This is a genomic window from Sphingomonas sp. PP-CE-3A-406 (genome assembly GCF_003688625.1).
In the GTDB taxonomy this organism is placed as follows: Bacteria; Pseudomonadota; Alphaproteobacteria; order Sphingomonadales; family Sphingomonadaceae; genus Sphingomonas.
On record NZ_RCWY01000001.1, the window covers coordinates 1 to 57671 of the forward strand.

Annotated in this window: 48 protein-coding genes, 1 tRNA gene and 1 pseudogene (1 of these 50 running past the window's edge); 20 read left to right on the forward strand and 30 right to left on the reverse strand. The window is 63.1% G+C overall.

Annotated features, from left to right (window positions below; genetic code table 11):
* Nucleotides 1-159 precede the first annotated feature (159 nt).
* A tRNA-Met gene (locus tag C8J44_RS00005) sits at nt 160-236 on the forward strand.
* On the opposite strand, the gene C8J44_RS18890 is transcribed toward C8J44_RS00005, so the two are convergent.
* From C8J44_RS18890 to C8J44_RS00040, 6 genes are all read right to left on the reverse strand, one after another.
* The gene (locus C8J44_RS18890) at nt 193-1821 is read right to left on the reverse strand and encodes a recombinase family protein (RefSeq protein WP_404969180.1); all 1629 of its coding nucleotides are present in this window, start codon (nt 1819-1821) and stop codon (nt 193-195) included. The two genes, C8J44_RS00005 and C8J44_RS18890, sit on opposite strands and share 44 nt — an antisense overlap.
* An 848-nt stretch (nt 1822-2669) precedes the next feature.
* Nucleotides 2670-2984: a Crp/Fnr family transcriptional regulator gene (locus tag C8J44_RS18895; protein ID WP_404969166.1), complete on the reverse strand. Its 315-nt coding sequence runs from the start codon at nt 2982-2984 to the stop codon at nt 2670-2672.
* 20 nt (nt 2985-3004) lie between these two features.
* Nucleotides 3005-3205 (reverse strand): hypothetical protein, encoded by a 201-nt coding sequence (locus tag C8J44_RS00025; RefSeq protein WP_121902877.1) that lies wholly within the window; start codon nt 3203-3205, stop codon nt 3005-3007.
* Complete coding sequence (locus tag C8J44_RS00030) at nt 3202-5217, reverse strand: tetratricopeptide repeat protein (protein WP_147453093.1); 2016 nt, start codon at nt 5215-5217, stop codon at nt 3202-3204. Before C8J44_RS00030 ends, C8J44_RS00025 begins: the two co-directional genes overlap by 4 nt.
* A gap of 468 nt (nt 5218-5685) precedes the next feature.
* Complete coding sequence (locus tag C8J44_RS00035; RefSeq protein ID WP_121902879.1) at nt 5686-5871, reverse strand: hypothetical protein; 186 nt, start codon at nt 5869-5871, stop codon at nt 5686-5688.
* A gap of 753 nt (nt 5872-6624) precedes the next feature.
* Nucleotides 6625-7335, reverse strand: a complete 711-nt coding sequence (locus C8J44_RS00040; protein WP_121902880.1) for a Crp/Fnr family transcriptional regulator — start codon at nt 7333-7335, stop codon at nt 6625-6627.
* 294 nt (nt 7336-7629) lie between these two features.
* Between C8J44_RS00040 and C8J44_RS00045 the strand changes: the two genes are divergently transcribed.
* Entirely contained in the window at nt 7630-8688 is a 1059-nt protein-coding gene (locus C8J44_RS00045) for a nitronate monooxygenase family protein (RefSeq protein ID WP_121884026.1), read from the forward strand.
* Between the two features lie 157 nt (nt 8689-8845).
* Nucleotides 8846-9088, forward strand: a complete 243-nt coding sequence (locus C8J44_RS00050) for a transposase (protein ID WP_404969167.1) — start codon at nt 8846-8848, stop codon at nt 9086-9088.
* A gap of 1 nt (nt 9089) precedes the next feature.
* Here the strand turns inward: C8J44_RS00050 and C8J44_RS18575 are convergent, their stop codons facing one another.
* The 8 genes from C8J44_RS18575 to C8J44_RS00085 form a co-directional block, all read right to left on the reverse strand.
* Complete coding sequence (locus tag C8J44_RS18575; RefSeq protein WP_200912522.1) at nt 9090-9227, reverse strand: hypothetical protein; 138 nt, start codon at nt 9225-9227, stop codon at nt 9090-9092.
* A gap of 111 nt (nt 9228-9338) precedes the next feature.
* A complete protein-coding gene (locus tag C8J44_RS00060) occupies nt 9339-10037 on the reverse strand; it encodes an OmpA family protein (RefSeq protein WP_220683062.1) in 699 nt (232 codons plus the stop codon).
* 23 nt (nt 10038-10060) lie between these two features.
* Nucleotides 10061-10615 (reverse strand): hypothetical protein, encoded by a 555-nt coding sequence (locus C8J44_RS00065; RefSeq protein ID WP_060525215.1) that lies wholly within the window; start codon nt 10613-10615, stop codon nt 10061-10063.
* 420 nt (nt 10616-11035) lie between these two features.
* On the reverse strand, nt 11036-11548 hold the full coding sequence (locus C8J44_RS18080; protein WP_147453094.1) for a hypothetical protein: 513 nt from the start codon (nt 11546-11548) through the stop codon (nt 11036-11038).
* Between the two features lie 583 nt (nt 11549-12131).
* Nucleotides 12132-12470, reverse strand: coding sequence for an SGNH/GDSL hydrolase family protein (locus tag C8J44_RS00070; RefSeq protein ID WP_121884019.1), 339 nt, complete (start codon nt 12468-12470; stop codon nt 12132-12134).
* Nucleotides 12471-12706: 236 nt separating this feature from the next.
* Nucleotides 12707-14116: a sensor domain-containing diguanylate cyclase gene (locus C8J44_RS00075; protein ID WP_183128647.1), complete on the reverse strand. Its 1410-nt coding sequence runs from the start codon at nt 14114-14116 to the stop codon at nt 12707-12709.
* A 487-nt stretch (nt 14117-14603) separates the two neighbouring features.
* Nucleotides 14604-14831 (reverse strand): hypothetical protein, encoded by a 228-nt coding sequence (locus C8J44_RS00080; protein WP_121902883.1) that lies wholly within the window; start codon nt 14829-14831, stop codon nt 14604-14606.
* 76 nt (nt 14832-14907) lie between these two features.
* The gene (locus C8J44_RS00085; protein ID WP_121884016.1) at nt 14908-15096 is read right to left on the reverse strand and encodes a hypothetical protein; all 189 of its coding nucleotides are present in this window, start codon (nt 15094-15096) and stop codon (nt 14908-14910) included.
* Nucleotides 15097-15641: 545 nt separating this feature from the next.
* On the opposite strand from C8J44_RS00085, the gene C8J44_RS18580 reads away from it, so the two are divergent.
* Nucleotides 15642-15803: a hypothetical protein gene (locus C8J44_RS18580; protein ID WP_220683063.1), complete on the forward strand. Its 162-nt coding sequence runs from the start codon at nt 15642-15644 to the stop codon at nt 15801-15803.
* Here C8J44_RS18580 and C8J44_RS00090 read toward each other — a convergent pair.
* The 3 genes from C8J44_RS00090 to C8J44_RS00100 form a co-directional block, all read right to left on the reverse strand.
* A complete protein-coding gene (locus C8J44_RS00090; protein ID WP_121884015.1) occupies nt 15770-16435 on the reverse strand; it encodes a PAS domain-containing protein in 666 nt (221 codons plus the stop codon). The two genes, C8J44_RS18580 and C8J44_RS00090, sit on opposite strands and share 34 nt — an antisense overlap.
* A 331-nt stretch (nt 16436-16766) precedes the next feature.
* Complete coding sequence (locus tag C8J44_RS00095; RefSeq protein ID WP_121884014.1) at nt 16767-17753, reverse strand: sensor domain-containing diguanylate cyclase; 987 nt, start codon at nt 17751-17753, stop codon at nt 16767-16769.
* Nucleotides 17746-17985 (reverse strand): hypothetical protein, encoded by a 240-nt coding sequence (locus C8J44_RS00100; RefSeq protein ID WP_121884013.1) that lies wholly within the window; start codon nt 17983-17985, stop codon nt 17746-17748. Before C8J44_RS00100 ends, C8J44_RS00095 begins: the two co-directional genes overlap by 8 nt.
* Nucleotides 17986-18318: 333 nt before the next feature.
* Between C8J44_RS00100 and C8J44_RS00105 the strand changes: the two genes are divergently transcribed.
* Nucleotides 18319-19578: a methyl-accepting chemotaxis protein gene (locus C8J44_RS00105; RefSeq protein WP_162237221.1), complete on the forward strand. Its 1260-nt coding sequence runs from the start codon at nt 18319-18321 to the stop codon at nt 19576-19578.
* 343 nt (nt 19579-19921) lie between these two features.
* Here C8J44_RS00105 and C8J44_RS00110 read toward each other — a convergent pair whose 3' ends face one another.
* The 7 genes and pseudogenes from C8J44_RS00110 to C8J44_RS00145 all read right to left on the reverse strand — a co-directional run bounded on the left by C8J44_RS00110 (nt 19922) and on the right by C8J44_RS00145 (nt 27649).
* On the reverse strand, nt 19922-20167 hold the full coding sequence (locus C8J44_RS00110; RefSeq protein ID WP_060525050.1) for a DUF7014 domain-containing protein: 246 nt from the start codon (nt 20165-20167) through the stop codon (nt 19922-19924).
* Nucleotides 20168-20173: 6 nt separating this feature from the next.
* Complete coding sequence (locus C8J44_RS00115; RefSeq protein ID WP_147453095.1) at nt 20174-20506, reverse strand: hypothetical protein; 333 nt, start codon at nt 20504-20506, stop codon at nt 20174-20176.
* A 380-nt stretch (nt 20507-20886) separates the two neighbouring features.
* Nucleotides 20887-21689 (reverse strand): annotated as a pseudogene (locus tag C8J44_RS18650) (IS3 family transposase); the annotation flags it as partial.
* Nucleotides 21690-21995: 306 nt separating this feature from the next.
* Nucleotides 21996-22364: a hypothetical protein gene (locus tag C8J44_RS00130; protein ID WP_121902886.1), complete on the reverse strand. Its 369-nt coding sequence runs from the start codon at nt 22362-22364 to the stop codon at nt 21996-21998.
* A gap of 1177 nt (nt 22365-23541) precedes the next feature.
* Nucleotides 23542-25152: a type VI secretion system-associated FHA domain protein TagH gene (gene tagH / locus C8J44_RS00135; protein ID WP_121902887.1), complete on the reverse strand. Its 1611-nt coding sequence runs from the start codon at nt 25150-25152 to the stop codon at nt 23542-23544.
* Nucleotides 25149-25721, reverse strand: a complete 573-nt coding sequence (locus C8J44_RS00140) for a DUF6931 family protein (protein WP_121902888.1) — start codon at nt 25719-25721, stop codon at nt 25149-25151. Before C8J44_RS00140 ends, tagH begins: the two co-directional genes overlap by 4 nt.
* On the reverse strand, nt 25718-27649 hold the full coding sequence (locus C8J44_RS00145) for a type VI secretion system Vgr family protein (protein WP_183128648.1): 1932 nt from the start codon (nt 27647-27649) through the stop codon (nt 25718-25720). The genes C8J44_RS00140 and C8J44_RS00145 overlap by 4 nt, the downstream gene beginning before the upstream one ends.
* A gap of 287 nt (nt 27650-27936) precedes the next feature.
* Here C8J44_RS00145 and C8J44_RS18655 point away from each other — a divergent pair, with 287 nt between their 5' ends.
* From C8J44_RS18655 to C8J44_RS00205, 12 genes are all read left to right on the forward strand, one after another.
* The gene (locus C8J44_RS18655; protein WP_121902890.1) at nt 27937-28674 is read left to right on the forward strand and encodes an OmpA family protein; all 738 of its coding nucleotides are present in this window, start codon (nt 27937-27939) and stop codon (nt 28672-28674) included.
* Between the two features lie 76 nt (nt 28675-28750).
* Complete coding sequence (tssA, locus tag C8J44_RS00155) at nt 28751-29755, forward strand: type VI secretion system protein TssA (protein WP_121902891.1); 1005 nt, start codon at nt 28751-28753, stop codon at nt 29753-29755.
* 103 nt (nt 29756-29858) lie between these two features.
* On the forward strand, nt 29859-30404 hold the full coding sequence (tssB, locus tag C8J44_RS00160) for a type VI secretion system contractile sheath small subunit (protein WP_060525596.1): 546 nt from the start codon (nt 29859-29861) through the stop codon (nt 30402-30404).
* Nucleotides 30405-30435: 31 nt separating this feature from the next.
* Nucleotides 30436-31929 (forward strand): type VI secretion system contractile sheath large subunit, encoded by a 1494-nt coding sequence (gene tssC / locus C8J44_RS00165; protein WP_121902892.1) that lies wholly within the window; start codon nt 30436-30438, stop codon nt 31927-31929.
* A 63-nt stretch (nt 31930-31992) separates the two neighbouring features.
* Complete coding sequence (locus C8J44_RS00170; protein WP_060525594.1) at nt 31993-32487, forward strand: type VI secretion system tube protein Hcp; 495 nt, start codon at nt 31993-31995, stop codon at nt 32485-32487.
* 35 nt (nt 32488-32522) lie between these two features.
* Entirely contained in the window at nt 32523-33308 is a 786-nt protein-coding gene (locus tag C8J44_RS00175) for a type VI secretion system accessory protein TagJ (protein ID WP_121903726.1), read from the forward strand.
* Nucleotides 33309-33314: 6 nt separating this feature from the next.
* On the forward strand, nt 33315-33848 hold the full coding sequence (gene tssE, locus C8J44_RS00180) for a type VI secretion system baseplate subunit TssE (RefSeq protein WP_121902893.1): 534 nt from the start codon (nt 33315-33317) through the stop codon (nt 33846-33848).
* Between the two features lie 18 nt (nt 33849-33866).
* Nucleotides 33867-35744 (forward strand): type VI secretion system baseplate subunit TssF, encoded by a 1878-nt coding sequence (gene tssF / locus C8J44_RS00185; RefSeq protein WP_121902894.1) that lies wholly within the window; start codon nt 33867-33869, stop codon nt 35742-35744.
* Between the two features lie 20 nt (nt 35745-35764).
* Nucleotides 35765-36754, forward strand: a complete 990-nt coding sequence (gene tssG / locus C8J44_RS00190) for a type VI secretion system baseplate subunit TssG (RefSeq protein WP_259466620.1) — start codon at nt 35765-35767, stop codon at nt 36752-36754.
* A complete protein-coding gene (gene tssH / locus C8J44_RS00195) occupies nt 36754-39414 on the forward strand; it encodes a type VI secretion system ATPase TssH (protein ID WP_121902895.1) in 2661 nt (886 codons plus the stop codon). The genes tssG and tssH overlap by 1 nt, the downstream gene beginning before the upstream one ends.
* The gene (locus C8J44_RS00200; protein ID WP_060525591.1) at nt 39411-39719 is read left to right on the forward strand and encodes a hypothetical protein; all 309 of its coding nucleotides are present in this window, start codon (nt 39411-39413) and stop codon (nt 39717-39719) included. The genes tssH and C8J44_RS00200 overlap by 4 nt, the downstream gene beginning before the upstream one ends.
* Nucleotides 39720-39722: 3 nt before the next feature.
* Complete coding sequence (locus tag C8J44_RS00205) at nt 39723-40529, forward strand: hypothetical protein (RefSeq protein ID WP_060525590.1); 807 nt, start codon at nt 39723-39725, stop codon at nt 40527-40529.
* Between the two features lie 71 nt (nt 40530-40600).
* On the opposite strand, the gene C8J44_RS00210 is transcribed toward C8J44_RS00205, so the two are convergent.
* The 6 genes from C8J44_RS00210 to C8J44_RS00230 all read right to left on the reverse strand — a co-directional run bounded on the left by C8J44_RS00210 (nt 40601) and on the right by C8J44_RS00230 (nt 45157).
* Nucleotides 40601-41038 (reverse strand): DcrB-related protein, encoded by a 438-nt coding sequence (locus C8J44_RS00210; protein WP_183128649.1) that lies wholly within the window; start codon nt 41036-41038, stop codon nt 40601-40603.
* Entirely contained in the window at nt 41035-41508 is a 474-nt protein-coding gene (locus C8J44_RS18085; RefSeq protein ID WP_147453097.1) for an ankyrin repeat domain-containing protein, read from the reverse strand. The genes C8J44_RS00210 and C8J44_RS18085 overlap by 4 nt, the downstream gene beginning before the upstream one ends.
* Nucleotides 41505-42764: a PAAR domain-containing protein gene (locus C8J44_RS00220; RefSeq protein WP_183128650.1), complete on the reverse strand. Its 1260-nt coding sequence runs from the start codon at nt 42762-42764 to the stop codon at nt 41505-41507. Before C8J44_RS00220 ends, C8J44_RS18085 begins: the two co-directional genes overlap by 4 nt.
* A 94-nt stretch (nt 42765-42858) precedes the next feature.
* Nucleotides 42859-43230 carry a hypothetical protein gene (locus tag C8J44_RS18355; protein ID WP_183128651.1) on the reverse strand — a complete coding sequence of 124 codons (372 nt, stop codon included), beginning with the start codon at nt 43228-43230 and terminating at the stop codon, nt 42859-42861.
* A gap of 374 nt (nt 43231-43604) precedes the next feature.
* Nucleotides 43605-44168 carry a hypothetical protein gene (locus C8J44_RS00225; protein ID WP_147453098.1) on the reverse strand — a complete coding sequence of 188 codons (564 nt, stop codon included), beginning with the start codon at nt 44166-44168 and terminating at the stop codon, nt 43605-43607.
* A complete protein-coding gene (locus C8J44_RS00230; RefSeq protein ID WP_183128652.1) occupies nt 44168-45157 on the reverse strand; it encodes a glycoside hydrolase family protein in 990 nt (329 codons plus the stop codon). The genes C8J44_RS00225 and C8J44_RS00230 overlap by 1 nt, the downstream gene beginning before the upstream one ends.
* A gap of 361 nt (nt 45158-45518) precedes the next feature.
* Between C8J44_RS00230 and C8J44_RS00235 the strand changes: the two genes are divergently transcribed.
* The 3 genes in view from C8J44_RS00235 to C8J44_RS00245 are tightly spaced (at most 34 nt apart) and all read left to right on the forward strand, a layout consistent with a single transcriptional unit that may run on beyond the window.
* Entirely contained in the window at nt 45519-47216 is a 1698-nt protein-coding gene (locus C8J44_RS00235; protein ID WP_147453099.1) for a ShlB/FhaC/HecB family hemolysin secretion/activation protein, read from the forward strand.
* A gap of 34 nt (nt 47217-47250) precedes the next feature.
* Nucleotides 47251-54825: a filamentous hemagglutinin N-terminal domain-containing protein gene (locus C8J44_RS00240; RefSeq protein ID WP_121902902.1), complete on the forward strand. Its 7575-nt coding sequence runs from the start codon at nt 47251-47253 to the stop codon at nt 54823-54825.
* A protein-coding gene (locus tag C8J44_RS00245; RefSeq protein WP_121902903.1) for a CHAT domain-containing protein crosses the window boundary here: on the forward strand, nt 54822-57671 show its 5' portion. Its footprint extends 342 nt past the window's final position; 2850 of the gene's 3192 nt are visible here — the first part of the coding sequence; its start codon is at nt 54822-54824; its stop codon lies beyond the right edge, outside the window. The genes C8J44_RS00240 and C8J44_RS00245 overlap by 4 nt, the downstream gene beginning before the upstream one ends.

The following is a 57671-nucleotide window of genomic DNA, read 5'->3' on the forward strand; positions in this document are numbered from 1 at the left end:
CGAACTCGGCCGTGAAACCCGACTGCGCCAATGGTACTATCGCTCAAGCGATGGAAGAGTAGGTCGTCGCCAGGCATTGAAGCCCGTGCAACATGCAAACGCACACATATCAAAACCCATTCACAATTTCTTCTACCCAACGCACGCTGGCCGTGCCGTCGCGGGGTGGAGCAGCCCGGTAGCTCGTCAGGCTCATAACCTGAAGGTCACAGGTTCAAATCCTGTCCCCGCAACCATCTTTGACATACAATCAGGCGTCCCTCGCGGGGCGCTTTTTTCGTTTGCGAGATCAATCATCTGCGCAAACCGGCCACGGATCTCCAGCGCGACGCCGCGTTTGTCCGGCGCAGGGGATGCAACGATCTGGTCGATCAGCGCCCGCAGAGCCTGACGTGCCTGCTCCTGCTCGATCGCATCGCCGCGTAACGCCGCGCCAAGCTGGACGACGCTGCGCCGATAGCTCTCCGCCAGATTGGGCATCAGCGCCAGCACCGGCTCGGCGTCGAGGTCGGCCAAATCGCGCCGGCAGCGTTCGCGGGTGGCGATCTGCTCTTCGAGCACGCTGCGGATTTCTGCAAAGGCGTTGGCGCCGTCGGCAATTGCCAGCGTCAGACGGGTGATCCGGCGTGTGGCCTCGGCTTCACGTTTCTCCAGCCCGCGATGAGCTTTGTGCCGGTCCTTCTGCTGGGCAGTGAAGGCCTGGCGATATTCCTCGATATAGGCAGCGACCGCATCTGGCTCGAACATGCGCTCGCGCAGTGCGCCGAGGATACGTGTCTCCAACTGGGTGTCGACGATGCTTCTGCCGTTGTTGCAGGTGCCCGTTTCACGGGCGGTGCTGCACCCCCAGCGGTCGCGGCCGATGATGGTGAACGTACCGCCGCAGGTGCCGCATGTGACCAGCCCGCTCAGCAGCCGCTTTGGCCGTCGTTGACGCGCAGGCGACAGCGCCTGGCCGTGCTCGAGCCGCCGCTGTGCCGCGGCCCAGCTTTGCTCGTCGATGATCCGCAGGGCCGGCACTTCGTGGGTGACCCACTGGTCGCGCGGATTGGGCCGGGCGACCCGCTTGCGGCTGACGGGATCGCGCACGAAGCTTTGCCGGTTGTAGCTGATGATGCCGGCATATAGCTCGTTGTGGAGAATGCCGTTGCCGCGCTCGCGGTTGCCGTTGATGGTGTTGGCGCGCCACATTTTACCCGAAGGCGAGGGGACACCTTCACCGTTCAGCGTCTCGGCGATAGCGCGCGGACTGCGGCCGGCCGTATATTCTTCGAAGATGCGGCGGACGACGCCAGCCTGTGCCTCATCGATGTCGCGCAAGCCCCGCTCGGGTTCGCCGTCGGTGCCAAGCGCCACCATACGCCTGTAGCCGTAGCTCAGCCCGCCAGGAATACGGCCTTGCGCGACCCGGCCGATCTGACCACGCCTGGTTTTCTCACCCAGATCCTTCAGGAACAATGCTCCCATCGTGCCTTTGAGACCGATGTGAAGTTCCGAGATTTCGCCTTCCGACAGCGTGACTATGCGGATGCCCGCAAAGCGCAGCCGCTTGTAGAGGCCGGCAATATCTTCCTGGTCACGGCTCAACCGGTCAAGCGATTCTGCCACAAGGATGTCGAACGCGTTGGTGCGGCTCATCAGGGCGTCGAGCCCTGGCCGATTGCGCGTAGCGCCCGAGATGGCAAGGTCGGCAAAGACCTCGACCAGATCCCAGCCTTCCTTGTCGATCCGGGTGCGACATAGCCGAGCCTGGTCCTCCGCCGACGTCGTCGACTGCCGGTCGCTGCTATAGCGGGCGTATATTACGGCTCGTGTTGTCATTGGCGGCACTGTGCTCCCGAAGATCCCTGACGGCGTTTGCGCGTGCAAATGCCCTCACAAATACCATAAAGTCGAGATAAGTATCATTGGCGGCGTGCTGGTCCAGCGGTCCTGAGCGCAGGTTTGATGGAACATCGCTGCGCGGCATCGTGCGCACGTGAGCGGGCGGAGCGTCTGAGCCGTCATCATTGTCGGGGGTGTTCATCTCTATCTCTTCGGCTTTTGGCGCCGTCCGGCGCCGGCTGAACCATCGTGCCTCTGCCCCGAACCCGAGCTTCCAAGAGCACGACCGATGGCGGAGGACGTGGCGAAATTTGCGTCACCAGCCACCCGCACGTCCACATGCTGATCTTGTAGAAAGGCTTTCTACAAGATTACGCCATCCCGAAGCTGCCGGATTGCGGTTGCATGACAGGCTAACGTCGCGTGGTCCGTGCGACTCGGCGTTTTGTTGAAGCCACCCCAGTCGGCGCTCGGCCAGCTGCGTCAATCTGCATGCGGCAGGACGCCTCATCCTCGGCGGCAAAGCCCAGCTTTACCGCGGGGTGCATCAGATCTCCCGCATGCATCAAAAGCCGCCTGAAAAGCCCGCGGGCGAGGCGGGGGTTCTTGCGCCGTATCTGGGGACGCAAATTGGAAATGACGAAAATTGGTGGAGAGCGGCCTGACCGCTTTCGGGCTTGCAGATGGCGTAAGCGGCCATTGGTTCATCTCGAACATAACAGCAGCTACGCGCCCTAATTGCAGCCGTTAGATCGAATTCGCGAACATCCCGAAAGCCGCCATTCGTTTGACCGTCGCGCGACGTCCGGTGATAGATGGTAGGCGGCCAGGCCGATATTAGGCGGCTATGCGGCTAGCGAGGCCTGGCGCTCGATTCGCAGATAGTCAGGGTTAAAATCCGCCACTTTGGCGAACCGATCCCAATTCAACACGGTTAGCATGCCGGCACTCAAAGTTATTAGCCCATCCTGCCTTAACGACTGGAGGGTACGATTGACGTGAACGGCGGTCAGCCCCGTCATATCGGCGAGCTGCGCTTGCGTGGCAGGCATCGTAATCGGCAAACCCGTCTCGCCGTCCCGACCCTCCACCCGGCAGGTGAACTCACACAGCGAATGGGCCACGCGCGACTTGGCACTTCGGCGGCCAACATTCACCACCCATTCTGCGAGCCCCCGGGCTACAGAATCTGGCGGCGATGCCAGACCGGTTTTGGATTCGAGGCATAGAAGTCCTGGACCGCACTCCAGGCCTCATCGGCGTCCCGGACTAAGTGGACGAGGCCAAGGTCGCGTTTGGCGACCAGGCCACGTCGGACGAGGGCACCGAGATCGAGCACCTCGCGCCAGAAGGGTTCATCGAACAGCAGAACGGGAATCACAACATCTTGCCGGTTTGCATGAGCGTCAAAGGTCGAGGAGTTTGTCGAGCATACAGTGCCTCGATAATCCATCGCAGCGGCGTGCTGTCTTCGCTGCGGCTGGTTCTCGCATCGAGCAGCGACAATACGTGTGCTGGCAGGTTGGCGCCGCGCATCCATAACGCCGCGGACAGGATATCGGTGAACGATGTCTCGGCAACACTTGCCGCGAGCATCCGATCGGCGATCGCTTGCCGCTCTTCATGCGTCTGCGCGCGTTTCGCGAGCGCCGTTAGCGGCACCAGGCTTGCGGAAAACGCGCTAGCGGCGCTTTCCAGCTCGTCCGATATGTCAATCGACGGATCGAGCGCGGCGCGCGCTTCGGCATCGAGGACCCGTTGCCACATTTCCTGGCGCGATCCGACTGGCATCGCAACGCCCGACAGCAGCGAATGGACGTCGGCGGGCGATGCCTCCAGCATGTGGCACAAGAGAAGAAGTGATTCCGGATTGCCCGTATGCTGGCGAAGCAGGGCAATAGCTGCATCGGTCTGGTCCAGCGTTGCCAGAAGGATCGCATGAAGGTGCGCGATCTGGCCTTTCTCGGGCGAATAGTGCTCGGCCTGTTCCAAGACGGTCAGTGCCTCGCGATTGCGGCCGAGGCCACGCAGCGCATTGGCGAGATTGTAGGGTATAGAAAGATCAGGATGGCTGGGATCGACTGCTCGGACCCGCGCCCACACCTTCTCCAGCGTCTCGACCGCCGCCTCGATCTCGTCATGCGTCGGCACGGCTTCGCCTTTGGCGCCGACATGGGACCCGTCGACTGCTGCCATCCGAGCCAGGGTGGCGTCGGCATGCAATCGCGCCAGGAGTTCGCTGTCGGGATGAAGATCCACGCCACGCTGAGAGAGCGTGATCCAGTTGTCGTCATTGCGGTTGCGCAGAACCTGTGCCGTCCCAACGATCGCCTCTTCGCTATCGCGCAGGTGCGCCGGCACGGATTGCATCGGGTCGGCGATCGGCGCGACCTTTTCCTGGGCCTGGATCAAGGGCAGTAAGGCCGTCGGCGAGTCCGGCTCAAGTTCGAGGAGGCGCCTTGCCGCGCGGAGTCCCACTGCCGGGTCGCCTGCACAGGTCGCAGCAGAGGCGAGATTGGCGAGCCCGCTCGGATCGTCTGGCTGGATCTCGGAGGCCTGACGGAACAATTTTTCGGCCTCCTCGAAATTGCCCAGCCGCCAATAGGCCGATCCTAGGTTCCCGAGGATACGGAAGCGTTGGTTGGGACCCGCTTCTTCCCATTCGTCGTCGCGAAGCGTCTCAAGGTCGGCCAGCGCGCCCCGCACGTCCTCGCGCTCGAGCTTTGCCTTGATCCGATCGATAGCGCGCGACAGCCGCGGATCATCGCTCTCGATCAGGGGCACGACGATCGGCGCGGCAAGCGACTGGCTCGCGAGCAACGCGCTCACCATGTCCTTGAGCTCTTCGTGCTGCGCGGTCGACGTCGCTATCGCCTCGGCGTGTTGGTCGGCACTCTGCTGCGCGAGATCAGCAACACCCTCGATCCCCAGATAGCTGTCGAGGATGTCGCGATGCTCGCCGATCATGGCGCGCAGCTGTGTCCAGCCGATGACTTGGATATCGAGCGGATGATCGCTCGCCTCGCGTGCAGCGGTCAGCGCCCGCGCGTGGTTCTGCAGATCGATGTCGTTCGCGGCTGTCGTCGCGAGCACGAATTCGGAAAGCCGCGGCTCGATCTTGTCGGCCTCGGCGACCTCGGCCTCGAGCGTCTTGCGGCGAACATTTCGATTGTTGCCGAGTTCCTCCTTCAGCTTGCACTGGATCCCGAAATAGCCGCGCGTGCCGGTCGGCCGACGTCCGATGATGTCGAGGCCTTCCTGGTCCTGTCCGGACCTGCCCACCATTTCGCCGAGCGGGCAGTCGAAGACGCGAGAGAAGAGCCGGCGCATCACCCGTTCGAACGCTGGCCAATCGCTTGGCGGCGGCAGTTGAAAACCGGATGCGTCAACCACGGAGAATAATCGTTCCAAACTAGGGGGTCGATGACGCCCCTAGATGGCACTTTCGGGCGATCGTTGCCACGGAGTTCCTACCACCCGAGCGCGTTCCCGAGTTCAGCAGGTCCATTGAAGGCGCCCGCCAAAACCCAATGCTCCCGTGCGGTTCCGCGTGACAATGTCGGCCTTTGCCAAGCACCGATCTGAAAGCTGACGGGCTGCTTGCGGCCCAGGTCCGGTCGCCAGCAAGGGAGTGAATGAACGACCGGTTTTGGGAGGCGCTCAATGTGCCGCGGACGGCCGGGAATGGGTCGTGGCTGAAGAAGAGCAGGAAGGCAGTTTAGCCCATAATTGACCCGTGTCCCACGAGCGCTGCGCCGTACAAGGACGCGTAAAGCAAGCTCGCGAAATGCGAAGCGCCCGGCGCGAAGCCGGCCTGAGGCATCTTGATCGCTGCAGGGGATAGCCCGCGTCGCCAATCCGTTAAAAGCGGCGCTGCATCTGATCCGGAATGATGATCAGTGAGACACCCAACACCGCCCCCAGCGCCAACAGCAGATAGCTGATCTCGGGGGTCTCGACCCAATACGCGCCTGCCGGGCCGGCCAGGGCAGCCATCCCGAGTTCCGCGAAGAAGAATGCCAGACCGGCAACGACCCAATTCCGCATGATAAATACCTCCGACCGGAATTATCTCATGATCTCAAAGGCCAATCCATAGGAATTTGACGGCGGCAATCCGCCCAATCTCGCCGTTTGCACCCTTGCGATGAGGCTACAGTGGGTGCTTCACCTTGCTGAACAAATGTCCGAAGTCGGGAAGTGGAAGGGGCGCGCTAAATGACCGCTTGTGGGTCTAACCCGCCTTTATCGCGCCGCTGCGCGATAAAAGCGTCGCCCCCTGTGTCATCCCCATGGCAGCACCAAGGGTATCACCGGTGCTGCTAACCATCGTCCCCGGCGGGTAGCGCTTTTAGTCCGGCAGCAATCGGGGCGGCGGGCATCGCGCCGGGCGGGGTCGGGGAGGGCCCAATTTCGCGACCCCATCTAACACGCTATTACCCCCGCCTCGCCCGCGGTCTTTTCGTGGCGCAAAAGGTGCACCTCCCCATTGGCAGAAACCGGCCTAGATCCTAGCCCGACGCGCACCGATCGAGCAAATAGCGACGGTGCAGTTTGGTGCAACAATCGCTGGCGTTGCGCGACTTAGGGCTGGCGACTGCTAACACCCAAATACGGACGTTCCGGGTGGCGCCGCGCTTGCCCGACAGCGGTCATTCGTGCAGCTGTTCTCGTATTCTGCCCGCTCGTCCGACCAGCAGTCAGCGGTGCCCAGGTTCGCCCTTATGCGCGCATCAAACTCGCCAGAGGCGACTTCATGGGGATGAAGTGGCAGCATGTGACTCGTTGAAGTCAAGATTTTCAATACAGGTCCTGTGGATAGTAATCACCGGCGGCCATGAATTTTTCCCTGTTCGCTATATAGATAGAGCTTCCATTATGAGATATAAGTCCGTCGTCTACTAACGACTTAAGCATACGATTTACGTGTACTGCAGTCAGGCCGGTCGCGTTGCCAATTTGTGCTTGTGTGAGCGGCATATCAAACGAGTCGCTGTTCATTAGCCCGCGGGCACCCATGCGTTCCGCGTGATGGCATAAAAAGTGCGCTATTCTGGTTCGTGCATCCCTGCGAGCCAGATTGAGAAGCTGCCCTCGAACGAGGCACGCATCCACTAGCGTCATTCGAAATAATGCGTATGCAATCGCTGGCCGTTTTCTGAATAACGTTAAAAATTCTAATTTTGGGATAAATGTTATTTCAGAGTTCTTTAAGGCCACCACATCTGAGTCAAATTTTGCCAAAAACAGCGAAGGAAGGTTTAGTAAGTCGCCTCGCACATTCAGCGCAGAAATCTGTCGGTTGCCATTGCCCGCATTTTTTTGCTGCAGGGCATATCCGCTCGTTAGCAGCAGCAGAGAGTCTCCCACGTCACCCTGTTGGGCTAGGTGAACAACCTTTTTTACTCGATGCACCATTGTCGGAAGCATAAGGATCGATTCACGGTCCTCGCTGTTCAGCGCACCGTAAAGCGATAGCTCATCAATAAATATTTCGAGATTATGTGACACAACGCGTCCTTAACGAAGCTATGCCACAGATAGGGCGATGCCGCTTTGCGTATATGACATCTTTGACCTTATCAAGAAAACTAATCTATGTTGGCTTAGGAAAGGGAGCCTCTATTATGCTCCATGCTGTAAATCATAGCCCAGGAAGGCAGCTTTCTGAGAATTCGTCCCAAAAGCCGCCTGTCCGCTTTCCTCCCCATTCCGGCCGTTCCGCTTTCGCCCCTTTACTGCCGTTCACAGGAGTTCCAGCAAAGGCCATAAGCGGTCATTGGTTCATGTAAGGATGCTGCGTTGATGTCGTTCGTTGATCGCTTCGATCTTACACTGCCGTTGATCCAAGCGCCTATGGCAGGCGTTTCCACGCCTCTACTGGCGGCGTCCGTTTCAGAAGCCGGTGCGCTCGGCTCGATAGGAGTAGGCGCAACCGATGCAGTCGGCGCGCGTGCAATGATCGAGGAAGTGCGGGGCCGCACGGACCGGCCTTTCAATGTAAATCTCTTTGTTCATGCTCGTCCGAAGGTAGATTCCGTCCGTGAGACTGCGTGGCTTCAATTGCTCGCGCCATTTTTTATCGAGTTCGAAGCGACTCCCCCGCCAACGCTCCGGACCATATACAAGAGCTTCGCCGACGATCCCGAAATGGTGGCCACGCTGATTGACTTGGCGCCACCGGTCGTCAGTTTTCACTTCGGCTTACCATCCCCCGAGGTTCTCTCGGTGCTACGCTCATGTGGCATTTACATGTTGGCAAGCGCTACGAACCTTGAAGAAGGTCGCTCGATCAAAGCGGCCGGCGTCGATGCGATCGTTGCTCAGGGTATAGAGGCGGGCGGGCACCGCGGCATCTTCGATCCGAACGCGCCCGATGACGAGTTGAGCATGGCAGTGCTCACCCGGTTGCTGGTTAGAGACGTAGGCATTCCGATCGTTGCAGCCGGCGGGATCATGGATGGTGCCGGCATTGCGGCAGCGCTCGATCTCGGCGCGGTCGCGGCACAGCTTGGCACTGCGTTTGTGGCTTGCCCTGAGTCCGCTGCCGACGCTGCATATCGCGCAGCCTTAACGGGGCCGGGCGCGTATCACACGACGCTGACTCCGCTTATTTCCGGCCGGCCTGCGCGCGCGCTAGCCAACCGATTTACAGCGCTCGCTGGGCTACTCGTTGGCCAGGCCCGGCCAGACTATCCTATCGCTTACGATGCTGGAAAAGCTCTGCATGCGGCAGCAAAAACGAAGGGCGAGCATGGTTTCGGCGCGCAGTGGGCTGGACAAGGCGCGCCTCTGAGCCGAGCCATGCCGGCGGCTCAACTCATTCAGGCCCTTCGAGACGAACTGGACGGCTGCAAAGCGTAAACGTTTCCGCCTTAGAAGGTTCGTAAGCGCGGTCTGAGGGCCGCCTTGTAGGCGGAGCGTTCAACGGGTTGATGGCAGCTCTTTGAACGGGGCCGTGATGTCGGACGAGACTATCGAACCAGCTGCAGATGTAGCGAGTAGTCATACGACCGGTCGTATGAGTGGTCGTATCGAGATTGTCGGGCGGGTGTCGGGCCGGCGCCGCTGGACGGTCGAGGAGAAGCTGGCGATCCTGCGCGATGCGTTTGGGCCGGATGGGTCGGTCCGGGCGGCGGTCGAGCGTCACGAGGTCGGCAGCGGCGCGATCTACACCTGGCGGCGCCAGGCGATGTCGGGTGCACTGAGCGGAGTGCCGGCCCGGCCTCAGACCGCATTTGCCGCCTTCGCAGATAGCGCGTGATTCACCCGCGTCCCTTAATGAACATCACGATCAGAACGAGACAGAACATCGCCATCGCGACCAAGCGAGCGATCCACGGAACGATCAACCAACCACCGATCGCGCCGACTGCCTTACCAGCGACGCCGCTGTCGATCATGCGACGTGATCGTGGCGAACCGGCTACCGGATAGCCGCATCGAGGACAGGCGGGTGCGATATCCGATACGCTTTGCCGGCATTCTGGGCATGGTATCAGCGCCATGTCGATCTACTCCTGCGTCGCGGCCTTTGGGGCGGCAGGCTGGATGACGATTTCCACACGGCGGTTACGCTGACGGCCGTCCGGATTGTCACTGCCGTCGGCATTTGCATTGTCCGCCACAGGTCGTCGCTTGCCCAGCCCAGCCACAGTCGAACCTCGACCGCTATTTTTTTTGAGCCATGTCGCCACCGCCTGCGCCCGGCGCAACGAGAGTGGGTCATTATACGCATCACTGCCCTTGCCATCGGTATGCCCGTTCACTTTCACAGGCGCGGTCGGATAGCTGCCCAGCAGCTCGGCCGCTTTGCGCAACGACTGTTCGGCATCAGCGCGCAGGATGGCCTTGTCGAAATCGAAGAGGATATCGGCCGGTAGGTCGATCACGATCGACTGATCAGCGGCTTGGCGCGCATTCAGTTCGGAAAGCAGATTTTCCGTAAGAGCAATGCGATCAGGTGCAACTTCAGTGGTTCGAAACACGGAGGAACGCTCATTCGCCGCCGCAAAGCTGCTTTCCGGCCCTGCGGTGCCGCCAGCGCTATCTGTGCCAGCGAGCGTCATGTGGCTTTCAGGTGCGTCCACGACAACACGAAAGCTGCTCGCCTCATCCTTCAGGCTGCGCGGTGCCGGCCGGGTATTGCACCCGGCCAGCGTCAGGCCGAAGCACGCGACGGATAAGGAGACCGCTATCCACCTGGTGGTCACGTGCTTTCCTATGCCGGATCGCGTCACCGCGGCGTACCATCCAGCGGAATAGTCATCGTCAAGCCCGGCGAGATGATGCTGTTGCCATCGTTATTGTCGTTCACCACCAGCTTGATCGACTTCGTGTCGGGCGCCACAGCGCCCAGGAACACGAGCTTACCGTCCATCGTCTGGCCGCGCGTGATACGTAGCGACTGGTTGTCTTGTGGAGGCTTCAGCATCAGGCGATCGCCATTGGCAGCTAGCAAATAGGTGCCATTTCCGGCCAATTCGAGACTGTTTGTGATCGTACCGCCATAGGATGCGCTGACATCGAGGGTCGTGGCATCGGTACCGAGTTCTACACTTTTCACCCTAAGCGTGACACCGACCGGGGCGACGCCCTGCACGTTGACGGCGATTGTCCGCGGGTCGGCAGGGATACTGGAGACCGGCAGGGCTGCGGCGGTGGCATTTGTGCTGGCAGGTTGCGGGGCGGCAGTCTCGCTGGTGTGCGGTTGCGACGGCGAAGAGGGAGAACATGCGCCAGCCAGCACTGTCAGCGACGCGACCCAGAACGTCATACCGATCTTGTGCATGCATCCAACTCCTTGTTGATTTCCGACAACCCGAGAAAACCGTTTTGGTTCCGTAACGACTTCGCGAATTGGGGGCTGGACGGTGGTATAAGGTCTGCCGTTCGATGCCCGAGTCCGGTAGACCATATGCGCTCATCCGACGCCAAAACCCGATTGGTCGATAAGAAGATAGCCGCTTAAGCCGATCAACTGAAATCGAACCGTCCAGCATGACCATTTTCACGAGAACGCAGCAACGCCGCGCAATGTCGGCAAGCGCATCAGCCGTCCCCAAAGCGGTCCGTCCGCTTACCTTTCCATTCCGGCCGTTCCGCTTTCGCCCACATCCGGACGTTCCGATTGGCAGCTCGCACTCTCGACAGCGGACATCCGTTCATCTCCACTATCGCTGATGTAAAAATCAAAAGTTTTGCATCAGTGTTAGTACCCTACTTCCAGCGTCACGACCGTCAGCCGACCTTTGATTTTGCCGACCAACGTTACATTGCCGCCGGGGGCGTCAGGGCTGTTCATCGCCATGATGGTGCTGGACGTCATTTGGGCCGTGAAAAGAGGTTTGAAGGTTGTCGCTCCCGGCGCGGTAACGATGGTGACCTTTGCCCGATCATCGACCCAAGCGCCGTAGCCCCATGCTGCCCCTATGAACCGTAGTGAGCGGCCGGGAGGTGGCGGAGGAACGGCCGGCTCATAAAACTTTCGCGGCCCCTCACATCCTGTTTTGCTCAACCGGCCGTTAGAGAGTGTGCCTCCCTCATAATCGGCTTGGAGCACGTAGCAGCGACCATCACTCAATGAAAAAGTGACAGGTAAAAAACCTGGCGACCATGCCGCTACGACATGCGCTTTGCTCGTTTCCGCTATCGCAAATGCGCCAACAACCTCGACCTGGCCTACAGCCAAGCCGCGCTTGTAGGCCGGATCGACGCGGAACACGTTTGATACCGCCGTATCAGGGATGCGAGCTAGGGCCGGTGCGCTGGGATCTGATGGCACTGCGACACCTGGTCGCGATCCTTTACCGCTGTATCCAGCGGACGGGACAAACTGCGCATGAGCGCTTATCGCTGCGACGGCTATGGTAATCCCCGCGCTTGCGCGGACCCATCCAAATGCCCTGTTATTCATCTGCTACTCCCTAATCCTAGCAACTTACGACCGTGGCGAAAAAGAGCCAGCCGACATGTCGGCAGTCGGCCTGATGCAGAACTCACGAGTTTCGAATCAGCGCAAAAAACAGCAGAAAACCGAGGGCTCCAGCGATGCAAAAGAATGATGCGTCTGGGATACCCGTTCAGTGGTCGGTTTCCTGGGCTGTGGCCTCCAAAGCAGACAGTCCGCTTTCCTTCCCATTCCGGACATTGGCGGACGGCGGATATCCCCTCCGCCGCAGTGACGCTTTTCTGCGGTTTTTTACCGCCTAGTACCCCGGTTCGGGGCAGGTGATACCCCGCCTCGAACGGCAAGATAGCTACTTGAAAGCACGAAGTTTCAGGCGCTTGCGCGGCGAACCGAACAGTTATTGCACGGTGTACCGCTGGAGCGCCTGCGCCTCGATGTCGTAGCCCGGCCCGGTTTCGTGGACGCCGTCGGCCGTCAGTCCATTGCTGACCGCGCCGGCGCGACCGCCAAGCAACGCTTCGTCATCCTGGAACGCGCAGCCGTTCGACGACGCTAGCGTCACCAGCGCCGACTTCCACTGCGCGCGCGTCGCGTCGGCACCATAGGACGGTGACGGCCCCTCGATCGACGGCCATTCGAGGATGCAGTCGCCGGTCACCTTCGCCCTGGTGATGATCGCTTGATACGACGTGATCGCACTCGTCAGCGGGACACCATTGAGATGTCGTTCGTTCACAGGTTGATAATCGTCAGGTCGGGAGCAATCGTCAGGTCGGGAGCAATGGGCTAGCTGGCGCGCGCGCGATTTGTGGACCTGCGGAGGCAGCTCTGCCCAATCTCGTCGTAGCTCGGGCTGGTGCCGGACCTATGTATGCGTTGCGAGTCGCCGATTTTTTTACCTTATGTGGCTCGATCAGACCATCGAGGAGGCAATTATCATTTTCGCGGCACCCAAGCCGAATGGATAGTATATTATGTCTCTCCGTGGAACGAGGACACACAGTTGCGGCCACGCCCCTTTGCTTCGTAGAGTGCTTGGTCAGCCAATCGCATAATGACTGTCGGGTCAGCGTCGTTTTCCATCATTGAGGTAACGCCGACACTAACGGTCACGACACCTTCCGAATTCCCCGAATGCGCAATACCAAGGCCTGCTACGGCATACCGGAGCGCTTCTGCTCGCGCTAAGGCACCATTCTGGGGCGTATCGGGCATCAGCACGGCAAACTCCTCCCCGCCGATCCGCGCAATCTGATCGGCGGGGCGGCGGTAAACTTCCCGCATTGCGTCTGCGATCGACTGCAAGGTTTTGTCTCCCGCCACATGACCATAAGTGTCGTTGAACGCCTTGAAATGGTCTGCGTCGATAATGGCGAGGGATAATGGTTGTTTGGTGCGTTCCGCCCGTCTCAATTCCCGCGCCAACCCGGCGTCGAAACTACGTCGGTTTAGCAGCCCAGTCAGGCCATCGGTCGAGGCAAGTTCCGCAAGCTCTGCCTCTAACTTTTCACGGCGTAGAAGCTCGCGCTGGAAGAGAGACGCAAGAACGATTATTCCTGCGCACAATGCGAGCGTGGTTAGAATTACGGGGAGCGACCTTTTCCACCACGGAGCTAGAATCTCCGACGTCGAAGTCGCAACATCCAACAGGAGTGGCAAGCCTGCAGGGCGAGCGAACACATAGAGCCTCTGCTCATTATCGACCGCAGAGCGACCGACAAAAACCCCCGTCATCTCGCGCTTCATTCTTTCGAAAGTCGGTGCACCTCCAATGTTTCCCGCAGCCCCCGGCTTTAATGCTGGGTTACGAAGTAAGATGGTACCGTCAAGATTGAAAAGGTTGATCGCGCTGCGACTACCTATAACGACGTCATCAAGCGTTGGACGGATCAGCCGCAGGGGCATCTCGCCAGCAACGATCCCGGCGAAGCGGCCGTCTGACGTGGCAATACGTCGCGCAAGGATCAGACTTGGTTCTCGTCCTATGCGACTTATTACTACGCTGCTCAACAACGGCTTTCTCGAGCCGGACGAACGTAAGAGGCGGAAGTAGCTCCGTCCGGAAAGGTCGACCCCGACGCCGCGTGCGCCATCCGACAGCGCAATTATCCGCCCACGCTCATTGGTCACGAAAACTCTGCTTAGGTAAGGCGACCAACGAGCCTTATTGAATAAGACAAGATTTCGAACATCTTCCGGATATTTCCACAACCCAGGCAATTCCAGGCCAATAGAGGTAGCAATCACGGCCTGATCGACCAGGCGAACGTTGTTTCCAACGTTGCGTGAGAGAGCAGTCACGAGATTGGATGACGCCACTTCCGAAGCTTTCCAGGCGTCCTCACGCGCCTGCCATAAGCCAAACATTACGAGCATGAGCATCGCGCAAGATAGCGCAAGCGATAGCGCGTTAAGGAAACGCACGATTCGAGAACTTGACGCCGCGCTTTTTTGGCGGATCAACGCGCCGTCCGCCCCACCCGGCTGCGTCAACGGCTCTGGCGGCTCACAACCCCTATCAGACGAAGCTACCTCGACAGTGAGCGACTTCGTTCGTCCCAGTTTCATCGATCAACCCGCAAAGAACTTTTTCCTGCGTGCTGTACTAAGCGCCAACGGTAAATAATCGTTATTATTTAGCCGATCGCCGGCGAACACGCGTCTCTCGGATAAAAATCACATGCCCGCATTTATGATCGCTAGGGCAGTTGCGCGGCGGAGATGCCCTCCACCGCAATCGTCCGCGCCCCGCACAAATACGAGCCTTTTTCGTTGCATGCGTGCGATGTACCCTAGCGACACCCCGGACAAGAACGCCCACTTGTCGACGCTCGCGGTTTCGACAGCGCTCCCGATAGCTGCCGGTCAGTCAGCTATGGCGCTTTGCAATTCCAAGAAGTAACAACAGGGCGGGGATTAAGAACATGGGGAAGGGCAACCAGTCTGCTATGAAATAGCCCAGACCATCTAACATCGCTTGGCCTAACAGGATGGCCACAACTGTAGAGAGAATGACGGCTGTCAATACGCCGAAGCCTTTCCAGTGGCGTGGCATGTAGCTCCACCCCACCTTTTCGAACCAGACTTCGCGCTGCAAAGATCACCTCGTAATGTCGGCTTCAAGTAGGTTAACGCCTAAAGCGGTCAGGCTGCAAACCTTCCCTAGTTGTCGATCAGCAGCGTCCGCGCCGTTTGGCGCGGGAAATCGAGTATGCAGTCCACATGGTCGAGGTGAGCGCCACGAAGGTCATACCGATCCCCGACGCAACTTGCTCGATAGCGAAGGCGATCAGCGCGATCCCCAGCGCGACCACAAAATAGACCCAAACCGGAAACATCAGCATCTCCTTGGCAATCTGCATAGAACTATGCCTCCTCTGGTGCGGAGTCTATGTCTGCTTAACACTGGTGAAGTGCCGAAACCGGCCTGTCCGTTTTCCTCCCCATCCCGGCCAATCCGCTATCGCCCACACCCGGACGTTCAGGCTGGCGATCCGCGTTTCTGATAACGGCCATTCGTTAAGCGGGATCTTTCCCGTTTCTCGGTCTCTGACCGGCCAACTTGCGAAAGAGCAATCGGGCTATGCTCAAACCGCAAGCCCGGTCGAGCGCGTCGTATCCAAGAGCGGCTGGCGGGACGTCGCCATGGGTGCCCCGCCACGGCGGTGGAACGACCGTCTTGGCTCAATCTGGTTGGTTCGCGCTTCTGCGTCGATGGATGTGATCGATTGCCGAGAACAACCAATTATCGCTCCATTGTGCTATAATTGGATAGCTAATACCAAAGGCGTCCGCCTTTCAAACTTGAGACGGATTCGGAAAATTGCGGGCTCGGATGGTAATTGTGTTGTTAACACCTGCTTCGCGCGACTAAAGACGCGCGGAACAGAAAATTAGGAGAGATTCGATGTTTGTCTCGGATCAAAAAGCGCACGTTCAAGAGGCTGTTCAGCTTTTGCGGCAAGCCCTTGCTATTGTCGACCAAATTGAAAATTATGCAGCATCAGCTCAGCTGGATCATGTGATTCACACGCTTCAATCGATGTCCGGTAACAGCGTCGGCGCTTGAAACACAGATGCAAGCATCCCCTCCATTCTAGTGATGCCGGACTGAGTGAATTGCACATCAGCCGCGACATTGCTGTCATCCCAAATAATACCTTCCTGCTGTAATGCGGTAATCCAGCGCCTCGTTGTGCTCGGTGCCATGCGGGTTTCGGAGGCCAGTGTTTCAACGCCGACCACCCGTCCTTCAGCCTCGGCGAGATAGATGGCTACCAGCAGTGTGCCAACCGGGTCGGTGATCAAACGATCGCCAAATGCTTCTCGGCGAATGTTAGCTATATGTTGAATTCGCAGTGCGGCTTCCCACAGCCTTTCTGGACGGAACTCGTTACCAGGATCATGCCAGAATAGCGTACCAACCAGCCGACCAGGATTATTGAAATAGGTTACAAATAAAGACGCTGCAACAGCGCTCCCATCGGGGCGCATGTATCTCTTTTGCAGGCGGAAAGGGGGAGCCCGATCCACGAGCATCGATAGCATAATTGCACTTTTTTCAAGGTCGTCTGGATGGGTTAAATCCCGATAAGATGCTCCGATAACTTGATCTTCGGGACGTTGGACGAGATCGAGGAAGCCGCGATCTACCGCTAAAATAACACCATTCGTGGTTGAGACGCAGTGCGCGGTTGGCATCGCCTATTTCTTGCCTAAAATATGGGGGCTATCAATAGGGATCAACCAACGCCCGTAGCCTTGCTGCAGCTACCCGTATTCAAAATGTAAAAGAATCGCAGATCTGTCCTTAATGGATGTAATGGCCTAACTATGAGCTTGTAAGCTCAGGTATCATGCGAATCTCATTTTTCGCTATAAGTCCAAACGGATGGCCGGCCCGTTAAGTCTTCTCTGCCTTTTCCGTCGTCCTTCATGCAGGGCTTTAAAAGGGCTGGCCGCCTAAGATCCGGCTTACGTGAGCAAATAGCACCTGCATTCGAGATCGACGGAACGGTTTCCGCGGCATTGGTCAGTTGGATGTTGCCAGCCTTGTACAGTTCCTGCCCTCCACTTTGGCAGCGTATAGCATTTGATCAGCCCCTTCGATCCATGACGTCACAGAACTAATCGACGGCAACAGGGGCATGATTCCGAAACTCGCGCTGACGCGCAGCGCCGTGCCATTGGACAAGCGTATAGGCTCATCAGCAATCGCCGTTCGTAGGCGCTCCGCCACGACAAGAGCTTGTTCAGCATCTGTCTCGCTTAAAATAACCGCGAACTCCTCACCACCCAGACGCCCGAAGACGTCCGTCGGCCTTATCGCGACCCCTGCGAGCTCCGCGATCCTTTTCAGGACCTGATCGCCCGCACCGTGACCGTAGGTATCATTGACGATCTTAAAGTGATCAACATCGAGCATAACCATAGAGCTCGGCCGACCATAACGCTTCACGCGCGATAGTTCCCGCTCTGCCTGTTCCAGGAACCCTCGCCTAGTAAGTGCCCCCGTGAGGTGATCCACCTGCGCAATCATTCGCAGTTCGAGTTCGTCGCACACAATGTTCGCAAAGTTGCTGAGGATCGCAACGTCAGCCGGGCTGAACCTCCGAGGCCGCGTGTCCATCGCACAGAGTGCGCCGACGTTATAACCCTCCGGTGTGCGCAGCGGAACGCCGGCATAACTTCGGATGTGCGGAGCTCCGGTGACTAGGGGACTGGAGGCAAAACGTTCGTCGCTCTGCGCGTCCTCGACGACGAACGGTTCTCTTTGTTGAATCGTGTGGGTACAGAACGAAACAGATCGCGGCGTTTCGGAAACGGCTACGCCCCGGCGCGCTTTGAACCATTGACGATCGCGATCGACTAGTGTCACCGTCGAGATTGGCACAGCTAAGACCGTACGAACGAGCGTTACAATCTTCTCGAATGGCTCCTCTATTGAGGTGTCGAGCACATTAAGGCGGCCCAAGGCGAACACCCTGGCTGCGTCGTCTTGCAACAGTGGGTCAACCATTTTGGGCATCCTTAGCCATGCCGCGGATTGCTGCGGTCAGCTCGTCGGCGTAGCTGTCGACTAACACGCGCACACTGCTCTCGATCATGTCGTCCTGCAGTCCCGCGGCCTGTAAGCTCGTGATTAGCTGTGCCAGATGGGCTTGGTGTCGCGTGACACTACTCAGCAACTCCGCCGGGATCTCCAGCGGTTCGGCGGCGGAAGGTCTCGGTTGCAGTTGATCAATACGCACGATTAGCTCCTCCGCGACGCTGTGACCGGATCGTAGTAATCAATGATTAACACGAGCCTCACTGATGAGGTAAGCGACCTCGCGCCCGGGAATAGAAGCGAAAGGACGGCTGAACGCCATGTTCCCTGGCTGGAATCGCCCATACCCAGACGTTCAGGTTGGCATTCCGGGCTCTCGATAGCGGCCGTTCGTTGAGTGCAATCTTTCGTGATTGTCCGACCAATGCGAACGGCTCTAATATCGTAGCTCAGTTTGTCCGGCGAGTATGATAGCTGGCCATGAGCGTCCTCGTTGGTATGAATGTACCCAAATCGGTTTCATGAGAGACGAGCTTTGGATAAGAAATCCTTCCCCATTCCCGTGAATGAGGCCGAGCGCCTCGAAGAACTGATATCGTACAAGGTTCTCGATACTGGATCGGAACGCGTATTTGACGATGTAGTTATGCTTGCACAAAGCCTCTTCGGCGTGGCCACCAGCACGGTCTCGCTGATCGATGACGACCGCCAATGGTTCAAAGCCCGAGCTGGGCTGGAAGTTGAGGAAACTGAGAGGAGTGCCGCATTCTGTGGGCACGCGATCCTTCAAGAAGCGGTCATGGTGGTTCCAGACGCGCGTGCCGACGGTCGGTTTGCAGAGAACCCCCTAGTTACAGGTGTCCCACATATCCGTTTCTACGCCGGCGCTCCGCTAACGACGCCGGGCGGATTCAACATCGGTACATTATGTATTTTCGACCCGAGCCCGCGACCCGACGGGCTCAGCCGGCAAGAAGTATCTCACCTTTCCATGCTCGCCGGCATGGTGATGGAGCGGCTGATCGCACGCCGGTTGCGATTGGAGCGGCAACAGGAATCTCAGCAAGTGAGGTCGGTGGCGGGGCGGTTGAGCACCGCAGCCTATCAGCTGGAAGTGCAGGCCAAGGATCTCTCGGCACTTGCAACAGACGGAGCTCTAAGATCCGATGCGGCTGGTCAGGGTGTTCGTCAGCTCGTCTCGATGGCTGCCGAGGTCGAGACGATCCTGACGGGCGTCACCGGGAACATCGATCACGTAGCTGACGATGCCGAAAGCATGCGGAGGATCGTCGCCGGTCTCGGCGGGCACTTGGAGGGAATCGGTGCGGTCGCCAGCGAGATTTCCAGCATCGCGTCCCAGACCAGGCTGCTTTCTCTCAATGCATCAATCGAAGCGGCACGGGCTGGCGACACCGGGCGAGGGTTTGCTGTGGTGGCCAACGAGGTACGTCAGTTGGCAGGCCTTACTGCCGATGCCACCGATCACATCAAGAGCGAATTGAGGGCGATTGAGGATACCGTCGCGCGGGTTGTTGAGCGATGTGATATTCTCGCTGGGCGCGTCGTCGCCATGCAGACGGGCTCTGCCCGGATCAAGGCAACGGCAGAATTGCAGGCGACCACCCGCATTCATGTCGGGGAGGAGGTCGATGATGCAGTGTCGGCCGTCCGGCAGATCGGCGTCAGTGCCAAGCTGGTCGACGGGCATAGCGAGGCAGTGCTGAGCGAGGTCGTCGTTCTTCGCGATCATGCCGACAGTTTGATGCAGCGCTATGTCGAGGTATCATCTGGTTAGCCAGAGCAATGGTTGGTGCTGAAGCGTGCCGCCGTTCATGCTACCAAATCGAACATACGGCTCGTCTCGCAGCTTTTCCCAAGACTACTCTTTTTCGAGATCTGCCGCAGCACCGCAAGGTCCGCTATTGCTATCCGCTCCTCCCCATACCGGTCATTCGTTTCGCCACAACGCTAGACCTCTGCAGTGCGATTGCCCCCCAATGCTGCAATTTCATGACGTTTACGAGGGGAAGGTGCAGCAATGTCGCACTGCTTTCGCCATGATCTAGCGATTTGCGATACCAGCGCGATACCAAGATTGTATCGCGAACTCGATACCTCCACGCCTCCACGCGCTCTCCTCACTTCGCTGCCTCGATAAGTAGCACGATAGCGGCCCCCGTCTGGTGGAGCTGGAACCCGGCGATATGCGCGGGAATGTTGCGCGGATTTACGCCAGCGCCGTGACCGCCGTCTTTGTTGCGTACCGTTGGAACGCCGCTTTCTAGGATGGTCCGCAAGCCGCTAAACTCGTTTTGCATGTAATCAGGAATGAGTTTGTTATCAAATACTGCCTTAAGCAGCTTTGAAGCCGGGTCGGTCGCCAAGTGGAGCTAGTTCTTTTTGTCTAGAATGATTTTAAGAACGCTTTCGAATGAGTTGCAGCAGTCATGGATGCAGTCATCATAATTTCCGTCCACATACTCTTTATAAGCTTGCCTAAAATATTCGTTGGCTACTGCATACTCCTGACCGCTTAAAAACTGCAAAGCTAGAACGATCACCTCCGAATGCAGGAACTGAGAGTCTATCCACATGATGCAATAGTCTCGGCTAAGCACGTCGCCGCCCAACGGGGCGGTCAAATGCAGACATTCATTCAAAAGATATTCGGCATCGGAGGATGTTTTGGCTTCGCAATTTTGCTCCTCGGTGCGGGTTGGCAAACTTACGTCCTAGAGTTTCGTCCTGTCGTGTCGACTCACGTGCCGGAATTCCCGTCGCCAAATTGGATGTGCGGTCGAGCTATTAGCGCTCGCCATTGCGTCGTCATCAGTATGGGTGAACGATCCGTTTGGGACTACTTCATTTTCTCGCTGCCTCTTTGCATCATGCTGGCGGGAGATGGGATACTCCTATCCCGCTCTGAGCACGTCCGCTAACGCCCAGTTGCAGTCGTTCGCGGTTGTGCACGACCTTCCTAAAACCGGTCGCTACAGCTATCGCAATGAAGGGATTGTGCCCCCCTTTTGGACAAACCCCGGATGCGGAAAAATATTCTGCACTTTGGCCGCAACAAGCCCGATGGTCGCATCGGTTTTGTTTACGTGACCACCATGCACGGCAGCCCGCGACGTTCGGCGATGGCGCTCAACTCGCGAACGACCCGCCGACCTGACAGCGAGGTATCGACGATGCACCCCAGGCACTCCCGGCTGTAATCGTCGATGACGTTGAGCATGCGGAACCGCCGGCCGCAGGCCAATGAGTCCGACACGAAGTCCAGCGACCAGCGCTGGTTGGGTTCCTGCGGGATCGCCATCGGCGCCCGCGTGCCCAGCGCGCGCTTGCGGCCGCCACGCTTGCGCACCGTCAGCCGCTCCTCGCGATACAGCCGGTACACCTTCTTCAGGTTCATGCCTTTCCCCTCGCGCTCGAGCAGGATCGCCAGCCGCCGGTAGCCGAACCGACGACGCTCGTTCGCGATCTCGCGCATCCGCTCGCGGACAGCATCGTCCTTCCCGCGAAGCGGCTCATATTGCCACGCCGACCGGTTGACCCCGATCAGCCTGCAGGCGCGACGCTCGGAGAAGCTGTGGTCGGCCATCAGCTTCTCCACCGCAGCGTAGCGATCTCCAGACCGGGTCAGTTTTTTCCCAGCAGATCCTTCAGCGCCGACACGTCGAGCATCGACTCCGCCAGCAGCTTCTTCAGCTGGCGGTTCTCGTCCTCGAGCGCCCGCAACCGCGCCGCCTCCGACACGGTCATTCCGCCGTACTTCGACTTCCAGTTGTAAAAGGTCGCATCGCTGATCCCGTGCTTGCGGCACAGGTCGGCCGTTTTCACGCCAGCTTCATGCTCGCGCAACACGCCAATGATCTGATCCTCGGTAAATCGGCCTCGCCGCATCACTCGTCTCCATCTGACGAGCTAACTTACCAATGGCATGAATTCTGGGGAGCAGGTCAAGCCTTGGGCTGGCGCAGGGGCCATGCTCTTGGACGCGGGACTTGCACTCGGTGCGCCAAACTTTGTCACAGCTGAAGATCGAGACATTCTCCTCGCTGGATGGCCAGCGTAAAAACGTCGGCCGCTTTAGACTTTGAGTTCCGAAAAGCAGCCGGACCGTTCTCCTTCCCAACCCGGTCGTTCCCGCTACGCGGTCGCTGGCGGGGAGGCGCATTGGGCGACCACATTAGTTGGGCGATCAACAGCCTACGCCTTCGCAACGATTAATGTATGATGTTGGCCAGATCCTGTCCCCGCAACCAACTTTGACGACACTCCAAACCTCGTAGCGATAGCTCCGGGGCTGTCGTCGTTTATGGCCTCTTTCCTTTCCCGTGCGTCCAGCCATCCGACACCAAATTTGCCTTGAAGCGTGACGTCGACTTCGCTGCGCTTCGGGCCGGGCGTCAGTGTCGCACGCTCGATGAGCCAGCGAATGGTGTCCGCGGCTTTGTCGCGGTCTTCAGGGCGGTTCAATGCCTCGGCCAGCTTCTCGACCTTCTTAGCGTAGGTTCCGGCGATGTTGGAAGGAATGTCGGGTGTGTCGGCAGGAGTTTCCGCCAATGCCGCCTTCAAGACTTTCTCCAGCGAGCAGGCGGTCCATCAATGTCTCGTTGTAGCGGCCGTTCTCAATGGCATCGACGATGTCTGCCTTAGCCTCATTGATCTTGGCCAGCTTAGACTCCGTTGCGGTGTGAGCGCAACGGCAAAATTGGTGGAAAGCAGCTCGGCCGCTATCAGCGATCGTCGTAAAAAGCCGTTCGTTCCGGGGGGGCAGGGCATGGGCTCGAAAGTACGCAATCCTCGCGCTTTCACGAAGCGGTCGGAAGCCGTTAAACAACCATCGCACGATTTCAGGAGCACCTTAGAGCCGAGAGCGGGCCAGCTACGGGAAGAATGCCTCGCTCAAGGCAAGTTCGGCGCCCGCGTCTGGGCCGGTATCGGATGCGAGCGTTCATCGATCTCCCACCCGCCTTGCCGCCTGCCCGGCGGTTCGAGTACGGTTCAGTTCCCTTACCAAGAAAGGGAAAGCTGACCGGATGTCTCCGCGACTCGTCCAAGACGGTATCTGTACTATCCGGTAGTCGTATCGGACGATCTTAGTCGGCTCGACGGGGCCAGTCTCCGAGCCATCGTTCTGCTGACCGGTACGAACAGCCACGACATGCTTACGATCGTAGCACAGCATCGGTTCAAATCCGCTGGCCGGATCGAGCCGGCGGAACCATATATATTGCATACCGGCTGATTTCGGTTCAATGCGCACTCGGGGGAAATCGCCTCCCGCGTCGGCGCGGTCGAGACGCACTCGCCGTACAAGGCCAGCGGCCACCAAAGCGTCTATGCGTGGCTCGGCGAGAGCTTCGGCGCTAAACTCGATGGGGGATGTGGCAGACAATAGCGGTGCGCATTGACGTTGCCCTTCCACCTGCTCGCGTATCCGCTGTATCGCATCGTCGGGTTTCGCCCGCGGCTTCGCGGCGTTTAGATGACAACCGGCCAGCAGCGTGAACGAGCAGGCCGAGCGGCACTAAGGGCTGTGCCACGTTCGAGAGCCAAGAAAGTACTTGCTCCGCAGCAGCGACCTCCTTCCCCCTGCCTGATTGGCGTTGTTCTTCCCGGATAGCCCCCCCGCTTCATAAAAAGCTTTGCCCCGTAACTGCTCGCTCGCCGGTTTTAAATTATAAACATTCCCCTGGAGCATTCACGCGACTTTGGATGGCTGTCCATATGTTTGGCGTATCCCGCATGATCACGGCGGTGGCCTTTTCGCCTGCGCGTTGTAGGCTTCCCGGAATTCCTTGGCGAACACGTCCATGAACGCTTCGTCGGAACCGTGCGCAACGCCGCCGAACTCTCGTTCGTACGCTTGCCATAGCGCGGCGTCGCGGGCTGCGGGTAGGATCCGCTCGAGCAGTCCTTTCGACTCGGCGCGCGTGCGGATCGCGGTCGGGGAGAAGCGGTCGAGCGTTGCCCGCAAGGCGCCCTGCATGGCGCGGATGGTCGCCATCTGGTGCGATTGCAGGTCGACATACGCGTCCTCGATGGCATTTTCGGCGTCCATGAAGCCGCGTTGGGGCGGATTGAGCAGCATCGCCATCGCTTCTTCGGGCGTGCGGGCGAACTTGATCGGATTGTTGCCCTCGGACGTGAAAGCAGTCATCTCCGCGCCTAACTGCGCCTTCGCACGGGCGCGGGCCTCGACCATGACGACCAGCCCGGCGACGAGCCGACGCAGCAGGCGACCGCTTCGTGCGAGTACAACGCTGGGCTCGTCGGTCACCTGCTCCTTACGCAATCCCATTTGGGTCAGGAAAGCGTCGATGTCTCCTCGCGGCTGCGATGCAGGCGATGCAGGCGATGCAGGCGATGCAGGCGATGCAGGCGATGCAGGCGATGCAGGCGATGCAGGCGATGCAGGCGATGCAGGTGGCGCAGACGGTGCGGAAGGGGCAGGGGCGGTGCTCGACGGCGGTGCGTCCCAGCCCGACGGAGTCATCTGCGGCGCCGCCGCAGGGAGCGCATCACGCGCTGCGGGCCGCGACAGGCCGAGCGGGTCGGACGGTGCCTCCACGGGCTGGCCAAAGCCGCCTCTTGCCCAATCGACCACATTGCCTTCCGCAATGCGACCCCAGACATCGTCGGGCGACGGCGTCGCAGGGCGGTCGGGCGCTGCGCTCGACCAGCCCGATGCAGGGTCCGGTGCGGGAACGTGCGCGGTCCAAGCCGAAGCGACCGGTACGTCGGGTGCGGCCTGCGTTGCATGCCAGCCACCGCCCGTGGCGGTTGGCGGCGCAAGGGGTGTCGGCGACCGGTGCGGTTCCTGCCGTGCGAGGCCAGGGCCGATCTGCGGCTGCCACCGTCCGCTCGACCCTGCCGCCGCCGGTATCGGCGTGCTGTCCCAATGTTGCGCGGCACCGTAGCCCGATGCGCCATAGGGATCGGGCGTCGATGGAGCTTCAGGTGCCGCGGCGAGACCATCGTCCCAGCCACGCCATTCAGCCGACTTGGGCAGTTCGGCGGTCTCCGCCGCGATCGACGCGCTGTCGCCGGTGAGCCGCGCGGCAATCTCGTAATGGCCGATCTGCACCACGTCGCCGTGCATGATCCGGTGTGGCGCCGGCAGCCGCGTCGATGCGCCGTTCAAATACGTGCCATTGGTGCTGACATCGGTCAGGATATAGCCGCTGCCGTCGAACATGATCTCGAAATGGCGCGACGAGATGTGGTTGCGCGGATCGGGCAGGCTCCAGTCGCACGAGGCGGCGCGACCGACGACGGCACCGCGACGGCTGAGAACGAACTCGGTCGGCATGCCATTGTCGAGCCGTGCGACATTGCCGATCGTCAACGTGAGCGTCATGGTTTCGCCAGCGCCTGAACCCCGCGTTCCGCAACCTGCTCGGCGAGCGCGAGTGCCTCGGCCAGAGTGGTGCCCGGCGTGCCGCTGCGATAGGCCGATGCCTTCACCGCGCCGGCAGCATAGCGCAGGCAGGCTTCGGGAGGCGCGAGCACGGGGGCGGCATTCATGGGCGCGATCGAGCCGCCTGAATAGAAAACGGCCATCCCCAACAGACGTTCTGGACTGCGTTGTCCGGCGGCCTCTGCGGCGGCGTGGGTCGCTCGACGATTGGTGTCGCTCGGCTCGTCGATCCAGCGCATCGCATGATCCAGCGCGAGTTGATCGCGGATCGGCAGGCTGCGATCGCAAGCATGATCGTGCAGGCATCGTGCGGCCCAGGCGACCGTCTCCTGACGCGGCAGCGCGTGCGCGATATAGTCGAGCGCATCGGCTGGGGCGTCGCCGCGGCGAAGCAGGTCATAGCGCGCATGGAGATCGTCCGCCGCGGGCGGAAGATCGTCCTCGTCGACGTCCATCAGCGCGAACACCTGGCGCGCCTGGGTTAGTTTCACGGTTGGCCAGCGGGTCATGGATTGATGAACGTCTGTGCGCCCTTAAGGATCAAATTGGCCCCAGCCTTCACCAGCGTATCCATGCCGCGGAAGATCGCGTTCACCTTGCCGTGGATCGACACGGTGTCCGCGGTCATGCTGATGCCCGTCGGCGTGATGAAGACATGCGACTGGCCGACCTTCAGCAGGATGCTGTCGGTCGCGCTGATTTCGAGTGTCTTGCCGACGATCAGCTTGTCGTGATCGCCGATCGTGGTCTTGCGGTTGTGGACGACCCTGACCGTCTCGTTGTTGCCGACCTCGGCAGTACGGTCGTATCCGACGACCTCGCCCTGGTTGTGGCCGACGTGATGCGTTTCGTCGAAGCGCACGCGCGTGTTCATGTCGCGCTCAGCGTGGACGAAGATTTCCTCCTGGCCGCCCTTGTCCTCGAACCGCATCTCGTTGGCGCCCGGCGCGCCGGTGTCGAGCGGCCGAGCATTGGGATACGCCCCCGCCTGGCCATAGCGCAGCGTCCGCCACAGCACGCGCGTCTTGTTCGCGGGCAGCGGATAGACCGGCATGTTCGATTTGTTGAACACGCGTCCGACCACTAGCGGGCGGTCGGGGTCGCCGTTGAGGAAATCGACGAGCACTTCGTGGCCGACGCGCGGCAGGATCAGGTTGCCAAGCCCGCCGGTCTGCGAGACGCGGATCCAGCAGGTCGATTTCTCGCCTGGCGTATCCTTGCGATCCCAGTGGAAGCGGACTTTTACCCGACCATATTCGTCGGTGTAGATCGTCTCGCCGGACGGTCCCGTGACCACCGCGGATTCGAGGCCCTGGACCACCGGGCGGGGCGTCGACTGGATCGCCTGATAGGTCGTGTCCGCCGGGATCGCGTCGAAGCGGACGTTGAACGACAGTTCGTCGCCCTGCTTGCCCGATCGATAGGTCTCGGCGGCGATGCTGTGATAGGTCGAGGTGACCATGTACGCGGCATTCATCCGCGCCGCCGGATGTTTGGTGACGTTGACCAGCGTGCCGCAAGCGAGCCCTGCCGCCTGCGACGTGCCGGTGAACACACGACGGCCGGCGCGCAACCCGTCGAGGACGGTCTGGCTGCGTTCCTGCCCGGTCTTCTGCTGATCCTCGCGTCCCGTCTTCTCGCGCGTGTAGCGGCCGGGATAGTGGAACACCTCGCGGTCGTCGCGCGGGTGCGCGCCTTCCGAATCATGCACCGCGACCAAGGGTTGATCGGGCGATTCGAAATCGAAGTCGCGGTAGGTGACGCGCGATTCCGCACCGGTCGAGACGCGCTCGGTCCAGGCCTGGAGATGCGATGCGGGTTTCGCGAACCGCTCCTTCGATTCGGAGGCGAACACCGACACCGCGTTCTGGTTGAATTCGAGCGTCGCGGGATCACCGGCCAAGTGGCATTTCGGCCCCTCGCACAAGATCATCACATGACGCTCGGCATCGTGACGGAAGAAGTAGTAGATCCCTTCCTCTTCCATCAGCCGCGAGATGAACGCGAAGTCGCTTTCCTTGTACTGCACGCAATAGGCGCGAGGAATGCGTGTCCGCGACAGCCGCGAATACTCGATGTCGGAAATGCCTGCGGCTTCGGTAACCTGCTTGATGATCTGGATCACCGTCAGATCCTGGAAGATCGCCATGTCGCGGTTCTGCGCGAGAAAATACGTCCAGGGCTGCAACGTCAGCCGGTAATGATGCCCGCTCGTGCTCTCGCGATCGTACGCCGCCGACGTGATCAGGCCGTGGAAACGACGCACGACCTGACTGTCTTCCAGCACGGCGAGCGCGGTCGGCTTGCCGAGGTGGGGCTGCAGATCGATTTCGAGCGGCGATATAATATCCGCCGTGATCGAAAAGGGTCGACTGAGCGTCTCGACGCTGTCGATGCGTTCGAGCACGACCTGTTCGTCGCCGACATCGATCGACATCTGAGTTAAACGGGATGGAGCGCCCGACGCCATCGGTCTTCCTCGCCTTTTGAACGGCCCGTAGCAGGCGGCAGGCCGATAAATAGCCGGATCGTCGGACGGATCAATCCCAAGAAATCCTTCCGGGTCTGCAATTCAGCAACTTGGATGTTACATCGAAAATGGACGTAGATATGCGACAGCAGTGTTAACCATCGCGCCTTGCGATACTGGATCTTTGTACGTAAACCGCGACTAGAAATTCAGTAGACGCACGTCCGGACGCGACTTCTCGGGAGAGTTTAGCAATGCGGTTTCATCGAGTTGGCGTAACGGCTGTCCTGATCGGGATGGTGGCCACGCCATTGGTTGCGCAGGACACGGCCAAGCGCGCGCCTAGCGTCGAAGGCTATCTTTGCACGTTCGCGGGCAAATGCGGCGGGGCGCAGACGGACGCCGGGCAGGCAACGCGCGATGCGCCCGCGACAAAGGGTTTCCGTCTGGCGCGTCCGGCGGGCGAGGTCGGTTCGGCGCAGAAGGCATCGCCGGCTTCCGCCTCATCCAATGGGTATGTCCGTCCTTCCACCGCCAAGGCCACTCGCCCGGGACGTCGTCAGGCATGGCGCGGTGCGCAAAGCCCGGCGGCTGCGGGTTCGCGCGCTGACGGTGTCACCGCTACCGCCGCGGCCAACGTCGAATCATTGGGACAGCGTCGTGCCGATCTCATGATCGGGTTCGATCTCAACTCCGCACGGATCAGTCGCCAGGGGCTCGCCTCCGCGAAGGTCTTCGCACAGTCGCTGGTCCGTCCCGAACTTTCCGGAACACGCTTCCGGATCGAAGGTCATACCGACTCGCGCGGCAGCCAGGCGTTGAATACGTCGTTGTCGGCGCGGCGTGCGCAGGCCGTCGCGGACTTCCTGGCGTCGCAGGGGGTCGATCGATCGCGCCTCGTGACGCGCGGGTTTGGCGCGAGCGTGCCGTTGCCAGGGCATAAGCCGGGGGATCCGGCAAACCGCCGTGTCGAAGCCGAGTTGGTGCCGTAAGGCGCTGATAATGGTGCGTTTCGTCGAAACTCATGCCGGCACCCATGCCGGTAATCGCATCGCCGCGGAGGCGTAGGTGACGGTCGAGGATCTTCTCGAACCCGTTTCCGCGGACGCGCCGGCGGGCGAGGACCTTTCCTATGACGCCGAGCGTCAGCGGATCGAGGAGGCATTCGAGGTCGCCTCGCTTGCGGCCGACGTCTCGGAGGCGGTCGACTGGCGTGAGACGATCGCGCTGATCGAGGCGCAGAGCCGGCGTACCAAGGACGTGTGGCTGGCGGTCTATCTGGCGCGTGCAGGAACGCGAACGGGGTCGCTGGAGATCGTCGAGACGGGCTGCGCGATGCTGGCCGGTCTGTTCGACCGATACTGGGACAGCGTCCATCCGACGCTGGACGAATATGGTATCCAGGGGCGCAAGGGGCCGTGTGAATCGCTGACGCGGATCGCCGAATTCCTTGGGCCGTTGCAGCGAACCGTGCTGCTCACGCATCCGCGACTGGGCAGCTATTCGGGCGACGATTTTGCGCGGTTCGCACGTGATGGCGATGCCGCGGAGGGCTATGGCCTGTTTCGGGCCGCGCTGAACGACACGCCGCTCGATGTACTGGAGACGGTACTTGGCAGGCTCGATCAGATCGAATCGTCGTTGCGCCAGGCCGATGCGATCCTGACGCGCGAAGCAGCGGCCGCCGACGAAACGGGCACCAATTTTGCGCCGACATTCGAGGTGCTCTCGGCAATCCGTCGGGCCGTCGCGCCGCACGCCGGTGTCGAGGTCGAGGCGGTTGCGGACCGTATGGAAGAGCCCGCCGGCGATATCGAGGCACCGTCTTCGAAGGGTGCCGCCGTCGGTCGGGTCGACAGCCGCGAAGACGTGATGCGCGCGCTCGATGCGATCAGCGACTATTACCAGCGTCGCGAGCCTTCGAGCCCGATTCCGGTGGCGTTGCGGCGCGTCCGCGGGTGGATCGGGCTGGATTTCATGGCAATTATTAAGGATATTGCGCCAAACAGCGTCGCCGATGCCGGAACGGTATTGTTGACGAGAGTAGAGGAAGACGGCGCAACGAATTGGTAATGCTGAATAATCGAATTTACATCATGCCTTTTTCGTTTCGGTTGGAGCGAAACAGGGGGTCAAAGCTTTCTAAGCTGCTAGTCTGAGTTGAAAAGGACGGGGAATGGCGATCAAGAGCGGACAGCGGTTCATTCGCGAAAACAGGGCGCCGCGCGTCCATATCGAATATGAAGTCGAGACCTATGGCGCGCGCCAGAAGGTGGAATTGCCGTTCGTGATGGGCGTGATGTCCGATCTGTCGGGCAAGAGCCATGTCGAGCGCAAGGCGACCGATCAGCGCGACTTCGTCGATTTCGACATGGATAATTTCGACCAGCGTATGGAGGCGATCGCGCCGCGGGCGGCGTTCGCGGTCGACAATTCGCTCAGCGGCGACGGCAAGCTTGCAGTCGACCTAACGTTCCGCAGCATGGAGGATTTCTCGCCGGGCCAGGTGGCGCGCAACGTCGAGCCGCTCGCCAAGCTGCTCGAAGCGCGGACGCAGCTCGAGGATCTGCTGTCGTACATGGACGGCAAGAACGGCGCGCAGGAATTGCTCGACAAGGTGCTGAAGGATCCCGACCTTCTTGCCGCGCTGTCGGCAGCGAAGCAGGCTAAGGCGGCCGAGGCTGACGCCGCGCCGGACGCGCCGACCAACGGCGCTGCATAAGCACAAACCCAGAGCGGATTGGAACGAGGATATGGCGCAAGACGCGCTTCAGCAGACCCCATCTCAGCCGCATGGCGAAGAGGTCGCGCTAGACGAATTTTCGGCGCTTCTGCAAAAGGAGTTCAAGCCGACCGACGCCGCGCGGCAGACGCGGATCGAGCAGGCGGTGCAGACGCTGGCGCAGCAGGCGCTGTCGAATGCGGCGATCATCGGCGGCGACGTGTTCGCCACGGTCGACGCGATGCGCGCGGCGATCGACGCCAAGCTCAGCGAACAGATCAACGCGATCATCCACAATCCGGAATTCCAGAAGCTGGAATCGGCGTGGCGCGGTCTTCACTATCTCGTCATGAACACGTCGACGGGCAAGGACATGAAGATCCGTGTGATAAACATGTCGAAGGAGGAATGTCGCAAGATGTTCCGCCAGTTCCGCGATGCCGCGTGGGACCAGAGCCCGCTGTTCAAGAAGATCTACGAGTCCGAATTCGGCCAGCTCGGCGGTCAGCCCTACGGTGCGTTCGTGTGTGACTACACGTTCGATCATAGCGCGCCCGATCTCGAAGTGATGAAGGGGCTGGCGCGGATCGGCTCGGCGGCGCACTCGCCGTTCATTGCCGCAGCGGCCCCGTCGCTGCTCGGAATGGAGAGTTGGACCGAACTGTCCAATCCGCGCGATCTCGGCAAGCTGTTCGACGCGACCGACTATGCCGCATGGCGGACGTTCCGCGCGTCGGAGGACAGCCGCTACATGGCGCTGGCGATGCCACGTTTCCTTGGTCGTCCGCTGTATGGTGCGAAGACCGAGCCGGTCGACGAGTTCGATTTCGAGGAGAGCTCGACGGGGTCGCACGACAAGCATCTGTGGCTCAATGCGGCCTATGCGATGGGCACGCGGATCACCGAGGCGTTCAGCACCTATGGCTGGTGCACGCGGATCCGTGGCGTCGAATCGGGTGGTACGGTGCAGGATCTGCCGACCGCGACCTTCCCGACCGACGATGGCGGCATCGACCTGAAGTGCCCGACCGAGATCGCGATCTCGGACCGGCGCGAGGCCGAGCTGTCGAGCGCCGGTCTGATGGCGTTGATCCACCGCAAGAACACCGACCAGGCGACGTTCATCGGCGCGCAGACGCTGCACCGGCCGAAGAACTACGAACTGGCTGATGCGACCGCGAACGCCAATCTGTCGGCGCGACTGCCGTATATCTTCGCCAGCTGCCGTTTTGCGCATTATCTGAAGTGCATGGTGCGCGACTGGGTCGGCGGCACGCGCGAGGCCGATCAGCTCAAGCGCGACCTGAACAACTGGGTCCTGCAATATGTCGACGGTTCGCCGTCGACGTCGAGCGAAGAGACGAAGGCGCGGCTGCCTCTCAAGAATGCCGCGATCGACGTGATCCCGGACGAAAGCAATCCGGGCTATTATCTTGGGAAGTTCATGTTCGTGCCGCATTATCAGCTGGAAGGCATGGACATCGCACTCAGCATGGTTTCCAGGCTTCCCAAGACTTCCGGCTGAGCCAAATCTGGCCATCGTCGCAGGGTGTGGCGATGGCGGTTTTCATGATGTGGGAGAAGTATCATGGCAGTAGATCTGTTCTTGAAGATTGACGGCGTAAACGGCGAATCGCGCAAGAAGAACCACCAGGACGAGATCGATATCATCTCGTTCGACTTCGGTGCGGTCCAGCAGGGCTCGTTCCACACCGGCGGCGCCGGCGGTGGCTCGGGCAAGGCCGAGATCTCCGACATCCGCATCCAGAAGCAGGTCGACAAGTCGTCGCCGATGCTCTTCAAGGCGTGCGCATCGGGCAAGCACATCAAGGAAGCCGTCATCTATTCGCAGAAGGCGGGCGATGGCTCCAATCCGCTGACCTATTACAAGATCAAGCTCGAAGACATCATCGTCTCCGACATCCACAATTCGGGTTCGTCGGGTGGCGATTCGATCATGGAATCGGTGACGTTCAACTGTGCGAAGGTCACGTTCGACTACCAGGCGCAGAACGCGCAGGGCGGCAAGGACGGCGGCGTCGTCACGGCGTATTACGACATCCGGCAGAACGAAGCCGGTTGATCTTGAAGACCGAGGGGAAGTCCGTGGAGCGGATGATGCGCGATGCGGACCAACTCCTGAAATCGGGCGATCTCGACGGTGCGCGACGCGCACTCGTCGAGGCCGTTCGGTCGTCCCCCGGCGATGCGTCGGCGCGGATGTTCCTGTTCCAGGTGCTGGCGCTGGCCGGCGAGTGGGACAAGGCGAGAATTCAACTCGATGCGCTGGCGAAGATTTCGCCCGAGGCGCAAATGCTGTCCGTCGTGTACGGGCAGGCGATCGCAGCCGAGCGCGAGCGCGCCGATGTGATCGCTGGACGGGCGCTGGCGGTGCAGCACGTCGCGTCGGACTGGATGCAGGGCGTGATCGAGGCACTACAGCATTTTGGCCAGGGTCGCGTCGCCGAGGGCGAAGCGGCGCGTGATGCGGCATTCGACGCAGCACCGGACACCGCCGGGACGCTCGATGGTGCCGCGTTCGACTGGATTGCAGATGCCGATGGTCGGTTCGGGCCGTGCTTCGAGGCCATCATCGGCGGACGGTACGGTTTGCAGGCGTTCGACCAGATCGAGCGGATCGTGAGCGAGGGACCGCTCGATCTTCGCGACGTCATTTGGTATCCGGTGCAGATCACGTTTCGTACCGGGCAGTCGGTCGCGGCGCTTTTGCCGGCGCGCTATCCGGGGACCGAGACCGAAGGCGATTCCGCCGAACGGCTTGGACGGTCGACCAGTTGGCGGGACGGTGCGGCGGGATCGGTCGGATCGGGGCAGCATCTCTGGTCGCTGTCGAACGGCGACGAGCGCGGCCTGTTGTCGCTGCGCGCGCTCGTCTTCGCCTGATCCGTCATGGCCGTAACGCAGCGCCTGACGCCGACCCTGTTCGACAAGCTGGTCGCCGATCTCGAAATTTCCGGGATGCGCGACATGAGCGACGACGCCCCCGATATCGCGCGGGAGAAATTCCGGCATTATTCGGTGCCAAAGCTCGAACGCTTCAACGAAACCGCCCTGCGCGCGACGATCCGGCGTGATCTTGCCTGGTTGCTGAACACGACGAACCTGGAGTCGCTGGTCGACCTGGAGGCGTATCCGCACGTGCGCGCCTCGGTGCTGAATTACGGGCTGACCGATCTGGCGGGGCGGACGCTCAACCGCCGCGCGGTTCTGGCGCGCGCGCGTGAGACGCGGAAGGCGATCCGCGTGTTCGAGCCGCGGATCCGGCATGACAGCCTGACGGTCGAGCCGGTCGAGGATCCTGATCAGCCGCATTCGCTGACATTCGTGATTCAGGGCGACATCACGTCCGCAGCGCAACTGATGCCGGTCAAGTTCCGCACCGAGGTCGAGGCGGAGACGACGGCGGTGAACGTCCGTGAATAATATTCGGGGGCGGCGCCGATGAGCGGCGGGATCGATCCGCGGCTGCTGCGATTCTACAACGACGAACTCGCGTATCTGCGCGAGGAGGCGGTCGCGTTCGGGCAGGAGCATGAGGCGGTTGCCGGGCGTCTCGGGCTCAAGACGCCGACCGATCCCGATCCGTATGTCGAGCGTTTGCTGGAGGGCGTCGCGTTCCTCGGCGCGCGCGTCCAGCTGAAGCTGGCGGACCAATATCCCGAATTCACCCAGCACCTGCTCCACGCGATCCAGCCGCATTATCTCGCGCCGATGCCGTCGATCTGCATTGCCGGGTTCGAGCCGCGCGATGGCGATCCGATCCTGCTCGACGGCTACAAGGTGCCGCGCGGGACCGAGATGACCGCAACCGCGGCTGACCACGCGAACGCGCCGGTGCAGTTCCGTACCGGGCACGACGTGACGCTGTGGCCGTTGAAGATCACGCAGGTCGAGTATCTGTCGAGCCGCGCCGCGGTGGCGCCGTTCGTGTCGGCGACGGGCGTGCGGGCCGAAGCGGGCCTGCGGTTGCGGTTCGAGTCGACCGGCGGCTTCGACCTCCCGACCGTGCTGCCCGCGTCGTTGCCGATCTATCTTGCCGGATCGGAAGCGGTGCCGGCCGAGCTGTACCGCCAGATCATCGGCGAGACCTTGGCGGTGATCGGCCGGTCGGCGGACGCTGCGGCGGGGCCCGAGGGCTGGTTGCGGCTGCCGCAACCCGAACAGGTCGGGTTCGGTGACAGTGAATCCTTGCTGCCGTCCGAGCAGCGATCGTTCCGCGGCTACCGGTTGCTCGCCGAGTATTTCGCCTGTCCCGAACGCTTTCTGTTCGTCGAACTGAAGGACCTCGCGCGCGCGTTCAAACAGTCGCCGCGCGCGTGTGACATCGTCATATTGTTCGGGCGGTCTTCTCCGGTGCTGAACAACGCGCTCGAACCCGCCAACTTCAAGCTGTTCGCGACGCCGGCGATCAACCTGTTCGAAAAGCAGCTCGGTCGCGTCCAGGTATCGCGCTTCGATCATGAGCATCACGTCGTTCCGGATCGCACCCGGCCGCTCGATTTCGAAGTGTTCCGGATCCTCGACGTGAAGGCCTATGCGCGGGACAAGGTGGATTCGCGTACCGTCGCGCCGCTCTATGCGTTCGGCGCGCTGCTCTACGACTGGCAGGAGGCGTTGTTCTACACGACGCAGTTGCGCCCGCGCCGGCTATCGACCCGCGAGCAGCGGTTGCGGCGACGGCATGAATATACCGGCACCGAAACCTGGGTCAGCCTGACCGCGCCGGGCGATGCGACGCGGCTCGACGAGGTGCATGAACTGGGCGTTCGCGCGTTGGTCACCAACCGCGAGCTGCCCGAACTGCTGACGTTCCGCGGGGATTCGAACTTCGTGGTGTCGGGCGTGCCGGCGCGTGCGGTTACGGTGTTGCGCGCGCCGACCCGGCCGCGGCCACCGCTCGGGCTCGGCGATGCGGCATGGCGCGTGATCGGGCATCTGACGCCCAATTACATGACGCTCGCGCCCGAGGATGGCGACGATCCGCACGTGTTGCGCGATCACCTCGCGCTGTACGGCTGGCAGGACGATGCGGGTCTGCGGCGACAGATCGATGGCATGCTCGGCATCCATTCGACCAAGGTGGCGCGGCGCGTGCCCGGGCTCGACCGGATGGCGATCGCGCGTGGCCACCGCATCACGATCAGGCTCGACGATGCGGCGTTCGACAAGGGGCGGATGTTCCTGTTCGGCGCGGTGCTCGAACGCTTCCTGGCCGAATTCGCGAGCATCAATGCGTTTACCGAGACTCATTTCACCAGTGCCACCGAGGGGGAGTTCGCCAAATGGCCGCCGAGGATAGGCCGCCAACACACCATCTGAGTTTCCTTCGGGATGCGGCGGTGGATGCGCGACGGTTCGGCTTGTTCCCGATCGCGCGTGGGGCGGAGGCGCGTGCGCCGCATCTGCCGCGGATCGGCCACGCACGCCGTCCGTCGCAGAGCATCGCCGACCTGGCGCAGGTGCCGACGCTGGCGTTTCCTGATGCGACTCTGGATTCAGTCGAGGTCACCGGCGACCGTGCGCGCGTGTCCGGCTTCTGGCTCGGGCTGACCGGGCCGATGGGGCCACTGCCCGCGCATCTGACCGAGTTCGCGGTGTTCGAAAGCCGCTATGCCAAGACGCGGCCGTTCGGGCGGTGGCTCGATCTGCTCGCCAACCGGATGTTGCAGCTCTTCTACCGGGTATGGGCGGATTCGCAGCCGGCGGCGCAGGCGGATCGGCCGCTCGACGACCGGTTCGCGCGCTATCTCGCGCAGTTGACCGGTGCGGGCGAAGGCGTGGCGGAGGATGCCGCGTTCCCGGCGCGCGCGCGGCTGCATTATGCCGGGCTGTTCGCCTCGCGGCGCAGTGCGGTCGGGATCGAGGATGCGCTCGGCCATCTGCTCCGCCAGCGCGTCAAATTGCTCGAATACCAGCCGCGCTGGCGCGACGTCGAGCGCGACGACCAGAGCCGGCTTGGGCGCGGCTTCAGCGGGCTCGGCACCGACATGATGATCGGTCAGCGGGTGCGGGTGGCGTCGGATGCGTTCCGCGTCGTGGTGCGCGCCAATTCGCTGCACGAATTCGAGGCGTTACTGCCCGGCGGCAACCGCTTCCGGATCGCGTCGGAGGCACTCGATGCGTTCGCGCCAAGCCATCTCGAATGGGATATCAAGATCGAGATGGAGGAGCGCCACGCGCGGCCTGTTCGTCTCGACGGACGCGCGCGGCTCGGCTGGACCGGCTGGCTGGCACCGGGGCAGGGCGACCGGGTTCGCGCCGACGCCCGGCTCACGCGCCGCGCCGCATCACGCAGACAGACTGTTCAATCGACTACGGGGGATATGTAATGACCGAGATCAGCCGCACCGCGTTGTTCGGCCGCCTCGACACCGCGACGCGGAAGGCGATCGAGACCGCGACCAGCTTCTGCAAGATGCGCGGCAATCCGTATGTCGAGCTGGTCCACTGGGTGCACGTCCTGCTCCAGGATCCACGCAACGACGTGGCCGCGATCCGCGCCGCGTTCGCGATCGACGATGCGCGGCTGGCCGCCGACGTGACCGCGGCGCTGGATTCGTTGCCGCGTGGCGCGAGCGCGATCTCCGACTTCGCGCCGCAGATCGAGGAGGCGATCGAGCGCGGTTGGGTTTATGCCTCGTTGCAGTTCGGCGCCGGGCGCGTGCGGAGCGGGCATCTGTTGTACGCGATGGTCCGCACGCCGACGCTGCGCAACGCGCTGTTCGCGATCAGCGCCGAATGGCGCAAGGTCCAGGCCGATCGGTTGGGCGAGGACTTCGCGACGATCGTCGGCGCCTCGGCTGAGACCAACGAGGCGCCCGTACCCACCGAGGGTGGCACGGATTCTCCTCCTCAGGCGGGCGGCAAGGTCGGCGAGGCGCTGGCGGCGTATTCGATCGATCTGACCGCGCGGGCGCGCGCCGGCGAGATCGATGCGATCGTCGGGCGTGACGCCGAAATCCGTCAGGTGGTCGACGTGCTGCTGCGGCGGCGGCAGAACAACCCGATCCTGGTCGGCGAGGCAGGGGTCGGCAAGACCGCGGTGGTCGAGGGCTTTGCGCGGCGGATCGTCGACGGCGACGTGCCGCCGGCGTTGCAGGGCGTGACGCTGCGCTCGCTCGACATCGCGCTTATGCAGGCAGGCGCTGGCGTGAAGGGCGAGTTCGAGAAGCGCCTGCGCGCGGTGATCGACGAGGTCGAGACGTCCGAGACGCCGGTGATCCTGTTCATCGACGAGGCGCACAGCCTGATCGGGGCGGGCGGGCAGGCGGGCACCGGCGATGCCGCGAACCTGCTTAAGCCGGCGCTGGCGCGGGGGCGGCTGCGGACGATCGCGGCGACGACCTATGCGGAGTATCGCCAGTATTTCGAGAAGGACCCGGCACTGACCCGGCGCTTCCAGACGGTCGATGTCGGTGAGCCCGAGATCGATACCGCGATCGCGATGCTGCGTTCGGTCGCGCCGATGATGGAGGCGCATCACGGTGTCGTGGTGCTCGACGAGGCGGTCGCGGCGGCGGTGACGCTGTCGCAGCGCTACGTTCCCGCGCGGCAATTGCCCGATAAGGCGGTGAGCCTGCTCGACACGGCGTGCGCGCGCGTGGCGGTATCGCAGCACGCGACGCCGGCCCCGGTCGAGGATCGGCGGCGGCGGCTCGAATTGCTCGAGGTCGAGCGCGGCGTGGTCGAGCGCGAGGCGACCGGCCGCTACCGCGAGGATGATCGGTTGGGCGAACTCGACGAGGCGATCGTCGCGGCCCGCGCCGACGTCGAGGCGGTCGAGGCGAAATGGGCGGCGGAGAAGGATGCGCTCGACGCCGTGCGCGCGGCCCGCGATGCGCTGACCGAAGAGGCGTCCTCGGATCCGCTCGATGCGGCGCTGGCGGCGATGCGCGCTGTGCAGGGCGATGCGCCGATGGTGTTCGGCGTGGTCGATGGTGACGCAATCGCCGCGGTGGTCGGCGACTGGACCGGCATCCCGATCGGCCGGATGGTCAAGGACGAGATCGCCAGCGTGCTGACCATCGCCGACAAGCTGAAGGCGCGCGTGGTCGGTCAGGATCACGCGATGGACGCGATCGCCAAGCGCATCCAGACCAGCCGCGCCAAGCTCGACAATCCGTCGAAGCCGGTCGGCGTCTTCATGCTCTGCGGCCCGTCGGGGGTCGGCAAGACCGAGACCGCGCACGCGTTGTCCGAACTGCTTTTCTCGGGTGACGAATCGATGATCGTCATCAACATGAGCGAGTTCCAGGAAGCGCATACCGTCTCGACGCTGAAGGGCGCGCCGGCGGGCTATGTCGGCTATGGCCAGGGTGGCGTGCTGACCGAGGCGGTGCGGCGCCGGCCCTATTCGGTCGTGCTGCTCGACGAGGTCGAGAAGGCGCATCCCGATGTCCATGAGATGTTCTTCCAGGTGTTCGACAAGGGGTTCATGAACGACAGCGAGGGGCGGCATATCGATTTCCGCAACACGGTGATCCTGCTGACTTCGAACGTCGGCACCGACCTGATCATGAGCCTGACCGAGGACGAGGAGATGGCGCCCGAGGCCGACGGCCTTGCGACCGCGTTGCGGCCCGAACTGCTCAAGGTGTTTCCGCCTGCGCTGCTCGGGCGGTTGCTGGTGCTGCCTTATTATCCGCTCAGCCCGGCGATGCTGACGGGGATCGTCGGGTTGCAGCTCGACCGGATCGTCCGGCGGGTGCGCGACAATCACGATATCGCGCTCGATTACGACCAGGCGGTGGTCGATCACATCGTCGCGCGCTGTACCGAAGTGGCGTCGGGCGGGCGGATGATCGATGCGATCCTGACCAACACCATGCTGCCGGCGATGTCGGTGGCGCTGCTCGAGCGGCAGATAAGCGGCGAGCGGGTGGCGGCGATCACGATGCGGGTCGAGGGCGGCGACTTCGTCTACGATTTTCGCGCACGCGAGCCTGTGAAACGCGCGATCGCGGCCGAGCCGACGGTGGAAGCGGTATGATCCGGGCGCCGCTCCTGCCGGGAATCGTCGCTGCGGCGATCTTCGCCACGGGGTGCAGCGCGCAGCCTCGCGCGGTGGCGGCGGGAATGCCCGCCGACGTTCGCGCATTCGTCGCCAAGCGGACGCAGTGCGACCATTTCAGGGGCGAGGAGCCCTATGATGCAGCCCGTGCGGCCGACCTCGATCGGCGGATGCGCGCGACCTGCACGGGCACCGACGCGACGCTCGCGCGGCTGAAGCGCGCTCACCACCGCAACCGCGCGGCGATGCAGGCGCTCTCCGCCTATGACGCGCGAATCGAGTAGGTCATGGCCAGGGAACCCGCCGCCACGCCTGCGCAGACCGCCGAGCTCCAGCGGCTGCTCAACCTGCGCGCGAGCACGCTTGGGATGACGCCGCTCAGGACCGATGGCGTGCTCGACGGTGCGACCAGCCGAGCGATGCGGACCTATGCCTCGCGGGTGATGGGGCGCAGCGCGAGCCGCGGCGACCTGGCGACAGCGCTCGCGCAGCAATCGCCGTCCGACCTGTTGCGCGAACAGGCGCGGGCGCGGGAAGCTGCCGCCAAGCTGAGCGGGGCGGACTGGTTCCGCCGCAACCAGGCGCGGTTTCCCAACAGCGACCGGGTCGCCGACCTCGCCCCGGCCTTCGCCGCGCAGGTGAGCCAGTTCCTGACCGCGCTGGCGAACGCGGGGACGATCGTGCGGATATCCTCGACACGGCGCAACCGCATCCGCGCGTGGCTGATGCATTATGCGTGGCAGGTGTCGCACGGGGCAGTCGCCCCCGCGGATGTTCCAGATGAGCCGACGGCGGGGATCATCTGGGATCACGGCGACGACACCCGCTCGATCGCCGCGGCGGCCGAAATGGTCGCGCTGTTCGCGATCCGCTTCAAGCCGTCGCTGACCTCGAACCATATCGCCGGGCTGGCGATCGACATGACGATCAGCTGGTCGGGCCCGATCGAGGTCGTCGACGCCGCTGGTGCGAAACAGCCGATCGACCAACCCCGCAACGGCAACGACAACGCGGCGTTGCACACTGTAGGCGCAAGCTACGGCGTCAGGAAACTGCTGTCGGATCCGCCGCATTGGTCGGTCGACGGGCGGTGATACGCCGGTACCGCGCCGCGATCAGGTCATCCGGTGCACAGGTTCGGCGATCGCGGAGAACACCTATTCCGCTACGCCATGCGAAAACTGCGGAGCATGGCGTGAAAGACGGGTTCGACTGCGGCAAAATCGGTTCTGCCGGCTGTTCCGGTCGCGATCACGACTGTTCCGTCGCTGGCCTGATTGTACCCAATCCACTGGGTCAGTGGAATGCTATCCGCGGTCCAGTCGATTCGCAGTTCCGGCAGCGCCGAAGCATCCGCCGCTTGCCGTCGCGCAATGCTCACCGGGCCGGGCAGCGTTGTCTGCATTTGCGCGATCTGCCGTTCGACGAAGGCGTCGAGCGCGTCTTCGGCGAGGGCGCGTAGATCTTCCGGCATGAGTTCGCGCGTTACTACGAAGTTCGGCGAAACGCGGCTCGCTCCAGGCATAGCGGCCGAAAGTACCAGCATCGACTTATCGAGCCAGCCGTCGGGGCAGGCCATCGTCATACCTTGGACCTGCGTCATCGTGTCGCCTCCAACGGTGGCCATTTACCGTCTTTCTCGAGAGACAGGATCCTTTCGGCATTGGGCGGCGGAAAAGGATAACCGCGCGCCTTGAGCTTTTCGATCACTCGCAACCTGGCCTTGTCTTCATCCGAGCCGGGTAGGATACGGCTTGTGACAGCCATTTGTGCCATCGTGACACCGAATTGGTCATGCGCCCAGATGTCGGCGCCATGGTCTACAAGGATTTCAACCACTGGCCATTGGTCACTCCCGGATGCTACGATCATCGGCGTAGATTGATCCGCTGGCTCGCGTTCGTCCAGACCGATACCGTGTTCGGCCAGTCGTCGCACTTCGTCGGTGTCGGAATGCATGACGGCTCCGAGCATTGGCATGATTGCGGCTTGGTTCACTGAGGCGTCCTCGTTGAAGCAGGCGGCCAGAAGGGCAAAGCCGACCAGCGTGGTAATGGGAAGCAGTCGAATCATGAGCACCCATTCGTAGACAACGCACGCTCGGTTTCAGCGCGCTTCTGAGCGAGTGCGGCGTCGACGGCCGTCATCCTGTGCAGCAGGAGGTTACGTATCGCCAATCCTCCGCCGACCGCAAGTGGACCAAGCGGTATAAGTGCCAACACCGCGAGCTGATGGGCGCGATCGGCGGGCTCCAATGGCCAATCCTTACTCGCGGCAGAGTCGGGAGAGAATGGCAGCGATTGAATACCGCGCACCGGCTCGCCTTTGACATAAACCGCATCAATGTTCGCTGCGACGGAGTGCGGTACCGTTTTCGCGTTGAGACCGGCAGCATTGAACGTGGTGGCGGGGAGCCCGGATGCCGTTGCACCAGCAGAAGCCATGCCGCCGCCTAGCGAATGGCCAGTCAAGCGTGCGCCAGCACCAGAGGGTGACGTCGCAACTTTCCGGGCGATAAATTGGGCCTGATCGTAGTAAAATGTCTCGTTGCCGAGACCTTGTTCGGCATTCACCGTCCAATCTGCTCCACTGTTCATGGTCGTGCCTTTGTAGGCAACGAGTGGCGAGCCGGTTTTTTGATCTATAAACACCGCTGCGCGAAATTTTGACGGTTCGCCCGTCCTTCGGTCAATTGGATGCTCCAGCATCTTCGCGCTCAGGCGAAGACGACCTAAATCTGCGTCAGTTGCGTTTCTATATCCCTCTGGCGGCGTCCTCGTCTCGAGTGGTTCATACGCGGCGCTTGCGGCCTGCGCATCGATTCGGAAGCGTTCGAGCTTGGCCTGTTCGGCGCGGAGCGAAACGCAGATCGGCGACAGTCTTGAGCCGCCAATGTACACGTTGGACGAGCCGCTGCGGATCACTGCGCCACAGTCCATTGTCTCCGATACACGCGCTGCAGGCCTGCCGTTGATGAAAACCGTGGCAGACCCCGTCGCCACCCTATGCGCAGTTCCACCGTCCTGCGAGCAGTCTCCGCGGGCCTCTCCGACCATCGCCGCGGACAATCCGTTGATGAAGACGTTGACCGACCCTGTTCGGAGTTGCCCGGTCACAGGACCCTCCAAATTTTTGCCGATTGCTGCTCCTGTCATCCGGCCGGCACCGATGGTCACGAGCGCAGCACCAACAGCGATCGCGGTCAGCCCGCCGGATGCAATGATGCCGACGGCAAGTAACGCGCCGAGGGCGACCCCGGTATCGATTCCGACGAGCGTCGCGTCATGGCCAAAAACGTCGGTGACGCGCGCCGCAGGATGAAGGCTCATCGACATTCCCCGTGGATTGAATTCGAGATCTGGAGGTCCGCCCCGGTAGACCCAGGACCATCCCAAACAGTCTAGGCGTGCGCTCGTCGTCTTTTTACTCGTGCTGCGTGTGGCTTTCACAGGTATCGGCGAGATGTCCCATCGTACCGTTGACCCGTCGGAAACCATCGCGTTCGGGCAACACGAAATTGTGAACGCCAGCACCGTCATCGATCGGAATTGTCGCCGATCCGTGATCTACGGTTGCGGCAAAATTGCCCACCTTATTCCAGCGCACGGTAACAGTTGCATTGGATTTGGTGGTGAACACCGTCTGGCAACGCGACACTGCCTTGACGTTGGTGATCGGCTGGCCATCCAGCGTTGCGGCCGCCCCGATCAGTTCGCGACGCAGCGATGCCACCCCGATCGCGTTTGTCTGGTCTTCGGTATATTGCGAACCAGCAGTAGCGGTCGGATCACTCACACCTTCTGCATTGATCGATGCCTTGGTTGTCGCTGCGTTAGCGTTGCTCCCGCCAGCGCAAAGTATCAGCGCCGAGGCGGCGAGTGGTAGGCAAGATCCAGTCATGTATAGGTGCCATACAGTTCGTAGTTCAGCTGTCCGCCTTTCGTCAGGATCGATACGCCGTTCTGGTAGGTGCTGTCCGGAACCGACGCAGTCAATTTTCGCGCCCAATGTTTGCCAACGGTCCGCGGCACGTACCCCGTGACTGCACGCGCGATCGCACCGATCCACAGGCGCGTAGCAGGATCACGGCAGTGGTCTCGCCCATAGCCTGCATCGCCTATCGAGGTGTACAGCAGGGGTGGGAACCCTTGCCGTACTGCAGCGCAGCATCAGTTCGGTGCGCAGCCATCGGCGATACCGGACAATCCCATGTTCACCAGCGCCGCCACATCGCCGACGGTGGCGGTCTTCGTATCCTTGGGGAGAGACAAATCGTGCGATCCGTGACCGTCGTCGATCGGCGTCACGACACGGTTACCCTCGTCATGCTCGGCAAAATTACCGACTTTCGTCCAATCGACTACCACGGGTCCCTTGGTCGTGACAAAGGCCGTCTGGCAGCGTGACCGGAGCTGAAAGTCCTTGATTGCCGCGCCGTCGATCGTTCCGAACTGGATGAGCACGGGGCGGATCGTGCCGGCACCCGTTGTATTCGTCCGGTCCAGCGATTGCGCCGCAGGCGCGTCTTCGGACGCATTTTCCGTCGCTGGCAGCGGAGCCGAAGGTTCTCGCGCGGCCATGTTACCGCTGGCGTTCACGTCGGTGCTCGTGTCGGCGGCTGGCTGCGCGACGGACGCCGCGGCGTTGCCGTTCTCTGCGGCCGAACCATTGGCGCTCGCACCACATCCGGCGAGCCCGACGGCGAGCGCCAGCATTACAGAACGCGAAACCATCACTTATATTCTCCGTATAGAAAGAGCTTACTCTCGGCAGCGCGTCGGGTCACCAAACTGCGGACCATCTGGCCCTTGGAATAGACGTGGCGCTTGATCTCGACCATCGCGTCGTGAAGCTTGCCCTCGTTGACCAGTTTGGTGGTCTTGGACCAGCCGCCGCCGGGGTTGTATGCATAGGATACGAGCGCATCGAATTCATGCTGATGCAGCGGTACCTTGATCGCACGCTTGACGCGGTCCTCGTATGACCCGACGATCCGGCGCAGCAGCAAGGCTTCCTGGTCGATCGAAATGTTGATGACGGACTTGTTGTCCTTCACAAATTGCGTCGCCGGCGCGCCCGATCGGCCTGCACCCGCCGCGGCGGTCTTCGCGGCCTCGATCGGTACGCCGATTGCGGTCAGATCCGATTGAACCTCCGCACTGGAGCGATCCTTCATGTCGTAGCCGGGTCCGATCGTCACGCCGCTGCCGGCGGTCGGGTGATGCAGCCGATTGCTGACGCCGCGTTGCGACTCATGTTCGACGATGAAGCGCCGGCCTTCTCGAGACATGTGCATGCTCGACACCGGGCTGGCCGTGCCCGCCGGCATCGCGGCGGTGCGGGCGCGTTCGCGGGCGGGCTCGACGGCGGCTTTCAGGGGCCCGGGATCGCCCTTGCCGACACTTGCCGCGCTGGCTGCGGTCTGCGCCTTCTGGAAGGCGGCGGAACGGGTTCCAGGAATCGCGACGGTGCGCGTCGGTGTGCCGGCGGGGATGGCGCGCGCCGGGCTGGCGTAGCCGGCACCGTTGCCGGTCAAGACGCCCATCGTCATCGGGCCGGCGATGCCGTCGGGGGGATAGAGCCCGTTACGCCGCTGACCCAGCCGCACCGCGCGCTCGGTCTGCGGACCGAAGACGCCATCGGCGCCGAGTTGCGGGTCGTACTGGCGCAACAGCGTCTGTAGATTTCGGACGTCCTCGCCACGGCTTCCAACGCGTAACATCGCCATCCTTCCTGTCTCCTGGTCGTGGATACTACCCAATTCCACAGGCTTGCACCTCAATGCAGCGGGTGGGCCAGCCTGCAACGGGCCCGGTCGTGCGGCGACTACAATAGATCGAAAGCGAATGATCTCCAGCCGATTTTACAAGTTTTTTGAGGTTAACCATAGTCTTCGAAAGATCACAGCGACTTCGCATCTATGCATGGCGTAAAAATGTCGTCATGGTCCGCCGGGCCTTTCAAGGCGTCGTGCGTATCCCCAAAGGAGAGCGACAGTTCGTCTGTCTGCAAATCGCACGTCGTTATCGGCAACGCGCGGGGGATTGATGACATCGAAAGTATGGCGTTCATACGTGCTTATGATGGCTGGCGTTGCAGGGGGGGCGCTTCTTGCGCAGCCTGTTGCAGCGCAAGTAGTTCTGCCTTCTCGTCAGGAAGTCACTCCACCCGCACCTGACACGCGCCAGGAATCGGCGGTCAGCGTCGATTCGAGCCGTGCGCTGGAACAGCCCGCCTGTCCGTTCGAGACGTCGTCGCTCAAGGTCACGCTGACCACGCTAAGCTTCGTGCGGCCGGATGGCGGCGCGTTGCAACCCGAGATCGCCGAAGCGGTCGCCGGCATCGACGTGCCGCAGGGCGAGCAGCCGATCAGCGTCGTCTGCGCGCTACGCGACCGTGCCAACGCCGCGCTGCGACATGCGGGCTGGGTAGCGTCGGTGCAGATCCCCGCACAGGAGATCACGGGCGGAACGTTGCATTTGCAGGTCGTGACCGCGCGCATCGTCGAAGTTCGCGTGCGTGGATCGGCCGGGCCGTATGATTCGATCCTGCGCGAGCGGATCGCGCAGATCCAGGCGCTCGATCCGCTGAACGAGAAGAAGGCCGAGCGGCTGTTGCTGCTCGCGGGCGATATCCCGGGGCTCGAGGTGCAGTTGTCGCTACGTCCGGCAGGAACGCGACAGGGCGAGGTGATCGGCGAATTGTCGCTCGCGTTCCGCCGGTTCGCGGTGATCGCCAACGTGCAGAACCAGAATAGTCGGCTGACCGGGCGTGAGACGGGCTATGCGCGGGCCGAGATCTATGGGCTGACCGGGCTGTCCGACGTCACCTATGTCGGCGTGTCGTCGACCGCGGACTTCAAGGAACAGCGCGTCGTGCAAGCGGGGCACATCATGGGTCTCGATCGCAACGGCACGACGCTGGGCGCGCGCTTCACCTACGCATGGTCGCGTCCCGACCTCGGTGCACTCGACCTGCGGACCAATACGCTGATCACCGGGTTCGATCTGGCACGACCGCTGATCCGGTCGTTGCGGACCAACCTGCGTGCGACAGGCGGCTTCGACTATGTCGATCAGCGCTCGGTTGTGCGGACGGAGGGTGGGTCGGTGCCGTTGACTCTCGATAAGCTGCGGATCGGCTTTATCGGTATCGATGGCGACTATCGCACGGTGCGGTACGACGGCGCGACCGCATTCTCGATCGCCAGTTCGCTGCAGGTCCGCAAGGGCGTCGATGTGCTCGGATCGAGTGATATCGGCTTTGCAAACGGTCGGCTGACCTCGCGGATCGACGGTAATTCGCGCGCGCTGGTGGTGCGTGGTACGGTCGACACGGTGATCGGGGTCGGTCCTATCTTCAGTCTGGCCGGCCAAGGCCAGGCGCAATGGACGAACGACCCGCTGCTGAACTACGAGGAATTCTCGGTCGGCAATCTGACGATCGGTCGCGGCTACGATCCGGGCGTGAGCACCGGCGATCGTGCGGTCGGCGGTCGCGGCGAAGTCCGCGCCGAACTGCCGTTGATCACCGGCCTCGGGACGCAGCTGTTCGGTTTCTACGACCACGTCTATCTGCGCAATCTCGATCGCAATGCGATAGAGCCGAAGCGCACCTATCGCAGCTATGGCGGGGGCGCCCGCTTCTCGTTGCCGGGGCTGCTGGTGCTCGAGGTGATGTATGCGCATCCGCTGGATCGGGTTTTGAAGCTGGACGAGAAGCGCCCGCCCAACCGCGTGCTGGTGTCGTTGACCGCGCAATTCCGCGACAAGACGCGCTGACCCGCGCGCCGTACCGAGTTTAGGGGAGCCTTCGATGTCCATCCCATTATACCGTCGCCATATCCGCCGCACGCTGGCGATCAGCACCGTGCTCGCAAGCGGCTGTGTACCCGCGGTCGGATGGGCACAGGCGCTGCCCAGGCCGAGCGACGTGAGGGCGGTGATTCCGTCGCCCGGCGGCGGCAACCCGACCGTCACGCGCTCGGGCTCGACCTTGTCGGTCGATCTCAAGGCCACCAGCACGGTGATCGACTGGAACGGCTTCAATGTGCCGACGGGAGCGACGGCGGAGTTCACCGACGGTCGGGGGGTGGCGCTTGCGCGCAACATCGCCGTACTCAACCGCGACGTATCGGGATCGGCGGCCGTCACGCAGATCCTCGGCACGCTCAAGTCCGATACGAACGTCGCGGTCTGGGTCTTCAATCCCAACGGCATCCTCGTCGGATCGGGCGCCGAGATCAACACCGGGTCGCTCGTGCTGACGACGTTGAAGCCCGATCAGGCGAATTTTCTCGCCGGTAACGATCTCGGCGGCAGCTACGGCCTCGGCAAAGGAGGTGGCACCGCCGGCGATATCCTCGTCCAGTCGGGCGCGACGATCACGCTGTCGAGCGGCAACCGCGGGCTGATCATGGTCGCGCCCAAGATCACCTCGGCCGGCACGCTGATCGCGGGCAATCAGGATGTCGCCTTCGTTACCGCGACCGAGGTGACGCTGAACTACGCCGCCGGCAGTCCCTTGTCGGTGACGTTGGACAAGGGAACGTCGGTCGCCGGCACCAGCCAGCTCGTGACCGGGTCGGTCAGCGGCCGGAACGTCGTGTTCGCGCTCGCCTCCAAGGCCAACGTCACCGATGCCCTGCTCAGTGTCGATGCATCCGTCACCAGCGCCTCGAACGGCGACAACGGCATCGTGCTGTCGGCGGGGCGCAGCGGTAACGGCGTGACCGTGGGCAGCACGGCGACCGAGACCGGCGGTGTGGTCGGCATCGGCGGGTCCGGCGCATGGCGTGCGATCAATGACGATGTGACGCTGACCGCGAACGGTGCGGTGGCGCTGACCGGCACGCTGCGGTCGGGCGGCGACGTCGTCGTCAACGCTGGGGGGCTCGCCAGCGTGGCGGGCGCGGTCACGGCAGGCAATGACTACCGCGTCGCCGGGACCGGCGTCACGCTGGGGCGCTCGACGTCGGTCGTGCAGTCGGCGGTCGACGTGGTCGACATTACCTCAACCAATGGGACCTTGTCCGGCGGCGCTGGACTGACGCTTCGCGCCAACGCGAATGGCGCGGGCAACAACTTGATGACGCTGTCGACGGCTGGCGCGGCAGGCGGTGATATCGTCTTCGCCAAGGGCTCGTCGATCGAGGGCGGTCCTAACCTCGACTCCGACGTCCGAATCGGCGTCGGGGTCGCGGGCAACGCGATATCGCTCGGGGACGTGTCGGCACGCGGTCTGCTCGGCGCAGTCGGCGGTGGCGCCTATACCAACGGGCTGTCGGTCGGCGGCCCGCTGGACCTTGGCGATGTGACCACGCGGTCGGCGTTGTCGCTGAGTTCGGGAGGCAGCTTGACCGCCGGCGTGCTGACATCAGGGGGCGCCGTTACGCTGAACGGTACCGGCGCGATGGGCCTGGCGGCAGTCGATGCGAGCGGTGACATCGCGCTGAACGGGAGTGGCGCAACGACGGTGTCGAGCGGCCTCGTCAGCCGGGGAGCGTCCAGCGACATTACGATCGCACGCGATGGCGCCTTCACGGTGACAGGCGCGGTGACCGCCGGTGGGATTTTGACGATCGGAACGACCGCAGCGACCGCCGAGTCGACCGCCATCGGCGGCGCGGTCGGCGCACGCGACATCAGCGTCGTGACCAGCGGCGCGCAGACCTATGGCGGCGCGGTGAGGGCAACTGGTGGTCTCACCGCAACGGCTGGTGGCGCGTTCACCTCGTCCGGGGCGATTACCGCTGCGAATACGGTAACGCTCACCGGCGCGAGTCTGGGGCTGAACGCCGTGACAAGCACGAACGGCGATCTCACGCTCGTCGCGACGAGCGGGGGCATTGCGGGGATTGCGCCCAACGGCGTACGCCTGACCGCCGGTGGTGCCTTGAGCGCGACCGCGGCCAACGGCGCGGTAACGGTAGCCAGCGGCACTGCGAACGGCGGTGTTCTTCGACTGACGGGCAGCGGCGGTGCGACGGCGGGCAGTTTGACCGGCAGCAACGACGTCATTGTCGACGCGGGGGGATCGGCCGCGATCGTCTCGGGCACCGTTACGGCGGGACGCAACTATGCGGTCAACGGCGGCTCGGTTTCGCTGGGAACGACGGGATCCGGACCGATCGGCGTCGTCTCGCAGGCCGCCCGAGGCGCGGTGACGATCAGCGGGGGTGCGGGGGGCATAATCGGGCTCGACCGGCTGACCTTGCAGTCCAATTCGGACGGTGCGGGCAGCGAAGCGCTCGAGCTTGCGATCGCCGACACGACGAATGGCGCGATCGCCTTCGCGCCGGGAACGACACTGAGAGGCGGGTCGGCCTCGCAATCTGACGTCGTGATCCGCTCCGGCGTCGCGGAGGGCAGCGTCGCGCTTGGCAACGTCGTTGCGCGCAACCTGCTCGGCGCGGTCGGTACCGATACCGCGACCAGCGGTCTCACGCGTACATCCGCGCTCTCGCTCGGTAACGCCACGCTCACCGGCCCCTTGTCGCTGTCTGGTGCGGGGCTTGCGACCGGTGCGCTGACCGCCGGCGGGGTTGTGACGTTGACCTCCTCGTCCACCCTGACGACGGGTGCGATCAGCACCGCCGACGCCGTCACCGCCGTAGCAGCGGGCAATCTGCGGATCGCATCGGCACGCGGCGTCACGGGCGTGACGCTGACGTCGACCGGTGGCGATGTCGACGTCGCGGGAGCGTTGAGCGCGACGGCCGGCCCCGTGACTGTCGTGGCGAATGTCGGTGCGGCGCGCTTGCTGGGCGCGGTGACCGCAGGGGGCGATTACCGTGTTTCGGGCGGGTCGGTCACGCTCGGCGGCGTGCAGGCGGCGGTGGGCGCGGTCTCGATTGCCGCGACGGCCGGCACGCTGACCGGCGCGTCCGGACTTTCGCTGACGTCGGGAAGCGATGGCCGGACGGCGCAATCGCTTGCGTTGTCGGCAACCGGTGGAATCGGGTTCGCTGCGAACAGCGTGATCAATGGTGGTCTGGCACAGCAGGGCGCGGTCACCGTCGATGGCGGCGCGAACGCGATCACGCTCGGCGACGTCAACGGTCGATCGCTGGTCTTCAATGCGGGGCAACCGCTGACCGGGGCGCTGACGACCGGCGACATCGCAGTCGTCGATGGCCTGTCGATCACCGGCGGCGCGGCGGGAATCCGTCTCGGCGACGTTTCGGTCTCGTCGGGCGGGTTGGCGATCACCGCGGTGGACGGCGGGGTCAATTTCGGCAACGCGGCGGTCAGCGGTGATCTGGCGGTGTCGGGATCGCGGATCGATTACCGCAAGATCGATGCCAACGCAGTCGATCTTCGATCGGTCGGCACCTCCGCAACGGGTATCGCCGGGGGACTGATCGATGCGAGCGGACCGGTGACGATCACCGCGACCGACGGCATAGGCGGGGTCGCGACCGGCGCAATCACCACGAAATCCAACCTGACGATCAACTCGGTCGGCGAGATCCGCCTCGATAGCGTCGATGCCGGGGGCACGGCTGACCTGGCGACGCTGACCAATCCGGCCGATGTGCTGATCGTCAACGGTCTCACCACGGTCGGCAAGGTCACGATCGCCTCGACGCGCGACATCCGCGCACCGTTCATCACCAGCACCGGCAGCAGCCTCGCGCTCAGCGCCCCCAACGGCGACGTCACCGGGTACCTGCCGGGCACGACGATCGAGCTCAATACCGGCGTCGATGGCGGCTATACGGTGGACGGTGGGCGCGCGGTGCGGCTGGGCGCGGTGACCGGCGGTCCGGTCTCGTTGCGCGCGGATACGATCGAGATCGGTTCGATCAGTGTCGGTACCAACCTCGTCAAGCTGTTTGCGGACAGCGGCGATCTCACTATCCGCAACGGGATCAAGGCCGGGTTGGTCGACCTCCGCGCGTCGGGCGCAGTCTCGGTCGGCGGCCTGATCGACGCGAGCGATGCGGTCACGCTGACCAGCACCGACAGGTTGTCGTTCGGCGGCATCCGCGGACTTTCGGTCACGGCAAACTCGGGCGGTGCGATCACCGGCGGCGCGATCCGGAGCACCGGCGCGATCGACCTGATCGGCGGCTCGCTCCGGGTCGGCGATCTGACCAGTGCCACCGGCGCGATAACGCTCCAGGCCGTGTCGGGAAAGCTCGTGACCGGCGATCTGACCGCCGTCACCGGGATCGGCGCGCTCGCGCGCGGCGACGACCTGTCGGTGGGGGCGGTCACAGTGTCGGGCGGCAGCGCCAACCTGGCCTCGACGGCCGGCGATGCGCGGCTCGACAGCGGCTCCGCGAGCGGCGACATCGTGTTGAGCGCGGCAGGCGTCGCCGCATCGCCCGGCGCGATCCTGGCGGGGGGCAATTATCTGGTCACCGGCGGGACGGTCTTGCTGGGGCGCAACGTCACGCAGGAAGCGGGCGGCCGTATCGCGATCACCGCCACCAGTGGCAATATCGGCGCAGGCGATAGGCTTGTGTTGATCGCGAACAGCGGCAACGGCGTCGCGGGCGATGCGATGTTGCTCGATGCGGCGGGCGCGATCGACCTGCTCGGCTCGCGCATTTCCGTCCGCAACAGTGGCGCGCTGGGGTTGCGCGCGGGATCGGGCAAGACCGTGACGCTCGGCGATATCGATGCCGGGCTCGTCGGCGGCATCGCCACGGCCGCGGATGGCAGCCGTTCGGTCTCGACGCTGTTTGCCAATGACGCGGCGTTCACGGCCGGTACGATCCGCGCGGCGAATCTGGGAATCGCTCTGTCGGCGGGCGATCTCGCGATCGATGCTGTTACGACGACGCAGGCGACGCAATTGTCGACGGCGGCAGGCGCGATCAGGGTCGGGTCGATCACCGCGGATACCTTCGCGGTGGACGCAAGCGACGTGCTGGCGGGTGGTGCGTACGCGTCGCGCGGGGATAACAGCGTGGCGGCGGGCAGTATCGGATTGACCAGCCTCACCGCCAGCGTCGGGTCGACCAGCGCGGCTGCGCGCACCGGCGATATCGCGATCGCCACGGTCGCGGCGGGTAGCACCGCGACGCTCACCGCACCCGGTGCGATCGGTGTCCGATCGATCACGGCGAACGCGCTGACGCTCGACGCGGGCGGTACGGTGATTGGGGGAACCTATGCCATCAAGGACGCGACGTCGGTTGCCGGGCAATCGATCCGGCTTGCCGGTCTCACGTCCGAGACCGGGAGCATCACTGCGACGGCTCGACGGGACGGCATTGCGATCGATCAGCTCGCTGCAGGGGGCGGCGCAACACTCACCGCACCCGGTACGATCGCGATCGGCGGCCTGACGGCGAATACGCTGACCGCCACGGGGGGCGGTGCGCTGTCGGGTGGCGACTTCACGACGACGGGTATGGCATCGCTGACCGGGCGGTCGATCGCGCTGACCGGGGTCACGACGACGCAGGGATCGCTGACCGCCAGCGCGACCGGCGGCGACCTGGCGATCGGCCGAGTGACGGCCGGGGGCTTGGCGACGCTGACCGGAACCGGCGCGGTTACGGTGAATGGCCTGACAGCGGGCGCACTGGCGGTGGATGCAGGGGGCGGCCTTTCAGGTGGCACCTACGCGGTGAACGGCGCGGCGTCGGTGGCCGGGCAGGCGGTTACGCTGGCTGGGCTGACGTCCGACACGGGCGACGTGACGGCGACGGCGCGCGCGGGCGACATTGCCATCACCCGGCTTGTCGCTGGCGGCGCGGCAACAGCCACGGCGAGCGGTGCGGTGGCTATCGGTGAGTTTGGCGCAAAGGGTGCTGGCACGATTACGGCGACCGGCGGCGGTATCCGGCTCGACACGGCGACCGCGAGCGCCCTCACGCTCAAGGCGGCGGGCGATATCGGTGGGCGCACCGGGGCCGGCGCGACGTTGGCGAGCACCGTCGGCGATCTCACCGTGACCGGCGACCGCGCGGTGACGCTGGCGGGGGCGACCTCGGCAGGCGATGCGACGATCGGCGGTACCGATGTTCGGGTGTCGGGCGGGCTGAGTGCCGCCCGTGCGTTGCTGGTGCAGGCGCGCACCGCGTTGACGGTGGGCGACGCAACCGCGGGAAGTACGCTGTCGCTGACCGCGACCAACGGGCTGACCGCGCAGGCGCTGAGGGCCGGTGGCGATACCAGTCTGAAGGCGGGGGCCGCGTTGGCGACGGGCGCAATCGACACCGGTGGCGCGCTGTCGGTGACCGGCGGTGGCGATGTGTCGCTCGCGGCGAGCCGCACCAGCGGTGCCGCGACGATCGACGCGGTCGGGACCGCGACGCTCGGCCAGATGATCGCGGGGCCTAGCCTGACGATCAAGGCCAGCGACGCCCGTCTATCGGGTATTCAGCGCGCCGCCGCGGTCGGGTTCGAGAACCGTACGGGCGATACCAGCGCGCTGCGGCTCGGCGACGGCACCGCCGCGGATGGCTTCCAATTGTCCGATGCCGAGATCAAGCTGGTCGAGGCCGATGCGCTGACTTTCCGGCAAGGCACGGGCGCGGTCGAGATCGGCACGCTGGCGTTCGGCGCCGATGCGGGCCGCCGCACGGTCGACGTGCTGGGGACCGGGCGGATGACGATCGATGGCGTCGTCAGTGGTGCAGGGGCGGGGCGGATGTTCCGGTTCGGTGGCACGACCACGTCGGAGACCGATACCGCGTCCGCGATCCACGTTGCGGCGACGAGCACGGCGGGCGGGCGCCTGTTGTTCGATACCGCCGATCTGGATCTGCGCGGCAACCGGATCGCGGTCGGGCTCGGCGCGGGGTTCCTCAACCTGCTGAACGACGATGCCACCGTCACGCAGGTCGTCGCAGGACTGGTAGGGAACGCCAATTCGGCGCTCTACAACGCCAATCTCGGCGGCGGCACCTATGATCCGTCGGCCCCGACGACGGTTTCGGCACGCAGCCTGACGGTACGCTACGGCGACTATGCGCTGTTCCAGAATACCGGCGTCGCGCGCACCAACACGGGTATCGTCCTGGGCGGCACCCCCACCGCACCGGTCAATCCGGCGCTCAGCCTGCGCCCGACCACCGCATCCAACACCTTTGCCGCGTTCGGCACGATCAACGGCGTCGGCGCTACCGCGGCGGCGCTGTTGGGGCCGGACGCCGTGGCGCTGGGGAACGCCAACGTCTCTGCCACCCGGATCAACGGCTGCGTCGTGGGATCGGGCGCGGGTTGCCTCACCGCCATCGTGATCCAGCCGACCTTGCAGGTGTTCTCCGCGAGTCAGGCCGATCTGTTCGGATCGGTCGCCGATCTGACGGTGCCGTTCGATCCACTCGTCGGGGGCTCGAACGAGGAACTGCTGACCGGGCTGGCGGCACTGGCGCCGAAGCCCGATACCGATGGCTGCGTCGCCGGCAAGAAGGAGTCGTGCAAGTGATCCGATCGATGGCGCGCCCGCGTCTTGTGGCGGGCGCCGCTCTGACGAGCGTTGCCATGTTGTTGGCATCGTGTGCGACGGTGCGCGCGCCTGACCGGCCGGACGTCGTCACCCTCGGTCGCAACCCGAGCGGCGAGCCTTGCGTCGCATCGCGCAACTGGTCCGATCCTGCCGTGCCCGATCCGTTCGCGCGGGCCTATGCCATCACCTGTCGCGGCGTCACCGCCAGTCGTCCGGTCGGCAGCATCCGCATCGTCCCGGCAACCCCGGCGGCGATGACGCCGATCGATGCGGTGCTCGACTGCGGACCGGTGTCGCCGATGACGATCGCGGCCGGTGCGGTGCAGGTCAGGCGCTGCAACGACCGCGCGCTGGGGACCGCGACGATCCGGATCGACATGCCGGTGGGCGAGACGATGCTGGTCGCGGATGCGCCGCCGTCGCTGCTCGGGCAGCTTGAGGAAGCGGTTGCGATTCTGGCGGGCACGAAGCGGCCGAGCGCGGACGCGATGCGGCCGATCGCGCCGACGATCGATCTCGCGGGGGTCGCGCCGGGGCGCACGACATCGTCGGGGGCGTCGACCACGACCACCGCAGGCGTGTTCGATCCCGCGACCGCACTCGGCGAGGGCATCGGCTTCAACCACCGTGGCCTCCATGTCGAAGCGTCGCGCGTTCTGAACGACGCGCTCAGCCGCGTATCGACCACCGCCGATCCGGCGATGCGCGTCGACTTGTTGCTTGAGGCGGGGCTGGCCGATTCGAACATCCGCTTCAACGACGCGGCCAAGGAGCATTTCGACGAGGCCGATGCGGTCATGGCGGCGTCGCCGGCCAACCGGTCGCTGTTCCTGATGCGCAAGCGCGATGCGTACCGCGCCCTCGACCTGATCAACCGGCACGCTTTCCGCGAAGCCGCCGACATGCTGAGCCAGTCGACCGGTGCGGCGGTTGCCGCGAAGGATCCGCTGCTGGATCCGGCGACGCTGCGTCAGTTGAACCAGCCGCGCTCGAATGCTGCCGATGCGGTCAGCGCGATCGCGGTACCCGATACCGCCGACCTGGCGCAGCTGGTGCTCGATATCCAGGCGAAGTGGGCGCTCAGCGTCGCACGGCTCGCGCTGGGCGACGATGCGGGGGCGCTCGCCGCGATCGATGCGGCGGCGCGGTCCTATCGCCCGCTCGAGAACGAGCGGATCAATCCGTCGCAAATCCTGTGGCTGAGCGCGCGGATCGAGCGGCAGCGCGCGCGCCTGCTCGCGCGGGCAGGCAAGTCGGGGGCGGCGCTCGATGCGTTCGATTCCGCGCTGGTCAACCTAAAGCGCGGCGCGCTGGCGACCGGCGGGACCGGTGCCGAGCCCGCGATCGCGCAGGCCGAACTGGAACGCGCCAGCCTGTTCGCGCGCACCAGCGCACCGCGGGCGGCGGTGCGGACCGAATATGCCCACGCGATCGACGCGATGATCGATGCAGATGTCGACACGCTGGCGACGTCGAACGGCATGGAGGAATATCTCGACCTGCTGGTCCGGGAGGCCGCGACCACGCCGCAGGCGGATACGTTCGCCCGGTTCTTCCGTGCGGTGCAGGCGACCGGCGAGCCGGCGATCGCACGACAGGTCAGCCAGCTGCAGACGGTGGTGACCGCCGACCCTGCCACCGGTGCGCTGGTCCGCGAACGCGGCGAGCTGGAGCGCGAGGTCACGCGGCTTCGCTATGCGATCTCGGCGAAATCGAGTGATGTGGCCGTGCCCGGGGCCAACGCCGGCGTGAAAACCCCGTCGAGCGATCTGGGCGCCGCGCGCGCCGCCGCCGAGCAACGGCTGCTCGACGTCGAGGCGAAGCTCGCCAGCGATCCGCGTTATCGGACGGTCGACGATCAGCCGGTCACGATCGAGGCGGTGCGCGCGGCTTTGAAGCCCGGCGAGGTGTTCCTGAAGCTGACGACGCTCAATCGCCGGATCTACGGCATGATCGTGAGCGCGGACCGGACCTATATCTACGCGATCGCAGCCGACGCTGCGTCGAAGCAGGCGGTCGACGCACTGGCGTCGCAGGTTCGCGGGTCGATCGACGGGGCGTTGTCGCAGGGCAAGCTCGTGCCGTTCGACGACGCGGCCGCCTATGCGCTGTTCCGCCTGGTCGCGGGGCCGGCCGAGCCGATCCTGGCATCGGCACGGGCGCTCGTCGTCGATCCGTCGGGGCCGCTCGAACGGCTGCCCGCGGGTGTGCTCGTCAAGCGCTATGACAAGGCGGCGGTGCGCGAGACACCGTTCGATTTCTCGCGCACTGCGTTCCTCGCGGCGGACACCGCGATCTCGACGGCGCTGTCGCCGCGATCGTTCCTGGTGGCGCGCGCGTTGCCGCCGTCGCGTGCGCACAATCCGTTTCTCGGGTTCGGCCAGCACCGTCCGACCGCGTTCGGACTCGGCGAGGCGGGGCGGATGATCAAGGTCGGCTTCGGCTGTACGGTCGGCGCCGGCCAGCTCGGGATGCTGTCGCAGGCGATCAAGCCGATCAGCGATCACGAACTGACCGTCGCGTCCGATGCGCTGGGCGTGCCGGGCGCGCCGCAGATGACCGGCGCGGCGTTCAGCGATACCGGCGTCGAGGCACGCGCCGATCTCGACCAGTATGAGGTGCTGCACTTCGCGACGCATGGTCTTGAGGAAGGGCAATGGGGCTGTGCGATGTCGCCGCCCGCGCTGGTCACGTCGTTCGGCGATGCGGAGTCGGACGGCCTGCTGAGCTTCTCGGAGATCGCCGGGCTGCATCTCGACGCGAACCTCGTCGTGCTGTCGGCCTGCGATACCGCGAGCGGCGTCCGCGATCAGGAACTCGCGCGC

Bases quoted from the DNA above. Each gene is read 5' to 3' on its own strand.
- C8J44_RS18890 (WP_404969180.1), bottom strand. From the start codon at position 1,821: ATGACAACACGAGCCGTAATATACGCCCGCTATAGCAGCGACCGGCAG.
- C8J44_RS00230 (WP_183128652.1), bottom strand. From the start codon at position 45,157: ATGTTACGCGTTGGAAGCCGTGGCGAGGACGTCCGAAATCTACAGACG.
- C8J44_RS00235 (WP_147453099.1), top strand. From the start codon at position 45,519: ATGGCTGGCGTTGCAGGGGGGGCGCTTCTTGCGCAGCCTGTTGCAGCG.
- C8J44_RS00220 (WP_183128650.1), bottom strand. From the start codon at position 42,764: ATGAGCCTTCATCCTGCGGCGCGCGTCACCGACGTTTTTGGCCATGAC.
- C8J44_RS00045 (WP_121884026.1), top strand. From the start codon at position 7,630: ATGTCGTTCGTTGATCGCTTCGATCTTACACTGCCGTTGATCCAAGCG.
- tssC (WP_121902892.1), top strand. From the start codon at position 30,436: ATGGCGCAAGACGCGCTTCAGCAGACCCCATCTCAGCCGCATGGCGAA.
- C8J44_RS00095 (WP_121884014.1), bottom strand. From the start codon at position 17,753: ATGGTTGACCCACTGTTGCAAGACGACGCAGCCAGGGTGTTCGCCTTG.
- C8J44_RS18575 (WP_200912522.1), bottom strand. From the start codon at position 9,227: ATGATCGACAGCGGCGTCGCTGGTAAGGCAGTCGGCGCGATCGGTGGT.
- C8J44_RS00210 (WP_183128649.1), bottom strand. From the start codon at position 41,038: ATGACGCAGGTCCAAGGTATGACGATGGCCTGCCCCGACGGCTGGCTC.
- C8J44_RS18655 (WP_121902890.1), top strand. From the start codon at position 27,937: ATGCGGTTTCATCGAGTTGGCGTAACGGCTGTCCTGATCGGGATGGTG.
- C8J44_RS00050 (WP_404969167.1), top strand. From the start codon at position 8,846: ATGAGTGGTCGTATCGAGATTGTCGGGCGGGTGTCGGGCCGGCGCCGC.
- C8J44_RS00065 (WP_060525215.1), bottom strand. From the start codon at position 10,615: ATGCACAAGATCGGTATGACGTTCTGGGTCGCGTCGCTGACAGTGCTG.
- C8J44_RS00140 (WP_121902888.1), bottom strand. From the start codon at position 25,721: ATGACCCGCTGGCCAACCGTGAAACTAACCCAGGCGCGCCAGGTGTTC.
- C8J44_RS00075 (WP_183128647.1), bottom strand. From the start codon at position 14,116: ATGCTCATGCTCGTAATGTTTGGCTTATGGCAGGCGCGTGAGGACGCC.
- C8J44_RS18580 (WP_220683063.1), top strand. From the start codon at position 15,642: ATGTTTGTCTCGGATCAAAAAGCGCACGTTCAAGAGGCTGTTCAGCTT.
- tssE (WP_121902893.1), top strand. From the start codon at position 33,315: ATGGCCGTAACGCAGCGCCTGACGCCGACCCTGTTCGACAAGCTGGTC.
- C8J44_RS00170 (WP_060525594.1), top strand. From the start codon at position 31,993: ATGGCAGTAGATCTGTTCTTGAAGATTGACGGCGTAAACGGCGAATCG.
- C8J44_RS18085 (WP_147453097.1), bottom strand. From the start codon at position 41,508: ATGATTCGACTGCTTCCCATTACCACGCTGGTCGGCTTTGCCCTTCTG.
- tssB (WP_060525596.1), top strand. From the start codon at position 29,859: ATGGCGATCAAGAGCGGACAGCGGTTCATTCGCGAAAACAGGGCGCCG.
- C8J44_RS00205 (WP_060525590.1), top strand. From the start codon at position 39,723: ATGGCCAGGGAACCCGCCGCCACGCCTGCGCAGACCGCCGAGCTCCAG.
- C8J44_RS00240 (WP_121902902.1), top strand. From the start codon at position 47,251: ATGTCCATCCCATTATACCGTCGCCATATCCGCCGCACGCTGGCGATC.
- tssF (WP_121902894.1), top strand. From the start codon at position 33,867: ATGAGCGGCGGGATCGATCCGCGGCTGCTGCGATTCTACAACGACGAA.
- tagH (WP_121902887.1), bottom strand. From the start codon at position 25,152: ATGACGCTCACGTTGACGATCGGCAATGTCGCACGGCTCGACAATGGC.
- C8J44_RS00145 (WP_183128648.1), bottom strand. From the start codon at position 27,649: ATGTCGATCGATGTCGGCGACGAACAGGTCGTGCTCGAACGCATCGAC.
- C8J44_RS00175 (WP_121903726.1), top strand. From the start codon at position 32,523: ATGCGCGATGCGGACCAACTCCTGAAATCGGGCGATCTCGACGGTGCG.
- C8J44_RS00035 (WP_121902879.1), bottom strand. From the start codon at position 5,871: ATGCGGAATTGGGTCGTTGCCGGTCTGGCATTCTTCTTCGCGGAACTC.
- C8J44_RS00200 (WP_060525591.1), top strand. From the start codon at position 39,411: ATGATCCGGGCGCCGCTCCTGCCGGGAATCGTCGCTGCGGCGATCTTC.
- tssH (WP_121902895.1), top strand. From the start codon at position 36,754: ATGACCGAGATCAGCCGCACCGCGTTGTTCGGCCGCCTCGACACCGCG.
- C8J44_RS00085 (WP_121884016.1), bottom strand. From the start codon at position 15,096: ATGCAGATTGCCAAGGAGATGCTGATGTTTCCGGTTTGGGTCTATTTT.
- C8J44_RS00225 (WP_147453098.1), bottom strand. From the start codon at position 44,168: ATGGTTTCGCGTTCTGTAATGCTGGCGCTCGCCGTCGGGCTCGCCGGA.
- C8J44_RS00090 (WP_121884015.1), bottom strand. From the start codon at position 16,435: ATGCCAACCGCGCACTGCGTCTCAACCACGAATGGTGTTATTTTAGCG.